Genomic DNA, 40,732 nt, shown 5'->3' with positions numbered 1-40,732 from the left:
AAGTTTATGTGATTAAAATTTAATGAATTAGCTTGAATAATTGTTTTTTAAATTCCTATATTTGCAAACTCAAAAAAATTATTACAATATAATAAATAAGGAAGAAAATGACGAAAGCAGATATCGTAGCAAAAATTTCAGAAAAATTAGGTCTTGAAAAGGGTGATGTTCAAGCAACAGTAGAGACTTTTATGAATGAAGTTAAAAATTCATTAGAGACTGGAGACAATGTATATTTAAGAGGTTTTGGAAGTTTCATCGTGAAAACAAGAGCTGAAAAAACAGGTAGAAATATTTCTAAAAATACAACTATCAAAATACCTGCACACAACATTCCTGCATTTAAACCTGCAAAAGTTTTTGTAGAAGGAGTAAAAACAAATAACGAAGCAAAATAATATTATTAATCATAAAATCTAAACGATTATGCCAAGTGGTAAAAAAAGAAAGAGACATAAGGTAGCTACGCACAAAAGAAAAAAAAGAGCGAGAGCTAACCGTCACAAAAAGAAAAAGTAGTTTTTAACTACTTTTTTCTTTTTAAACGTAAACGTTCATTGAAATTGAAAATTAGCACACAGTCAGCCGTTAGTAGTATTCAGCCCGCTGATCATTACTTTTACAAAACTGCCAGCTAGTTTTCCCCGGGTACAATGCCTGTTAAATTATTGTTTAATCCATCCCTACAATTAGCTTGTGGCCTAAAGCCCAACGCCAAAAAGTTCGGATAAAAATTTACAAATGAATAAAGAATTAATCATTAGATCTAGTTCTGATTTCGTAGATTTTGCCTTATTAAAAGATGGAAAACTAATTGAATTACACAAGGAAGAAGAAAAAAGCAACTTTCAAGTAGGTGATATTTTTATTGCCAAAATACGAAAACCCGTTGCTGGACTTAACGCTGCTTTTGTAAATGTAGGCTTCGAAAAAGATGCCTTTTTACACTATCATGATCTAGGTCCTAATTTAACTTCTCAGTTGAAATTCATAAAACTTGTAAGCGCAGGTAAAATAAAAGATTTCTCCCTAAAAAACTTTCAGTTTGAAAAAGAGATAGACAAAGATGGAACCATTACCGAGGTAATAAACGCCAATCAATCTATCTTAGTACAAGTAGTAAAAGAACCAATATCAACCAAAGGGCCAAGAATTAGCGCTGAGCTTTCTCTTGCCGGTAGGTTTATTGTTTTAGTTCCTTTCTCTGATCGGGTTTCTATTTCTCAAAAAATAGAAGATCGTAAAGAAAAAGACCGACTCAAAAAACTTGTACAATCCATCAAACCAAAAGGATTTGGTGTTATTGTTCGTACAGTAGCCGAAGGCAAAAATACAGCCGAATTAGAAAAAGATTTGCAGAACCTGCTTAGCAGATGGACTGCAATGTGTAAAAAATTACCAACTGCTCATCATCCGTCAAAGGTTCTAGGGGAACTCAATAGAGCTTCTTCTATCCTTAGAGACGTGTTTAATGATACTTTTACGAGTATTCAAATTGATGATGAAGAGTTGTACAACCAAACAAAGGATTACTTGCAAGAAATTGCACCATCCAAACAATCAATTGTAAAGTTTTATCAGTCAAATGATACGCCTATTTTTGAGAAATACAACATTGAGAGACAAATCAAAACTTCTTTTGGAAAAACAGTATCCATGAGTAAAGGGGCTTATCTTATTATTGAACATACTGAAGCTTTGCACGTTATAGACGTAAACAGCGGAAACCGTTCTAATAAAGCCTCCAATCAAGAGGACACTGCCATGGAAGTCAATATGATTGCCGCTGCTGAAATCGCTAGACAATTGCGTTTACGAGATATGGGCGGAATAATTGTAGTTGATTTTATCGACTTGTCTAATCCCGAAAACCGCAAAACATTGTTCGAATTCCTGCGGGAAGAAATGAGCGACGATAAAGCAAAACACAAAATCTTACCTCCTAGTAAATTTGGATTAGTCCAAATCACACGACAAAGAGTAAGACCCGAAAGAAATATAAAAACTAGAGAAGAAGATCCAAACGATGTAAATGGCGAAATTGAAGCGCCAATAATTATCATCGACAAAATCATATCTGATCTAGAAGGAGTATTAAAAAACCATAAAAAAGTGGTACTTAATGTACACCCTTTTGTGGCCGCATACCTTACCAAAGGTTTTCCATCATTACGTTCAAAATGGTTTCTTGAACATAAAAAATGGGTGAAAATTATACCTCGTGACGCTTACACGTATTTAGAATATCATTTCTTTGATAAACAAGGAAATGCTATAAAAGACTAAACATCAAACCGCTTTTCGCAAGATTAGCGGTTTTTTTGTACCCAAATTCCAGCTCGAATCAATTTACAATTCCATCAAAGAAACTTCATTTGCCAAATAATAACATGATGAGCATGCAACTTTTTATATATTGTTTCTCTTTTATAATACAAGTCACAGGCATTGAACCAACATAAAATTGCATGATTGCAACAATAATTTTTTATTCCATTATCACAAATCCTATCGATAGTAATACAATCAAACCCATTCATCGCAACAAATAAATAAAGGTACCCACTCGTTATATTTTTAATAACTATATTAGACCACCGTGAAAAACTGCATACAATGTGGTTATTCAAATTACAAATAGTTGCTAAATAAAACTTATGAACTACTTTATATTTATCCTAGGCGTTATACTTTTAGTAATTACAGCTACCGACTTAATTAACACTTCACTATCTGTTAGAGGAGCCGGTTTTTTAACAAGACGACTTTCTAAGTCTATTTGGAGTGCCTTGTTGAGAATCAATAAAAAAATGGGACGCCGAAAAGTACTGCAATTTGGCGGTGCTATAATCTTAGTTTCTATCTTGATTAACTGGTTGTTGCTAATTTGGATTTCGGCTAGTTTATTATTTATTAGTGAGCCCAAGTCGTTGATGAATGTAGAAACAAATACCACCACAACGATAGTTAACAAAATATTTTTTACAGGCTATACCCTTTCAACTTTGGGACTAGGTGATATAGAACCCGAAGGGAATTTTTGGGATATCCTTACGGCAATACTATCATTTACGGGCCTTATACTAATTTCAATAGCCATTACCTATTTGATTCCGGTAGTGTCGGCTGAGATTACAAAACGAAAAATAAGTGTCAACATCAACACTTTAGGCGGGTCGGTTCAAGAAATATTGTTGAATTACTGGAACGGAAGTAATTTTAAAGAACTAGAACAACCATTTATACCTCTAATTGACTCCATAATTTTACATGCGCAAAACCACAAAGCCTATTCGGTTTTACATTTTTTTCATTCGTCAGACAAGAAAGAAGCATTTGTACTTAATATTACTAATCTAGACGAGGTAATTACCGTATTACTTTATAATATTCCAAAAGACCAACAGCCTTCCTACAATGTTTTAATTCGGCTTAGAAAAGCAATATCAAGCTATTTAGTTACTTTACCAGCCACTTTTATAACCCCTGGCAAAAAAACGCCTCCCATTCAGCTATTAACTGACTTGGAGAATCAAGGAATTCCCATCTTGTCAGGAACTGCAATTGACTTGGAATACATGAAACTTACTACTAGACGGAGATTACTTTTATCCTTAATTAATGACGATGGATGGGAATGGACTGACTTACAATGCGGCACTTATAATCACGAGATCGTAATTGAGCAGATTAGTTAATTAGGAGGTGCGATCGTAAAATAATCGTATGGACAAACAAATAATACTTTTAAACAAGCCACAACTTTTACTATTAAATAATGACACCTAAAAACAGGAATACATCACAACTCAATCTGGGAAATGATATCCTACTTGAAGAAAGCAATGAGTTCGTCACAAAATACAGAAAACTAGTCGAAGCGCTACTTATTGTAGTTGGAATTGTAGTATCAAGTGTTTTAATCGATTTTTACTTTTTACCAAAAACTACTGTAAATGATGAGATAACTCACTATCGTATCGAGTACGTGAGAAATAAAGCAGGAAGCAGTAGAACGGCGGTTGCCTATCGGTTCTTTACTGCAAAAGGGCATTCTTTTACAACTGAAAAAACATTCATCGAAGAAAATGATATCACTATAGAATTTACATCCCTATTTAAAAACAATAGTAAAGTGTACTCTTCAAAAACAGATTATTCAAAAAAAATATCGTCAGGATTAACAGGTGTATTACTCTATTTGTTTGATGGTTTTTTATTTTCTATAGTGTGCAGCCTAATAATTTTACATACAAAAAAGAATATAGGAGAGAATTCCTTTTATAATATTATCTGCCTGAATTCATTTCTTTTATTTTTATGCTTGTGCATTTTATACTTGTATTAAAACGACGCTTTAGTTACCTACTATTTCCGCTTCTCAACAAAAAATCGCTTCATTAAACTAGAAGCTTCCTCAGCCATAATTCCGGACACAACAGTAGTTTTAGGATGTAGCTGCGTTCCCATTTTTATAAAACCTCTTTGTTCATCTCGAGCACCAAAAACTATTTTGGTAATTTGACTCCAATACAAGGCTCCAGCACACATTTGGCAAGGTTCCAAAGTCACATATAGCGTACACTCTTTCAAATATTTTCCGCCCAAGTAATTGGCTGCAGCGGTTATGGATTGCATTTCAGCATGAGCAGTTACATCATTTAATAGCTCCGTTAAATTATGAGATCTTGCAATAACCGTATTGTTGACAACAACAATTGCACCTACTGGGATCTCACCTTTTTCAAAAGCCATTTCAGCTTCTTGCAAAGCTTTTTTCATAAAGTATTCGTCCGTGAAAATATTTTCCATATGGCAAAAGTAGCGCTTTACAATTTATTTTTTAGTACTTTTAAATATTGAAATTCAAAAATGGAACGAACATATAAAATCAATATTCCTGAACCTTGCAACGAAGATTGGAACAAAATGACTCCAACTAATAATGGAAAGTTTTGTACTAGCTGCGCTAAGACTGTTGTTGATTTTACTACAATGCTGCCCGATGAAATAGCGCACTATTTTCAAAAAAACACAAACGTTTGTGGAAGATTCAAGAGCTCTCAATTGAATTCAATTACAATTCATATTCCAATACAAACTTTATACAGTCAAACACAGTATAACAAATTGTTCTTATTAGCTCTATTCATTACTATGGGAACTATGCTATTTAGTTGCAAAAACGACGATGGTACAAAGCAAAAGATTGATAAAATCGAAATTACGAACGACATCGTAAGCAGTGAAACCATACCTTCACTTACTCCAAAATCTGCTGATTCGTTGCAAAATAAAACACCCCTGTCAAAAAAAACACCACAAGCAAAGTTCAAAAAACATAGAGCTACAACTTATAACGAACCATTATCGAAAAAAGAGCAATCAATAAATGATGAAAAGGTAATTTACGAAGATAACACTACTTATGGCGTTATTGGACTTAGCGTCTATCCAGATTACAAGGGAGGTATTGCCAAATTCTATTCCTTTATTAAAGATAATTACAAACAAGTTATCAATAATAAAAGCTTAAAAGGAGAAATTGAAGCTACTTTTGAAATTGACCAAAATGGAACCTTAAATGATGTAACCATTATTAAAGGACTAAATAGCACGATCAACCAAGAATTGATAAGAGTACTGAAGTCATCACCTGAGTGGTATCCTGGAGAACAAAATGGTAAAAAAAGAAATTGCAAATTTCAATTATCAGTCAGTATTAAACCAGACACTATTAAAAAGTCTTTTTTTAGAACCCAAATTTTAACCAAAATTGACTCTATAGAAATTAAACAAATTACAAAGTACGAAAACTACATGTTTACACATTAAAAATGTAATTTTGTCTTTTGAAAAACAATGAAGAATAACCTGCTATCTACTATCATCAACCCAACCGATTTACGCCAACTTGACGAATGGCAACTTCCTCAGTTAGCTAAAGAATTACGTGATTTTATTATTGATATTGTTTCAGCAAAAGAAGGACATCTTGGCGCTAGTCTAGGAGTAGTCGAACTTACCATCGCTTTACACTATGTTTTTAACACTCCTAAAGATCTTTTGATTTGGGATGTAGGCCATCAAGCCTATGGTCATAAAATTTTAACAGGCCGAAGAGAAAAATTTGACACGAACAGGCAGCTCAATGGTATTTCTGGTTTTCCAAAAAGAAGTGAAAGTGAATACGATGCTTTTGGCGTAGGCCACTCTTCTACCGCCATATCAGCAGCACTAGGAATGGCAATTGCTTCTAATTTAAATGGCGATTACGATAAGCAACATATTGCAGTAATTGGAGATGCCTCCATAGCTGCAGGAATGGCATTCGAAGGTCTAAACCACGCTGGAGTTACTGATGCCAATTTACTAGTAATTCTAAACGACAACGCAATAGGAATTGATCCAAGTGTAGGCGCTTTAAAAAATTACTTGACTGCTGTAAAAACGGGTACCAATCCGAGACAAAACAACATGATTAAGTCCTTGAATTTTGATTATTCAGGACCCATAGACGGACACGATATTCATGCTGTCATCAAAGAGTTAAAACGATTACAAAAGATCAAAGGACCTAAGTTTCTTCATATTATCACAACCAAAGGGAAAGGACTAAAACAAGCTGAAGAAGATCAAGTGAAATACCACGCTCCCGGCAAATTTGACCCAATTTCAGGAGAAATTCACTCTAAATCAGAAGAAAACCTTCCACCAAAATACCAAGACGTATTTGGTCTTACCATTTTAGATTTAGCCAAAACGAACAAAAAAATAATTGGAATAACACCCGCAATGCCATCGGGTAGCTCTCTAAAATTCATGATGGAAGCCTTGCCTGAACGCGCTTTTGATGTGGGTATAGCGGAACAGCACGCAGTAACCCTAGCTGCTGGAATGGCCACCCAAGGAATGATCGTTTATTGCAATATTTACTCGACTTTTTTGCAGCGCGCTTATGACCAAGTAATTCATGATGTTGCAATACAAAATTTACCAGTAATTTTTTGTTTGGATCGCGCAGGTCTTGTGGGCGAAGATGGTCCAACACACCACGGGCTGTATGATATCGCTTATTTACGTTGTATTCCTAATTTAATAATCTACTCGCCTCTAAACGAAATAGCGCTTCGAAATATTCTATACACGGCCCAGCTAGGCTTAAATCATCCAATCGCAATACGATACCCCCGCGGAAGAGGCGTTACTGTTAATTGGATACAACCTTATGAAATCATTACAATTGGAAAAGCAAATTGCCTAGTTCACGGTACTGAAACAGCCGTGCTGTCCAATGGACCAATAGGCAATAATGTTTCACTTGCAATAGCTAATTTAGGACATCCAAATACCGTAGCCCATTACGATTTTGCATTCGTAAAACCACTAGATGAAGAAGAACTACACCGCATTTTCCGTGCTTTTAAAAAAATCATAACGATTGAAGACGGAACCATTATAGGCGGATTTGGTAGCGCTATAGCTGAATTTGCTACTCAATACAATTACAAAGCGCAACTTCTAACATTAGGTGTTCCTGATTCTTATATCGAGCAAGGAACCATATTAGAACAACAACAATTTTGTAAAATCGACGTTAATTCATTAGAATTACTGCTTTCTAACTAAAACAACCAATCACCAAAAGACGTTAAAAAAAGAGTCATAATGAAATTTATACCTATTACTTCCCTACTAATCATATCCCTTTTTTCCACTAATTTATTCTCCCAAAAAATAATCACCACTCTAGAAGGTTCTTTAAAGCAACCAAAAGATACAGTCTCCCATTGGGCAAAAAAAAACACGATTGGATTTGATATAAGCGAAATCGCTTTTGTTAACTGGAATGCAGGGGGTACTAGCTCGGTTTCAGGATTGTTAAAAACAAAATTCAGCCGAATATATACAACAAGCAATTACAATTGGTCAAATGAACTCATAATGCGTTATGGACTTAATAAGCAAGACGGAGTCGAACTTAGAAAAAGTGACGACGTTTTTTTATTTAGTTCTGCTTTTGGGTATAGAAAGGACACCTTGTCAAATTGGTATCATACAGCTAAGTTTAATTTCAACACGCAATTCACTAATGGATACGCTTATCCAAATACGGAAAAAACGATTTCGAGTCCATTTGCTCCAGCTTATGTTTTCATAGGATTAGGAGCTGAGTACGCCTCAAAGAAAAAAGATGAATTATTATATCTATCGCCTTTTACCTCTAAAATGACCTTTGTTCTAGACCAAAGATTAGCCAATCAAGGGGCTTTTGGAGTAACCAAAGCAATTTACAATACCGATGGAAGTTTGAATAAAGAGGGAGAAAAATCAAAAATAGAACTCGGCTTTTTATTAACCGGATATTATAAGAAGCAAGTCGTTAAAAATGTAATTATGGAGAATCGTTTGAGTTTATACTCTGATTACATTAATAATTTTGGTAATATCGATGTGGATTATAATGTGGCCTTTGATTTAGTTGTTAATGAATACATTCGAACAAATATAGGTCTTCATGTTATTTATGATGACGATATTAAATCCAAAAAAAATATCGACGGAGAACAAGTAACCTTAGGCGCTAAAACACAGTTCAAACAAATGTTAGGCGTAGGTGTTGTTTATCAATTTTAAAAAAAAGCCGGTTTTGTAGTAGTACAAAACCGGCCTTTTTATTCTATTTCTAGTTAAGAATAATTTTCTCAACAAAGTTTAATGATTCTCCTGTTACCTTAAGAAGGTAAATTCCTGAAGTGATAGCACTTAAATCAATACTTTTTTGACCATTAAAATCAACATTTTTAGCACTGTAAATCTGTTTTCCAGTAATATCGATTAGCTGAACGTCTACAGTTCCAAAATATTTATTAATTTGAATGTTTACAATTCCATTTGAAGGATTTGGATAAACCTTCATCACGTCCTCGTTATCAAAATCAGTTATTCCAAGAGTCGTACAATTAGCACCAGCAACAGGTCTTGTAAAATCCTCTACTTGATCGTTACCAATGTTTCCATCACCAGCAGATGCATTTACACCTAGTCCTCTGGCAGCAAAAACCTCCCATATCATACAAAAATCTTTACCACCCGTAGTTGCTTGATCAGCAGCAATTAAAGCATTACGTGCTGTAACAAAAGTTGGACTACAAGGCATCATTTTTAAGCCATCTATAACCAATTGCATTATCTTATTATTTCCACCGTTACCCGTATACTTATTGTCATTGTATCCATATTTATTTATGTAAGCCCATGTTAAGTCCCACAACATTGTCGCCCAAACAGACCCTACACCATGAACCGATGTTTGCTCAACATCATCTTCATCTAAGAATTGAAAATTATTTGTGAAGGCATAGGTCATTGGGTTTAGGGATCTATCTGTTGAGTAAACATAACTTCTAATTCCCAATCCATCAGTTGTTTGACCTGACACAAAGGTTCCAATACCTCTTTTAGCAGTTCCCACATCTCCTGGTTTCAACTGCATCATTAATGCAAACCAATCAGACCATCCTTCGCCCATTTGATCTGTGTTATTCAAGCAACTTGAATTAAGACGTCCGCCTGCTAGTCGAGTAGAAATACCATGCCCATATTCATGTGCAATAATTCCATTATCAAAATCACCATCACTGTTAATAAAGGGATCAGACTCTACTTGTAACTTAACATTTACCAATCCGCTTTTCATTTGATTAATTAAAGCTTCACCAATGCTATTAGTAACGCTAATTGCAGGTATAACAATAGCTGCATCACCACCTGACATTGTAATATTTGTTTGCTCAGTATTGACAACAATAACAGCAATCGCCCCCGCATTTTGGGCTGCCTTCACTTTATCAACAAAAGGACAAGTTCCTCTTCTAACTACTACAATTTTACCATTCATAGCTTCAGCATTACTAGGTAAAACACAAGCTTGAGAAGTACCACCTGTACTATCCAGATAAAGTACCAAATCAGATTGTATAAATTGTGGTGTCACAGGTAAGGCCACTAGTCCTGGATTAAAAGAATTTTGAGTTGCAACATAGCTGCCTGCTATACTAGAGGGGGAATTCACAATGATTGGCTTAATTTGAGCCGCTCTATTCCATAAAAACATTTGCATTCTACCTCTACTTCCATCTCTTGGAGTAGAAAAATTTGCATTGTTAAGACTAATTGGATCAGCCAAAGATCCATCCTGAGCTTCAGCATCAATATAATCCTCAGCAGCTCCTCCAAGACCATAGTTATTCTGTTGAAAATTACCACTTGCCTCATTGAAACCATATTGATACCAAACATCATGCATCACATTACTCATATAAAACAAGTTAGTGGTTGCAGCATTGATATACGAAGAAGCTGCAACGCTAGTTCCTCCGTAAGGAAAATCAAACAATAACCCTGATCCTCCGTCTGGGCTTGATCCTTCGTCTCTACTAGTCCCAAAAAAATCATCTTTAGCCCAAACATTATTACCTCTGGTAATAGTGTATTCAGCCCCAGCAACTCCATTGACATCATGCCATCCAAAAGGTGAAGCTTTGCTGTTCGCAGGGTCTGTAACAAGTTGTCTACTACTATGATTTGGACTTTCATAATTAAACGGAATCACTCGATACGACCCTCCGCCAACAACTGCAGTTGCAGCAGGAGAGAATAGCTGCTTGTATGAATTATCAAAATTAAGTAAGGAACTGCTTGCAGTTTCGCTAGTTTGATTTAAAGCACCTGCTGTATCAAATTGGCATGATATAACTAAATCGTTTTTCTCTAAAAGAGCTCCATTCAATGCATCAATTCTAACACTCCATAAATGATCATGCTTAGGAGTTTCGATTGTCAAATCCCAAGCTAGCATTAATTTACCATCGGCCGCTTGATGGTATACCAAGTTCACTTCAATTGGCTCATGATTCGTTACCTTATCGTTAATTTTAAACTTATTTTGACTTACTTTTTCAACAGCTGCACTCGTGTTTACCTCAGTAATTCCCAGTATCGAATATGCTTTAGACAATGCGGCCACTGCTGATAGTTTGGGAGTTACCCCGTTTATCTTTCCTGAGACATTCGCAATAAATTTCTTATCCGTATCTACTACTTTCTTGTCCTTTATAGCGAAATTAGTTACCGCCCTAAAAATTTCAATTCCGTTGTATCTTTGAATTACATAATTGCTATTTATGTTGGTACTACTTGATGTCGCTTCACTTTGAATAAACCAATCTTGGACATCATTTTTGGATAGACCAAATTTAGATGTGTTTGAATTTAAATAATTTTGGATTACGTCTTTATTTGACTGCGAAAATGTTAACACAGAAATCAATAAAAAAGCAATTAGAGTAATTTTTCTCATATGATGTATACTAGTTATAAATAATTATAAAAGCGAAATTACTGATTTTCACTCGATTTAGCAACTATAAAGCGACGCTTTTGTCTATTAAAATGTTAAATAGCTACTCTTTCTTTCTTCCTTTGATGGTCTCAAATAATTCTAATGCATTTCCATCTGTTAGTAATGAAATATAATGGCAGATGTGCAAAAGTCTTTCATAAAGATTCTCTTTTTCAAGATGATGCTTTTCAGGTAATAACTTTAAAATTAAAGCATCGTAATTCGAAGCATTGTCGTTGTACTTATTATCGTATGCAGTGATAAATGTATCCAGCAAAGTCTGAATAATTTGATAACCCACAATTTCTTTCTCTACTACCTCTCTACTTTGGTAGATATTATTAACACTAATTTTAATAATATCATCCATTTGTGCTTTGTACTTACTCTTATCCATTAATGCAAAAGGAAATTTCCCTGCTAAAATAGCCTCTTCATTTTCAGTAAAAACCTTTACTGCATCACTAATTAAACTCCCAATAGCCAAAGCACGCAAGTAACTAATTCGATCCTCCTTTGTCTCTAATGACTTATATTTAGAGGTATCGATGCTATCTTTCACTAACTTAATCAAATACTCTAAGGCAAAATCCTCAGACACCAATCCTAAATTAATCCCGTCTTCAAAATCAATAATCGTATAACAAATATCATCGGCGGCTTCTACAAGGTAGGCCAGAGGATGTCTTTCATATCCAATATCATTTCCTGTTTTATTAGGAATCAATCCCATATCATCAGCAACCTCTTGAAAAAACGGTTTGTCAATTTGAAAAAAACCATACTTTTTATCAGCAATGTTTCTCGTTGGCTTCTTTGGTAAACTTTCTTTAGGATACTTCATAAAAGCGCCAAGTGTGGCATATGAAATCCTTAGACCTCCTTCAATTCCTGGTCGGCTTCCCGTTAAAACAGTAAATCCATTCGCATTTCCCTCAAAATCGATTAAATCTTGCCACTCTTTGCTTGAAAGCTGTTCCTTGTATTTCTTACCCTTACCAATAGAGAAATATTCTCCAATTGCTTTTTCTCCAGAATGGCCAAAAGGAGGATTTCCAATATCATGCGCCAAAGAGGCCGCCGCAACGATAGCGCCAAAATCATTCATTTGATAACCATGAACCTCTTGTAAATGAGGATATTTTTCAATTATCTTCTTACCTACAAGCCTCCCTAATGATCTTCCTACCACAGAAACCTCCAAACTATGCGTCAAACGGGTGTGTACAAAGTCGGTTTTAGAAAGCGGAATCACCTGTGTTTTGTCTTGCAAACTTCTAAAAGCTGCCGAGAAAATAATACGGTCGTAATCTACTTCAAATCCTAAACGGGTGTCATCTTGCTCAATACGTAATCGTTTACTTGTGTCGCCTTGGCGTTTTAGTGATAAAAGTTGTTCCCAGTTCATGCTGTTGTTTTCGAATTTGAATAATTAGACTATTTTTCAAAGATAAAGAAATAGCCCTAAGATAAAATAGCTTTCACATTATTTATCAAGCGAACAATTACGCCAAAACGACCTATCTTTGTATTTAATAACTGTTACCATTTTTTAAATAATCTTCCCATACAACTAGGAAGAATTAATATTTAACAACCCATTATGCTCTACACAGGTCAACTCAATGAATTCATACGTTTAGCCGAAATTGATAATACCAATTGTGATTTACTCAAAGAAAAAATCACAGATGGTTTGACGGTTATTTGGGCTTTGGCCGAATTAAAAATTAAAGTAGACGGGAGCGAGCATACTTTCCCGACCAATACGGTTTTGTTTTTAACTGAGTACCATAAAGTAGAAGTTTTAAGCGTAAACAGTGCGCGATTAATTCGGTTCAATAGAGCGTTTTACTGCATTGCAGATCACGATAGCGAAGTTGGTTGCAAGGGGATTTTGTTTTTTGGAGCGTCACAATTTCCAAAAATTGCCATTCCTGATGCCGAATTAGAAAAATTCGAGATTCTTTGGAAAATGTTTGCCATCGAAATGGTTTCTAAAGACGATTTGCAAAACGATATGTTACAAATGATGCTCAAACGCCTACTCATATTATGTACCCGCGTGTACAAAGAGCAAACGGAGTTAACAACATTCGACAAAAACCAATTGGATATTGTTCGCGAATACAACTACTTAGTCGAAAGCAATTTCAAAACCAAACACCAAGTCGCTGATTACGCCGCAATGCTGAATAAAAGTCCGAAAACCTTATCGAATTTATTCAAAAAATACAACGAAAAGTCACCTTTGCAAATCATTCAAGACCGCACCATCCTTGAAGCACGCCGACTATTGCGCTATTCAGACAAAAGCATCAAAGAAATCGCTTACGAAATAGGCTATGAAGACATTCAGTCCTTCAGCCGCTTTTTCAAGAAAGCAGAGGGCGTTTCCCCATCCGATTTTAAAAAGGCTTTATAAATCTGTTTTTTCAGGAGCCAATCCGGCTATCCGCTCTATCTTTTATGCTGAACCCCAGCATAAAAGGATGCCGCTTCTATCCGGGCTAGGACGTTTTTTTCTTTCGATCACATCTGCTTTTCATTTCCTAATTTGTCAGATCGAGCAGAGTCAAGATTTGATATTGGTTCTTTACTCCGCTAAAATTTACTTTTGATAATCTAATATCAAAATACCGCGTCTTTGTCATTCCGACGAAGGAGGAATCTCAGCCGTTGCTCACATTATTTGCTATTGTTATATTTTTTTCGATCGTCAAAAAGTCAAATCATGTAAAGACAACTAGTAGTCTTTATACCTTCAAATGAGTGTGATTGCTTCGTGCTTGGCACTCACTCCCATTCTGAATTGTAATCGGCAAAGACAAAACGCCGTCACTTAGCCCCGATTGCAGTGGAAATCCTTTTTATTCGCCGCGGCGAATAAAAAGATTGCAACGTAAAGCGGGACGGATTTTCTTGAAAGCACTTCACTTTCTGCTCCTAAAACTATCAAAAAGCTCGTTTTTTACTCATAAAAACACCAAAAGGGAAGAATGAACAACTCAACGGGAAATGCGACCTAACTTCAAGGCCTTCTTTCGTCGCACCTTTGTACCATCAAACTGAAACAACCAATTATGAGAACAATACAAACACTTATTACAGGATTTAAAAACGCTTTTAACCTGAACCAAACAAAAAAATCACCGCAATTGATTGCAGTAACTCAAGCAGATTTTTGTCAGAATATGGCAATCACAGATTACTACTGTAACGAAAGCAACTTATTTATATAAATATTAATTCACAAAAAAATAAAAAATTATGTCAAATTTCAACGTACCAACAAGAGAAGAAGTATCATCAAACAATCAAGCAATTTTTGATAACCTAGAAAAAGGGTTAGGTTTTGTTCCTAATTTATATGCTTATTTCGCAAAAAGCGAAACGGCTTTAGGTGACTATTTAGCACTTCAAAACAGAAAAAGTAGCTTAAAAGCTAAAGAAAGAGAAGTAGTAAACTTGATCACTAGCCAAATAAATGGTTGTAATTATTGCCAGTCGGCTCATACTGTTATAGGAAAAATGAATGGCTTTACGGATGACCAAGTACTAGAATTACGCAGAGGATCTGCTGCATTTGATAGTAAACTAGACGCTTTAGTAAAATTCACAGCGTCAGTGGTTGAAAACAGAGGAAAAGCAACTGCAGCATCTAAAACAGCATTTTTTGAAGCTGGTTATACTGAAGTAAACATGATTGACGTAGTGGTAGTAGTAGGTGACAAAATCATTAGCAATTACATTCACAATCTAGCTGATTTTGCAATTGATTTTCCACTTGCACCAGCACTATAATTTTTAATTAATCCTAAAAACCATTAAAATGATACAACATTTAAACAAAAACAATTTTGAAGCAACCATTAATAGTAACGATGTCGTACTAGTAGACTTTTTCGCAGACTGGTGCGGACCATGCAAGGCTTTGCATCCAGCTCTTGAAGCATTAGCAACTGATTTTGATGGTAAAGCGGTTATTTCGAAAATCAATGTTGACGAACAACCAGAGCTTGCAGCTCAATTTAAAGTAAGAAGCATTCCTGCTTTATTCTACTTTAAAAATGGAGAAATTGTAGGTACTCAAAACGGTGTACAAAGCAAGTCTATAATGACAAGTCACCTTCAAAACATTATAAAAAGCTAAGAAAATGGGAAAGAAAATAAACATCAAAAACCTACCTACGGGATACCACTCTTTGATAACAAACGGTAGACATGCGATTGTAGGTGACGAACCTACAAATAGCAAAGGAACAGATCTAGGATTCTCACCAGAGGACTTAATCCTATCTAGTATTGCAATGTGCAAAGTGGCAACGGTGCGATACATTGCTCGAAAAAACAACTGGACGATAGGCGAAGTAGACGGCGAATTCGAACTTAATGTGAAACGTGGCGAAGGAGGAAAACTGACCTCAAACGTTACTGCAAAAATTAAAATTGAAGGTGACCTAACTGCTGAACAAAAAGCAGAATTGTTAAAACAAGCCGACGCTTGCTACGTACACCGCATGATTGAAGGCGAGTGGAATATTGAAAATACTCAAGAGCTAATTACCGAAGCGGTTACAGCTTAACATACAACAGAAATACAAACTTACACATAGAAATAATTAAAATCAAAAACATGAAAAATTTAAAATCAACATTACTAGTAGCATTTATTGCTTTATTTTCAAACGGAGTATTTGCACAAATAGATGCTATTGACAAAACAGGTTTAGCAATAGGTGGTTACGATGTAGTCTCTTACCAAAAAGACCACAAAGCAATGAAAGGAAGCGCTAAATTTGCAGAACAAAACGAAAAGGTTACTTATTACTTTGCATCTAAAGAAAATGCAAAAGCTTTTAAAGCAAACCCTAAAAAATACGTACCACAAGTAAACGGTTACTGCGCTTGGGGTGTAGCTGAAAAAGATTCTAAATTCTCTATCAATCCTGAGACTTTTAAAATTGTAGATAACAAATTGTATTTATTTTTTAATGGCGATTTTAATGGAACACAAGTCAATACGCTTGATATCTGGAATAAAGACGAAGCCAAATACCTGGGAATGATCGATAAAAAATGGGATGCGATCAAATAATAAATACCACAATTATATACCACCACAAAATTGGACACAAAGGGTTTCGCTTTAATTAGCTAAACCCTTTGTTGTATGGGAATAAAGCAGAGAATACTTTCAGAAAATGCTGTTTTTTTGGTACTTTTGACAAACTGATAGTAAATAAATCGTTTTTGTAATGAAAAAATTCTTCAAAATAACTGCTTCCATTATTGTAGTTCTTGCCATTGTTTTAGGTTCGTTAGTCTATTTCACGAGTAAGCCGCTACCAAAAGGAGATTCGGGAAGCAAAGCCGAAATACTTACTGATAAAATTCAAGAAGCAATCAATCAAAAAGCTTGGGACTCGACCGCCGCGGTTGCTTTCACTTTTAGAGGTAGTCATCATTACCTTTGGGATAAAAAGAACAACTTGGTTCAAGTAAAATGGGGTGAAACTAAAGTGATGTACAATACTAAAACATTGCAAGGTCTAGCTTATAAAAATGACAAACCTCTTACTGAATCTGATAAAGCAGACGCTATAAAAAAGGGAAATAATTATTTTAATAATGATTCGTTTTGGTTAATTGCCCCTTTTAAACTGCGTGACGCAGGAACCACTCGAAGCCTTGTCATGCAGGACAATCAAGAAGCCTTGATGATTACTTATGCCTCTGGCGGCAGTACTCCCGGAGATTCGTATGTTTGGCTTGTAGATAAAAATTATGTTCCAAAAGCATGGAGAATGTGGGTAAGTATTATTCCCGTTGGTGGCATAGAAACGAGTTGGGAGGATTGGGAAACATACTCTAATGGCGTAAAAATTGCAACAAATCACAAAGGGTTATTTGACTTAAAACTAGAGAATGTAAAAATTGGGCAATCGATAGAAGAGATCAACAAAGGCGTTAATCCGTTTATTGATGTAATAAACAACTAATAGTCCGTACGTTTTTAGGAAATAGCAACAAATTAACAAAGACACCTATTATTGATTGAGCATCGTTTCCTCGTTGTATTGATTAGCAAATTCATTGTTACCTACAAACAGTTCAGCGATAGCATTTTTAATCTCAATCCAATTCACCTGAGCCAAACTTAAATGCAAGCGATATGAGGTTATTAATTTGCCCAAAACTTGCTTTTGAATTGCATTCATTAGAGCGGTATCTGCAATAAAAAGTCGGTTGAACTCTATAAAAAAGGCAAGGATAAACAACTCAATATTACTCGCTTGTTTCGAATAAATAATTAAATCATTCGTACAAGTAGCATAAACTAAATGAATACTTTTTTTGATTATTTGCTTTGTATATTGAATTGCCTTCATAACGATGTTATTTGATTTAACAAATATACTCTCGATGAAGACGTTAACTTTTATAGGATTTTTAGATAGTATTATGAGATTTCGACTAAATCCTATAAAACCTCTTAGAATAGAAAACGTAAATCTACTCTCATTCTTTTTTTAGCCCTGATTGCAGTGGAAATCCTTTTTTAAAATTTGTCATACTGAGCTTGTCGAAGTGCAAATTTTAAAAAAGATTGGAACGTAAAGCAGGAAATAGCTCCTAATAACAAAACAGCTACCAAAATAAATTGATAGCTGTTTCTTTTAAATATTAGTCATTCTTTTTGATTCGAATTTTAAAACAACTTCCGTCTGTTTTGCAAATTCTTCTTCCATTTCTGGTTGTGATACATTTTCTAAAAATATACTCACAATTATCATCCTGTTTTGGACTCATATTTGAAAAATATTAAAATTTAACAATAAAGAAGTCCTTTAGTTTACCAAAATATTTTACTTTTGAAGTGTTAATACAAATAAAACGTTTGGCTATAGAATAGAACTTCAAATCTATTATCTATATTTAAATTTAAAAAAAGACTTCAACTGCAATTGAAGTCTTTTTTTTTATATTAAGACCCACACATTTCGCACTCATCAGGACCAGCATTTTTTGCTAATTCGATCATGGCTTTGTATTCATCTGCAGTCATCTCTACTCCTACAGCTACTGGCTCATTCAAAGTTGCAATCGACTCTAATCTTGCAGAGGCTTGTACTTGTACTCGCTCTTTCACTTCGATAGGCGCTGCCGCTTTATCATTGTTTAAGGTAAACTTAATCGCATCAACAGCTGCTTTTGTTCTCAAGTAATACATTCCCGTTTTCAAACCTGATTGCCATGCATAAAAGTGCATTGAGGTTAGTTTAGAGTAGTTAGCATTTTGCATGAACAAGTTCAATGATTGTGATTGATCTACGAAATATCCACGCTGACGTGACATATCAATAATATCTTTCATAGACATTTCCCAAACTGTTTTGTACAATTCCTTCAAGTCTTGCGGGATATTTAAATCTTGAACCGATCCGTTGTTACGCATCAATTCTTGTTTCAATGTTTCATTCCACAATCCTAGCTCTACTAAATCGTTCAATAAATGTTTGTTTACCACGATAAACTCACCTGAAAGTACACGACGGGTATAGATATTAGACGTGTATGGCTCAAACGCTTCGTTGTTTCCTAGAATTTGAGAAGTCGATGCAGTTGGCATAGGCGCTACTAATAAAGAGTTACGAACACCATGCTCCATTACCTCTTTACGCAACGATGCCCAATCCCAACGACCTGACAATTCTTCGTCTTTCATTCCCCACATGTTAAACTGGAATTCTCCTTTTGACATTGGCGAACCTTCAAAACTAGAATACGGTCCTTCTACTTTTGCCATTTCCATAGAAGCAGTTACGGCAGCAAAGTATAAGGTTTCAAAAATTTCTTGGTTTAGTTTTTTAGCCTCGTCTGAGGTAAATGGTAAACGCAACATGATAAAAGCATCTGCTAATCCTTGCACCCCAAGACCTACTGGTCTGTGACGTTTGTTAGAATTTTCAGCTTCCTTAACTGGATAGTAATTTCTATCAATTACTTTGTTCAAGTTTTTAGTCACGCGCTTGGTAACCGTGTAAAAAGTATCGTGATCAAATTTCCCGTTTTCAACAAACATTGGTAACGAAAGTGATGCTAAATTGCAAACCGCAACCTCATCAGGAGAAGTGTACTCCATGATCTCCGTACATAAATTAGAAGAACGAATTGTTCCTAAATTCTTTTGGTTTGATTTACGGTTAGCCGCATCTTTATATAACATGTATGGCGTTCCAGTCTCGATTTGAGATTCTAGAATTTTCTCCCATAATTCATGTGCTTTTATTGTTTTTCTTCCTTTTCCAGCTTTCTCGTAGCTTTCATAAAGTGCTTCAAATTCGTCTCCATAAACATCGTACAATCCCGGACACTCGTTAGGACACATTAAAGTCCAGTTTCCGTCCTCTTGCACACGTTTCATGAATAAATCAGAGGTCCACATTGCAAAGAATAAATCTCTTGCACGCATTTCCTCTTTTCCTGTATTCTTTTTCAAGTCTAAGAAATCAAAGATGTCCGCATGCCAAGTTTCGATATAAATAGCAAAACTACCTTTACGTTTTCCTCCACCTTGATCTACGTAACGCGCCGTATCATTAAACACACGTAACATAGGAACGATTCCGTTAGAAGTTCCGTTTGTACCACGAATATACGATCCTGTAGCACGGACGTTGTGAATTGCTAAACCAATTCCGCCTGCTGATTGCGAAATTTTTGCCGTTTGTTTCAACGTATCATAAATTCCGTCAATACTATCGTCTTGCATTGATAAAAGGAAGCAAGATGACATTTGAGGTTTTGGAGTTCCTGCGTTGAATAAGGTTGGCGTTGCGTGTGTAAAGAACTTTTTAGACATTAAGTCGTAGGTTTCTAAAACAGCATCAAGATCATCTAAGTGAATCCCTACTGATACACGCATTAACATATGTTGTGGTCGCTCAACAATTTTCCCGTTTATCTTAAGCAAATAAGAACGTTCTAATGTTTTGAAACCGAAATAATCGTAATTAAAATCTCTATTGTAAATGATATGTGAGTCTAAAAACTCTGCATTATCAACAATTACTTTGTAAACCTCATCCGAAATTAACGGAGCATATTGACCGTTTCTTGGGTTTACATAGTTAAACATTTCAGTCATCGTCTCTGAGAACGATTTTGTTGTATTCGAGTGCAAGTTCGAAATCGCGATCCTTGCTGCTAATTGTGCGTAATCAGGATGCGCAATGGTCATTGATGCTGCTGTTTCTGCAGCTAAATTATCTAATTCTGACGTAGAAACCCCATCATAAAGCCCTTCAATTACTCGCATTGCTACCTTAACTGCATCTACCAAATCATTCAAACCATAGCATAGTTTTTTAATTCTATCTGTGATTTTGTCAAACATTACAGGTTCTTTGCGGCCATCTCTTTTTACTACGTACATACTTTTTTTGTTTTTTTAAAACAGAAAATCCCTTCGCTGTTTTTATTTATTTGTAATTTTTTTTGGAGCTGTTTCCAGCTATCCGTTGCAATCTTTTTTAAAATTTGTACTTCGACAAGCTCAGTATGACAAATTTTAAAAAAGGATTTCCACTACTATCTGGGCTAAAAACTCAGTAGGTGAATAAAAATAATTTGATTAAAAGTCAGCGTCAAATGAAATTTTCTGTGCTTCACCATCGGTATTCATAACACCTGATTTTTGGTATTCAGCCACTTTTTTCTCAAAGAAGTTTGTTTTTCCTTGTAGCGAAATCATGTCCATAAAATCAAATGGGTTAGAAGTATTGTACTCTCTATCACATCCTAATTCTACTAACAATCTATCAGCAACAAATTCTAGGTATTGCGTCATTAACGAAGCGTTCATACCTATTAAACTTACTGGCAATGACTCCGTAATAAATTCTCTTTCGATATTCAAGGCATCAACAATAATACTTCTGATTCTTTCTTTTGGCACTTTGTTAATCAAGTGGTGGTTGTGCAAGTGCACTGCAAAATCACAGTGAACTCCTTCGTCACGAGAGATTAACTCGTTAGAAAATGTTAATCCTGGCATTAAACCACGTTTTTTCAACCAGTAAATCGAGCAAAACGCTCCCGAAAAGAAAATTCCTTCTACTGCTGCAAATGCAATTAAACGTTCTGCAAACGAATCAGATTCGATCCATTTCAACGCCCAGTCTGCTTTTTTCTTGATTGCAGGAAAAACTTCTAATGCATTGAACAATTCATCTTTTTCAGCCTCGTCCTTAACGTAAGTATCGATAAGTAAAGAGTACGTCTCGCTATGAATGTTCTCCATCATGATTTGAAAACCATAAAAGAATTTAGCTTCCGCATATTGTACTTCATTTACAAAGTTCTCAGCTAAGTTCTCATTCACGATTCCGTCAGAGGCAGCAAAAAACGCTAAAATGTGTTTTATGAAATATTTCTCTTCATCGTTCAGCTTATTATTCCAATCGTTTAGATCTTGTGAAAGGTCAATTTCTTCGGCAGTCCAAAAACTAGCCTCCATTTTCTTGTACCACTCCCAAATATCATGGTGTTTGATTGGAAAAATAACAAAACGGTTCTTATTTTCTTGTAAAATTGGTTCTATTTGCGACATTGTATTGTTGTTTTTTTATTATGAAAATCCAGCAAAATAAGGTTCATTCTGCGAATTACAAAGATTGTGAAATATTGCCGGAATTGAAAGTCAAACTTATCCACAATATGCCCTAGTTTTTAACAACGGTTAAAAAACAGTAGATTTACAACCAAAAATACAAAATATTAAAAATCAACGTTTTAAAAGAACAAAAAGAACGGGAAGTGCCGTAAAATATAGGAATTATTAAATAGGAAGCAAGTAAAAAATACTTATTTTTTTATTTATTTTTTCAGCTCTTCAGCAACCTTTTCAAGCTCTAAATACCAGTCTTCGCCAAACCTTCTAATCAATGCTTCTTTGACAAATTTATACACTGGAACTTCTAGTTCTTGACCTAAAGAGCAGGCTGCATCGCAAATGTCCCATTTGTCATAATTTACCGCCGCAAACTCCGTATAATCTTTTACACGAATAGGATAAAGATGACAAGAAACAGGTTTTTTCCAATCAACTATTCCTTGATTGTACGCTTGTTCAATACCGCAGAGAGCCGTTTTACCGTCAAAAATGACATACGCACAATCCTTATTATCGATTAATGGCGTTTCTAAATCACCGTCAGTTCCGTTGGTCCAAGTTCCTTGTGCTTCAATAGCTGCTATACCTTCTTTACGTAAAAAAGGTTTAACCTTAGGATATATGTCTTCTAAAATTTTAGTTTCTTCTAAAGTCAAAGGCGCTCCTGCATCGCCATCTACACAACATGCGCCATGGCAGGCTGATAAATTGCAAACAAAATCCTTACTTAAAATATCTTCTGAAACTATGGTTTTTCCTAACTGAAACATGCTATTGAGGTACTAAATTATTTTAGGCAAAGATAGCGAAACAAAGCCACAACTAGAAAACAAAAGGAGCTTCAACTCCTGATCCTTTACTCTAAACAACCACATTTACTATTACCACGAGCATTTAGCTCAATTTCTACGCTTTTAACTTACCTTTGCGGCTAAATTTTTAGCTATGCAGTTCGATTTAAGAGAAATAATCACAGTAGGAATGGTACTTTTTGCAGTAATCGATATCATTGGCTCTATTCCAATCATTATCGATTTACGATCAAAATTCGGACATTTAGAGTCGGGCAAGGCCTCGATAACTTCTGGAGCCATTATGATCGTGTTTTTGTTTGTAGGAGAGGAAATCCTTAAACTTATCGGAATCGACGTAGCCTCTTTTGCTGTAGCGGGAGCTTTTGTACTTTTCTTTTTAGCCCTCGAAATGATTTTAGGAATCCGAATTTATAAAGATGAAGAAGCCAGTTCGGCCTCGATCGTTCCGCTTGCATTTCCTTTAATTGCCGGAGCAGGAACAATGACTACTCTACTATCTTTAAAGTCACAATTTCATACTATCAACATCATTATCGCTATTGTACTTAATATTATATTGGTTTATATCGTATTGAAATCTTCGTCAAAAATCGAGCGAATGTTGGGAGAAAACGGCTTAGGCGTTATTAGAAAAACATTTGGAGTGGTATTATTGGCCATAGCTGTTAAATTATTTGCAGCTAATGTTAAAGGTTTGTTTGTATAATAAAAATTTTTATAAATTTACGCAGTAATTAAATCTGAGGCCACAACAAGGTTCGACTACTTGTCTAAACATTTTTGTCCAAAAAACCATAAGCAGCCAACAGATAAAAAAATCTATTATGAAAATCTTTACTAACGTATTAGTGGTTCTTGCAGTAGCCCTTATTATCTTCAACATCAGTTTACTTGATTTCAAACATCCTTTCCAGGGAGATAGCGTAGTTGCTTTTATTGGAATCTTCGCTTCTTTCTGCGCTGTTTTAATTCTGTTGATTTTTAAAACGTCTAAAAAGATAGAAGAGAGAATGAATAACAAATTGTAATATCAATTTGCTTTTCCTTTTAATTCCATTACCCTAACCGTAGCAGTAAACAGGCCACGAGAATGCTTTTAAATTACGCACTGAATACAGTACATTGTATTGAAAACGGTTTTTAACCCAGTATTTCCATCTCAACCTTTGTTTCAGACTTATCATTCTCCTTACTTAAGGATCCCTTTAATCATAGCATCTTCTTTTAACACGATTTCGTAATAGGCTTGCTCCCCAAACAATTGTCGAGCAAATTCAGCAGTAAGGTACCGCTTCACAATTTCTTTGTTATTTAATAGTTTAGGATCCAAACCATTTTTAGTTAGAAACGTTTTAAAGTTTTTATAGTACAACTCTGTATTATTCATTTTTGTCAAAAAGGCATCAAAATTAATTCCCTTAAAAACGGTTCGGTCTTGGTCTAATTGTTCAAAAACAAAATTCCCAACCAATCCTGATTGCATCAAATACAAAGTATTTTCATTCCCCTGCTCTAGTTGCAACGGAATAAATACGTCAGGCACGATTCCGCCGCCACCATATACTATTTTCCCTTTAGGCGTTTTAAACTTTAAACTATCTACGACCTTAATACTATCTTTTTCATACAACTCACCACTAGTCAATCGATCTTCTGAATCTTTAAAGTAAGCTTCGGCATCTCCTTTTATATAGGGTTTTTGAATAGATCTTCCCGTAGGTGTGTAATATCTTGCAACTGTTAATCGGACAGCTGATCCATCTTCAAAATTCATTTCGCGTTGCACCAAGCCTTTCCCAAAAGAGCGACGACCCACAATTGTTCCTCGGTCATTGTCCTGAATTGCACCCGCTAGAATTTCACTAGCAGACGCACTATTTTCATTTATTAGTACAAAAACTTTTCCGTTTTGGAAATCTCCCTTTGCAGTAGCAAACGTTTTTTGAGTACTCCCTTTTTTATTTTTCGTAAAAACAATTAATTGTTTGTCTCTCAATAATTCGTCAGCAATGGCAATGGCCTCTTCCATATAACCACCTCCATTATCTCTTAAATCAATCACAATTGCAGTTGCTCCTTGCTTTTTTAGCTTAAGCAATGCTTTATGAAACTCCTCATAGGTTGTATCTGCAAAACGATTGATTTTTATGTAGGCAGTGTTTTTTGTAAGCATTAAGGAAGCGTCAACACTATTTAAAGGAATGACATCCCGTTTCACTTTAAGGGTTAGCTTTCTGTTCTCTGATTTTCTATAAACAACTAATTTTACTTCGGAACCTTTTTCTCCTTTTAGTTTTGAAAACAAACTATCAGAAGGTAGTTTTCTACCGTATAGCTTGGTTTGATCTGCGTACAAAATACGATCCCCAGCTTTAATTCCTGCTTTGGCCGAAGGACCATTAGCTACTGGTTTAATAATCGCTACCGAATCTTTATACATATAAAAGCTAACTCCAATACCTACGAAATCACCTCTCATGCTTTCGGCAACCTCCGCCTGCTCAGTGGGAGGAACATAGACAGAATGTGGATCCAATTGCCCAAGAATTTTATCAACGGTGAGATTCACAATTGAGTCTGCATTGACATTATCAACATACTCATTATTGATAAAGTCTATTAGTTTATTTAGTTTAACCTTAGAACTGTTGTTGACTAGCAATTTGCTATCAATAGGAGTACTTAACCATCCACCCACAATTATTCCTAATGCAAGGGTTGCACCAAAAAGCATTGGAAGATATTTTGGGTTTGGTTTCATTATTAGTTTAGTTCTGGAATATGCTCTACTTCGACTCCTGCTTTCAATAAAAATTGAATCCCCGAGTCATCGCGATATCCATTGTGATACACCACTCTTTTTATTCCGGATTGATGAATTAATTTACTGCACTCTTTGCAAGGCGAAAGCGTGATGTACAACGTAGCACCTTCACAGGACTGCGTAGAGCGAGCCACTTTTAGAATAGCATTTGCTTCAGCATGTAAAACATCCCATTTAGTCAATCCTTCCTGATCTTCGCAGCAGTTTTCAAAACCGGAGGGCGTACCATTGTAACCATCAGATATTATCATGCGGTCTTTTACAATAATAGCACCTACTTTTTTACGCTCACAATAGGACAATGCACCCCACTCAGTTGCGATTCTTAGATAGGCTTTGTCGTATTTATTTAATTTTTTCGCTTCCATATTATCTTCCCCAAATTTCACTTGCTATTATTAATGGTATCACTACTCCTATTATAAACGCCGACATTACTAAAGTCCAATCTCTTTTAGAAAACCTAAAGACCGTTTGCACAATGTAGGACAATACTAATACTACGAATACCACAACTATTTGTGCTGCCTCAATCCCTAAAGCAAACTCCCCTAAAGGCAATAGCTTAGATGATGGTGATCCTCCAAGTATGGTTTTGAAATAATTAGAAAAGCCTAATCCATGGATAATTCCAAAAAACAAAGTGATAAAAAACACCAAGTTTATACTCTCTTTTTTACTTGACTTACCTGCCGTAAACAAGTTAAAAAGAGCCGTAAGTAATATTGTTATTGGTATCAACAACTCTACCACATTTACTTTTACTGCAATAATTCCAAAAACAGATAGAACTAACGCTACCGTATGACCAATTGTAAAGAGGGTCACTAAAAGCACAATACGCTTCCAATCTTTAAACGAAAACGGAATTGACAACGCAATTAAAAACAAAACATGGTCGTAAGCGTAAATATCTAAAACGTGTTTTAATCCTATTTGAAAGTAAATCCAAAACTCTGACATGGGTACAAAAATTAGTTGATAATGGGTTTGTAAACTTACGATTAATTTTGAAAATGCTGTAGTACTCGCCTTAAATCCTACGTTAAAAAATCGATACTAAAATATCGAACTAAATAAAAAGAAAATTAAAATTATAAATTTAAAAATTGAATTATCTTTGCGAGATAAAATAAAAACAATAACTATGTCATTTTCAGATTTATTTGATAGCGAATTCAAACAAAGAAACAAAGGTCATTTCTCTTCTATTGTTAGATTAGCACTTGCAGACGGAGTTTTTGCACCCGAAGAGCGCGCTTTTTTAGACAAACTAGCAATTAGACTTGAGATCTCGGCTGCGGAATACGAAGAAATTTTAGAGAACCCAACCAAATATCCAATCAACCCTCCTTATTTAAATGCACAAAGAATTGAGCGTTTATATGACTTGGCCAGAATGGTAAATATTGATCACCATTTAGGAGATAATCAAGAAGTGATGTTGCACAAACTAAGTTTAGGAATTGGTTTCACACCTGAAAATGTTCACGCTGTGGTTACCAAAGCACTTGAATTAGCAGATAAAAAAGCAGACCTTGATACTTTTCTTGAAGAAATTGAAAAAGTTGAGAAATTAAATTCATAATAACAAAAAGCTTCCTAGTGTAAAAATTAGGAAGCTTTTTTTATTTTATCTAAGTCGCAGATACTAGTATTTACTTAGTTTTGCTTCAAGCATGAATGCTTCAGCCTTTTCAACCATATTATAGCTTCCGCAGAAAAACGGTACTCTTTCGTGCAGTTCTTTAGGTTCGATTTCCATAATTCTACCAAATCCATCTGAAGCTTTACCACCAGCTTGCTCTACAATAAAAGCCATTGGATTACATTCATACAATAATCTCAATTTACCTTTTGGCGCCTTTGAGCTTGTAGGGTAAATGTAAATTCCACCTTTAATCATGTTTCTATGAATATCCGACACTAGACTTCCTATATATCGAGAAGTATATGGTCGATCTCCTTCTTCGGATTGGCAATACTTTATATAATTTTTTACGCCTTGCGGAAAGTGAACATAGTTACCCTCGTTAATAGAGTAAATATTTCCGTCTTTTGAAAACTGCATATCAGGATGCGATAAATAAAATGTTCCAATAGCAGGGTTCAAAGTAAATCCATTCACTCCATGACCAGTCGTATACACGATCATGGTAGAAGTTCCATAAATAACATATCCAGCAGCTACTTGATTAATCCCCGGTTGTAAAAAATCTTCAATCGTTACTGGCGTTCCAATTGGGGTAATCCTTCTATACACTGAAAAAATAGTTCCTACAGATACATTTACATCAATATTTGAGGAGCCATCAAGCGGATCCATTAAAACAACATATTTATTATTGTGGCTATTGTCGCTACCTTCAACTGTAATGAATTCATCATTTTCTTCAGAAGCAATTCCGCATACAATTTCTCGATTGATTAACGTTTGGATAAACACCTCATTAGCATAAACATCTAATTTTTGTTGGTCTTCCCCTTGTATGTTTTGCTCACCTGCTGCCCCTACAATATCAACTAACCCAGCTTTATTCACTTTGTAGTTCACAACTTTGGCTGCTAATCGTATTGAGTTGATGATTCTAGATAATTCTCCTGACGAGTATTGAAAGGCATTTTGGTTTTCAATAATAAATTCCCCAAGGGTTTTGTTGCGTTCTTCCATTCCGATATCGTTGTAGTTTAGTTAGTTTGAAGTCACAAATATCGTGTTTTTTGTGAAATTGGTTTCAATAAAATTTACTTAGTTTATCACTATTGTATATTTGTTCCTAAAAAAGGTTTTATTTTATTTAAAATCTTTAATTTAAGTTATCAATTGTTAAAAAAGGAAAAAATGAATATTCGTAAGGGACAACCGGAGGACATGGGTGCTGTTTTAGGTCTGATACAAGAATTAGCGATTTTTGAGAAAGAACCTGATGCGGTTTTAGTTACTGTAGAAGACTTGGTTCGCGATGGTTTTGGACCTAAACCATTATTTAATGTTTTTGTTGCTGAAATAGATTCCGAAAATAGCCCCAACAATAAGGAAATTGTTGGAATTGCATTGTATTACTACCGTTTTTCGACTTGGAAAGGCAAAACGATTCACTTAGAGGACTTGGTCGTAAAAGAAAGTATGCGTGGCACAGGATTGGGCTATGCGTTGTACTCTGAAATCATAAAGCAAGGTAAAAAAGACCAAGTGCGTAGGGTAGAATGGAATGTCCTAGACTGGAATACTCCTGCCATTGACTTTTATGAAAAATCAGGTGCCAAGGTACTCAGAGATTGGTATGTTGTACAAATGGACGAAGCAGGTATTGCCGACTTTGTTGCTAATAAATTAAAATAGAATTACAATTTTTGTTAGATAGATATGAGAGTATTCAAATTTGGAGGTGCATCAGTAAAAGATGCCGCAGGAATTAAAAACGTGTACGACGTTTTAGAAAAAGTAGGATATGAGGATGTGCTTCTTGTTGTTTCAGCAATGGGTAAAACAACCAATGCGCTCGAAGTAGTTATTAAAGATTACTTTGATAAATCAGCAGCGTTACAATCATCAGTACAAGAGATAAAAAAATACCACAATCAAATTTTGATGGATCTTTTCGAGGACGAAAATCATGCTGTTTTTACTGCAGTGAAAGCTCAGTTTGCAGATTTAGAGTATTTCCTGGCACACAACAAATCTCCTAACTACAACTTTGTTTACGATCAAGTTGTAAGTTATGGTGAGTTAATTTCGACAACTATTTTAAGTCATTATATGGATTACCGCGGAATCCAAACACAGTGGCTTGATGTTAGAAACTTCATTAAAACCAACTCTAACTACAGAGATGCTGAAGTAAATTGGGAATTGACACAGCAAAATATTGCTAAAAATGTCAAACGAAAAATGCTTAATGTTACTCAAGGATTTTTAGGATCTGACTATAATAATTTCACAACAACCTTAGGTCGTGAAGGATCGGATTATACTGCTGCTATTTTTGCATACTGCTTAAATGCCGAAAGTGTTACAATATGGAAAGACGTACCAGGGGTTATGAATGCCGATCCAAGGTATTTTGAAAACGCAAGTTTATTGAACCAGATTTCATATCGTGAAGCCATCGAATTAGCTTTTTATGGCGCCACTGTTATCCACCCAAAAACGTTACAACCTTTGCAGAAAAAGGAAATTCCTTTGTATGTAAAATCATTTATCAATCCGTTGTTAAAAGGCACCAGTGTTTCTAAAGGAGTAGCTCTAGAGCCATTTATGCCTTGTTTTATTGTAAAAAGAAACCAACTTTTGATTTCGTTATCATCGATTGACTTCTCTTTTATAATGGAAGAAAACATAAGCGAGATTTTTGCTTTGTTTCACCAATTCAAATTGAAGGTAAATTTAATTCAGAATTCGGCAATTAGTTTTTCTGTTTGTGTGGAAGACAAGTTTGATAATTTCACAGATTTAAATGCCATTTTATCAAAGAAATTCAAGGTTGATTTTAGCGAGAATGTGACGTTGTACACGATACGCCATTTTACAGATGCTGCAGCACAAACGGTTGAAGAAGGAAAGAATGTTCTTTTAAAACAAATAAGTACAGAAACGATGCAAATCGTGACGCTAGAAAATTAAAATTAGTTCTCAAAGCCGCTCGCCCCTTTTCAGTATAATTCTTTAGAATACACTACTTTTGACATCTAGACGTTATCCTTTATATGTTGAAAAAAGTATTGCTATTAGCGTTGCTATTTTATTTTTCTGGGCTTCATGCCCAGGAAAATAACACGCTATACAAGACCAAAAAAATAAAAGTCAGTACGGACACTATCTATTTAGAAAAAGAAAGTTTAAACAACTCTTTTTTTAAAATTCTTAATAGTAAAGGCGCTGCACTTTCCGAAAACTTATACCAAATTAACTTCGAAAAAGGCTATCTCATCCTCGATTCCAATTTATTTACAACCACTGATTCCTTAACAGTTAATTACTTAAAGTTTCCAGATATTTTAACGAAGGTGTACCGTAATGATAACATTACCGTGGTAAGTAGTGACATTAATACAGATCGAATTTATAAAATAGAGACTAAATCTGCCGAAAAAAACGTCCCTTTTGACGGTTTAAGTACCTCCGGCAGCATTACCCGTGGAGTGACGGTAGGAAACAATCAAAACAGTGTTTTAAATTCCAATCTCGATCTTCAAATCACAGGGAAACTATCGGATAAGGTTAGCATTCGGGCTTCTTTACAGGATAGTAATATTCCGCTTCAAGATGGAGGTTATTCGCAAAAACTAGATCAGTTTGACAATATTTTCATGGAACTATTTAGTGATCGCTGGAACATTCGCGGCGGTGATCTCTTTTTAGAAAACCGAAACTCCAAATTCCTCAACTTTAGCAAAAAAGTGCAAGGTATTAGCACCTCATTCGATTTTGGAACAACTGATAATAAAACGAATGTTTTTACCTCAGCAGCCTTGGTGCGCGGACAATATGCAAAAAGTAGTTTTACTGGAGTCGAAGGCAATCAAGGTCCTTATAAATTAAAAGGTCAAAATGGTGAGTTGTATGTTCTTGTAATCTCGGGCTCGGAGCGAGTTTACGTTAACGGTAATTTATTAAAAAGGGGCGAAAACAACGACTACACAATTGACTATAATGCAGGCGAAATTGTGTTTACACCACTTTTTACTATAACATCCGAAATGCGAATTGCAATTGAATATCAATACACTGATCGCAACTATAGTCGGTTTGTAACCTATGCAGGCGTAACTCATGAGAATAAAAAATGGAAATTTGGCAGTTACGTTTATTCGGAAAATGATATCAAAAACCAACCGCTTCAGCAAAATCTTTCGACTGACCAAGCTTTAATCTTAGCTAATGCTGGTGACGACACTAGTTTAATGATAGCACCTTCTGCTTTTAGCGACAGTTATTCTGATAATAAAATCTTGTATCAAAAAGTGCAACTCAACGGAATTACCTTTTTTGAATACACTAATAATCCGCAAGCTGAATTGTTCAATGTTCGTTTCACCGCGGTAGGCACTAACAAGGGAGATTACAGGATTAAAAACGAAAACAGTATTACACGAATCTATGAGTATGTTCCTCCAATAAATGGAATTCCGCAAGGAAGTTTCGCTCCCATTATTCAACTCATTGCTCCTGATAAAATTCAAATCGCCACTTTTATGGGTAAGTATGCCTCCACAGATAAAACGGTGGTTGACCTAGAAATTGCGGCAAGTAACAACGACAAAAACTTATTTTCGACACTTGATGACGCCAACAATACCGGTGTTAGTGCAAAATTAAATGCAAAACAACGCTTGTTTACCAAAAGTTGGAACCTAGACGCCATCACTAACTATCAATTTATACAGCAGTCCTTTAGGTCTGTAGAGCGGATTTTTAATATTGAGTTTGACCGGGATTGGAATTTAAATACGATAGTAACTGGAAATCAAAGTTTATTGACAACAGGACTAGTTTTACAAATGAATCCCAAGTCAACTAATACAAATCGCGGACTCATAGCCTATCAATTTGAGAAATTAGATTTTACTGATTCCTTTTCAGGAAACCGACATGTCATAAACGGTAAGTTCACCACTAAAAATTGGACTGTCGCTAATCAAGGTAGTTACTTAAGCAGCAGTGATCCAGTCGATAGTTCGACTTTTATTAGAAACCAAGCGCAAGTAAAATATAATTTTAACAGCAACTGGATTAGCACAAGTCAAAGAATAGAGGACAATCAGAAAAAAAGTAAAAGCACCAACCAATTGCTGGATATTAGCCAACGATTTTCGGAATATGGGCTCGCAATTGGGCGTGGAGACAGCACGCGAGTGTATATGGAAGTAGGACTATTAAAACGTACAAATGACAGTATCCAAAACGGGCAACTACAAAGGGTAAACCAATCGCAAACCTTTTATTTAAAATCAAAGTTAATACAAACAGATAAAAGTGATCTATCGGTCTATGCCAATTACAGGGTATTGGATTTTGAAAACAGAACTAAAAGAAAAGAACCCTCTTTAAACTCAAGAATACTATATAATGACCGCTTTTTTAATCAATTGGTACAAAGTAACAGTGCTTACGAAACCAATTCAGGATCAATTGCGCAGCAAGAATTCACCTATCTAGAAGTGCCAATAGGCCAAGGTGTGTATACTTGGAATGACTACAACAACAATGGTATTCAAGAATTGCAAGAATTTGAAATAGCTCCATTTATTGATCAAGCGAAATACATTAGGGTATTTTTGCCCAATCGGATTTTTGTAAAAACACATCAAACTAAATTTTCGCAGTCGATAATTTTAAATCCTGTTCAATGGCAAAATGAAATCGGATTAAGAAAGTTGTTATCTTATTTCTACAATCAAACCGCTTACTTAATCGATAGAAAAACCAAGAACGACGGAAGTAATTTTGAACTGAATCCGTTTAGTCCCTCGCAAACTGATGTTTTAGGACTAACCTCAAGTTTTAGAAACAGTCTGTTTTACAACCGCGGCAAACAATCCCATTCGGTAACCTACACTTACATTCAAAACCAAGTAAAAAGCTTACTATCGGTAGGTTCGCAAGAATCTAAAAACAATTCACATCAGTTGCAATACGCGCATTTGTATCAAAAAAGTTGGCTTTTTGGATTTTTGACCAAAACGATTCAAACCGCCATTAGCTCTGAAAATTACCCAGAAAAAAACTATTCAATCTCAGGTTATCAAATCGCGCCAAAGATTAGTTACTTATTTTCAAAAAGTACAAGCTGGGATTTGTTTTATGAACTACAAAATAAAGAAAACAAAACAGGGAGCGCCGAAACACTATCTCAAAACAGATTTGGCACCTCCTTTTCCTATGCAGGGGAGAAAAAAATAACGGTAAATGGAGAAATCTCTTTTTATCAAAACAAATTTAATGGCGATCCGTTTTCCTCAGTAGGCTTTCAAATGCTTGAAGGACTGCAGCAAGGGCAAAATTTAACATGGAGATTGCTTTTGCAAAAAAACATCACCCAATTCATGGACATCAACCTCAATTATCAGGGTCGAAAAGGTGAATTATCGCAAACGATTCACACCGGAAACATTCAACTTAGAGCCTACTTTTAAATAAATTAATAGTTTGATAATATCGATCTTTAAGTAGCTGAAAACACTTTATGTATCTTGCTTATTCAAACGGTAGATAAAACAATGAATTCGAACCAAAGCCCCAAAAATATTTTAATAGCTCCCTTGAATTGGGGACTTGGTCACGCAACACGATGCATTCCAATAATAAGAGCTTTACAAGAAAATAATTACATTCCCATCATCGCCTCAGATGGAATCGCATTAGACTTACTTCGAAAAGAGTTTCCGTATATCAAAGCATTAGCTTTGCCTTCATACCAAATTGAATATGCTAAAAATGGCAAGCATTTTAAGTGGAAGCTTTTAAAAAGTTTGCCTAAAATGATCCGCGCTATCGTAAGGGAGAAAAAAATGGTTCAGCAGTGGATTGTCGATCACGATATTGATGCCATCATTTCTGACAACAGACTTGGTGTTATTAGTAAAAAAGTGCCTTCTGTTTTTATCACGCATCAGTTGAATGTTATGACAGGAAACACCACTTGGCTCACAAGCAAAATGCACCAATACATCATCAATAAATTTAATAGCTGCTGGATTCCAGACTTTGAAGGAACGCCTAATTTAGCGGGCGAATTAAGTCATTGTAAGAGAAAGAAATTAAATTTAAAATACATCGGGCCTTTGAGCCGCATGCACAAAAAAGAGGTTACTATTGCGTATGACTTGATGATTATCCTATCGGGGCCAGAGCCACAACGAACTTTGCTGGAAGAGCGATTAAAAACCGAACTAGATACTTACTCTCAGAACGTGATATTCATACGAGGAATTATCGAAAAAGAACAGAAAAAAAAGCAACTAGGCAAGATTACGTATTACAATTACATGAATAGCAAACAACTAGAACAAGCATTTAATGAAAGTGCATTAGTACTGTGCCGCTCCGGTTATACGACCATAATGGACTTAGCGCAATTGGAGAAAAAAGCTTTTTTTATACCGACTCCAGGACAATATGAACAGCTTTATCTTGCTGAAAAACTACAAAAAGAAGGCATAGCACCTTTCTCATTGCAAGAGGAATTTAAAATCTCTGACCTCAATAGAACTGTTAATTACAAAACGATAACTAGTCAAAAAACAAGCATAAACTGGAAGGAACTATTTGAACTATTCGAATAAAACCTCTCTTTTATTTTAAACTATAAAGCACAAAACCTACCTATAAAGTAGGTTTTTGTGCTTTCTCCCAAATAACAACATTAATCTATGGAAGTGATGATAAATTCACTACGCCTATTGGCTTGATGCTCTTCCTCAGTACAAGGGACATTATCAGCACATCTATTTAATAATTGTGTTTCGCCAAATCCCCTTGTAGTTAATCTTGATTTATCTATGCCGTTTGCCACCAACCAATCTTTGGTAGAGTCTGCTCGTCTTTGCGAAAGCACGATATTGCTCATATCGTCTTGCCTACTATCAGTATGTGATCTAATCTCAATTTTAATTTTTGGATTTTGTATCATTACCTCGTATACTTTAGCTAACTCAAGGGCTGCATCCGGTCGAATATTGTATTGGTAAAGATCGAAATAGATTCTTTTAAGTCCCAATCCCTTGGCAATATCATCTCCTATAGCTAATTTTTTAATAGTAGGCTCTAAAAATACCGTGATGAACGTGTTCCCACTTGTTGACATAACTTCAGATGTTACCTCTTCAGAATCATATGATTCTTTCTCACATCGGATATAATATTTTGCTCCACAATCTACCTTCCCAACATTAAATTCACCTCTACTATTTGATTGAGATGATTGAATAAGTTTGTAATTGCTGTCATACAAAACAACTTTTACAGCCGGAACAGCTTGTTGTGTTTGCTCATCCAGTATTACTCCCGATAAAAACTGCTCACATGGACTTTGTATTTCCATTTTCTCTCTTATTTGATAAATATCATCTCCTCCCTTTCCACCTTCTCGATTGGAAGTTACAAAGCCTGTCTTGCTTTTAGTATCAATTAAAAAGGCAAAATCATCTTTAGAGCTGTTGATTGGTTCTCCTACATTAACGACCTCGGTATAAGAACCATTTAGATTAGGTTTAGAAACAAAAACGTCCATTCCGCCAAGACCAGGATGCCCATCTGAAGCAAAATACAATTCATTTTTATCCGTGATATATGGAAAAGTTTCCCTGCCTTCCGTATTAATCTCTTTACCAAGGTTTTCCGGTTTTCCATAGCTATCATAACCATTAATCGCTACTTTAAAAAGATCCGACTGACCGAGAGTTCCCGGCATATTGGAGGCGAAATATAATGTTTTTTCATCGGCACTAAGACAAGGATGGGCCACGCTATAGTTATCGCTGTTAAACGGTAATTCAACTACATTATGCCAAGAGCCATTGCTAAAGTTAGCTCTGTAAATCTTAAGTAATGTGGTTCGATCATTATCCATCCCTCTTTTACCTTTATTGTAATTGTTTCGGGTAAAATAGACTGTTTTGCCATCTTTAGTGAATGCTGGTGTCGATTCGTGAAACTTAGAATTAAGGTCTTTTGAAAGCTGTGAAACTTTAGATAATTGATCATCATCATTAATTTTTGACAGGTATAAGTTAGTAAATCCTTCCCCTGTCCAAGGGTCCCTATTTTTTAAACTGTTACCAACGTATCTACTAGATGCGAAAACCAAATTTCCGTTATAATATGAGCTACCATAATCAGAAAATCGGGAATTAATTGGTGCATTCTTAATTGTATATCTTCCTGAATTTTGTTTAATTATGGAGAGATAATCTCTTTGACTAGCTGCTAACTTTGCTCTTCTATCATTTCCATTCTCTTGATTGAACTTTAGGAGCATTTTATCTGCTTCCTCATATTCATTGATTGCTTTTAAACTTTGAGAAAAACGATAGTAGCATTCCGGACTGATGTCTGAGGTGCTTGCAAATAATTCCTTGTAATATTTTGCTGCACTATCCAATTTACCGTTATAATAATAGGCATTGGCTAATTTTAGCAAGGTGGTTGGAGATTTTACCCCTTTGTCAAATAAACGCTGATAGGTATTGATTACATCAATATAGGCAAATCTATCAAACTCTTTTTCTCTTTTAGGTTCTGTTTGAGCTTGAATCTGTATATGACAAATGCTTATTAGAACTACTATATAATACTTTTTCATAATCACTAATTTAGAAAAATCGTGGTGTTACGATTTGTTTTTTATTAAATAAATCAAAACGCAAAAAGACTTCGTGGGAACCTGAATTGTAATTTGACAAGTTAGAGGTTTCGAAGTCATAGCTGTAGCCAACAAACATCCCGTTTGTAATCTGAATTCCAGCCATAGCAGTTGCTGCTGCACTCCAACGCCACGATAGTCCGATAGTAAATTTTTCTTGAATCAAGAGATTAGTGGACACATCCACTTGTAATGGAGCACCAGCCACCATTTTAGTTAAGAAGCTTGGTTTTAATTTTAAATTTGGGCCTAAATCAAAAACATAACCTCCAATTAGATAATAATGCAATCTTTCAGCTATGGCAGCTGATGAATTATCATCAAAATGCTTATTCGTGAGGAAATTAGGAACAGAAATACCTGCATACATTCGATCTGAATGCAAATAGATTCCAGCTCCAATATTGGGAGTAAAAGCATTGTCGATATTATTTTGAAATTTCGGGTCATTCAGATTGTACCGATCTAACTTGGTATAATCAACATTTAATAAATCTCCCGAAGCTTTAATTCCAAAAGATAAATCAAAGTCCCTTGACATGATGATGGTATAGGACATGTCAATTGATATATTATTCTGATCCGAAGCGCCAATTTTGTCGTTTACAAATGATAAGCCGAGTCCAATTTGTGAATTTTCGATAGGTGTATTAATCGAAAAGGCATTGGTCGTTGGTGCTCCGTTTAGACCAACCCACTGGGTACGATGAAGACCAAAAATGCTAGTGACACCTCTACTACCAGCATACGCTGGATTAATATTGATGGTATTATACATATAGTGAGTATATTGAGAGTCTTGCTGAGCAAATGATGACAGCATTACGAATAACAGCAGTATTACTATTGGAGTTGTTTTCATACTATTAACTTTAAATTTTACTAAAATAGATCGCTAATTTGCTTTCTAATCTGTTTTCTAATCGTTGATTAATTGCAAATATCCTGATGTACTATTTCCATTCCCGTCTGCATTTTTATATTTAACCACATAAAAGTAAGTACCTGTAGGTAATCCTTTTGATTGATTGACTGTAACCCTTCCTTCTGACATTCCTCGGAATGCTTTGGAGGTATTGTTATATCCGTCAACACCAAATACTTTCACGCCCCAACGGTCAAATATTTCAACTGTATTCTCTGTGTAACATTCTAATCCTTCAATAAATAAAAAGTCATTATTCCCGTCCCCATCCGGAGAAACCGCATTGTAAACCCTAACATCGCAGCCACTTAAAACTAAAACTGTCGCATCAGATAAATCAGTGACCTCTACTCCTTTTGGACTTGTACCAAAAGCTCTCGCTTGTTTTACAACTTTTCCAACAGTTATATCCTCTTTAGTAAGGGAGTAAGCAACTGAAAAAATCATATTTTCTTTCATTTGAAGAGGAGCTGTATAAGGTAGATCGATTTTACCCGTTATAACATCCTCTAAACGAATATTGGATAACATAGTATTTCCCGAATTCGTGATATTAAAGGTGTATAAAATTTTATCACCAACTTGTACCTGACCATTATCGTTTTTATTCATGATTTCGGCACTCACGAGCAAAGTAATTTTTGGGCTTTGAACGAGCGGTGTCATAGTACAGGTCAAGCAATCGGGCTTGATTGCGCAGGATGTGCAAGGTGTAGGATCGGTAGAGGTATTACTTACCTTTAAGTTTAGTGGATTTTTTCCTTCAACAGTTGCTAGATTATAAACAATTGCATCAGCAATATCTTGTAAGGTAATAGCGTACAGTCCTGTAAATGCTGTACTATTGGATTGACCTGGAGCTAAAGAGCTGATGGGTCCACCATTTACAATTGCTTTGTTATCAAAAATTTTAACATCGGTAAGAACTGTATTCCCAGTGTTAGTCACTACATAGACATATTTTACATGATCACCAACATTGGTAACACCATTTCCATCAGTATCAACATAAATACCATCTGCCGTGATGCTTATTGCCGATTTAGGACCTAAATCAACCACAGTAACTGTATTATTTGTTATCGCCGTACCTGAAATATCTGTTACAACATTCCCTTTTGGATCTTGTGCTTTTACCAAAGCGCTATTAGTTACTTTGCCTGCATCAACATCAGCTTGGGTAATCGTGTAGGTTCCTTTGATGCTGTTGTTGGTCGCACCGGCTGCTAGTGTCGCAATTGGGTTACCTGTTAGCACTAGTCCTACCATTGGATCACTAACCACTACATTACTCAAAGTGGTATTTCCTGTATTGGTTACTGCAAATGTATAGGTGATCACATCGCCTCTTGCTCCTGTACCTGATACAGTAGCTGTTTTCACCAAGGCAATACTCGGGTTAAACGAGGTTGGTGTTTCGGTTGGTGTGTTGTTTGTAATTGCCGTACCTGAAACATCTGTTACATCGTTCCCTTTTGGATCTTGTTCTTTTACCAAAGCACTGTTCGTTACTTTACCTGCATCGATATCGGCTTGGGTAATAAAATAATCTCTCTCAATTACAATCATCTCTAAAGGCAGTAATGTTCCTGAACCAACCATTACCGAACTAATTTCTAGTTTAGGATCGTTTATCACTATGTTTTTTAGTGTAACATTTCCATTATTGGTAATTTCAAAAGTATAGGTTATTTTATCCCCAACTGTTGCGTTTTGTGCAGCATTTGGGTAATTGGATTTTTTAACCAATGTAATCGAAGGTCGTTGATTGAGAATTACTTCAGTTGGATCATTGGTTCCTAAAGTTGTACCTGATATATCTGTAACATCATTATTCGATGGGTCTTTCGCTTTAACTAAAGCCGAATTAGACACTTTGCCTAAATCAATATCGCTTTGCTTAATTTGATATGTTGCCGAAATAGTAGCATTAGTTTCACCTGGTTCTAATGAAGAAATTGAATTTCCTGAAAATACTAAACCTACCATATCGTCAGAAATACTTATGGCTGTTAAGGTCGTTGTACCTGTATTCTTAACTTGAAAACTATATGTTATAATATCTCCAACGGCTCCACTTCCGCTTACTGATGCTGTTTTAACTAGAGCGATTGTAGCTCTCTGCCCGATTGGAGTTTCAGTAGGGTCATTGTTAGTAATCGCGGTTCCTGAAACATCTGAAACGGCATTTCCTTGCGGATTTTTTCCATTAACGACAGCTGAATTGGTTACTTTACCTGCATTTACATCATCTTGTGTGATCGTATATGTTCCAGATATAGACAAATTAGTTTGGCCTGGAGCCAAAGTTGCAATAGCATTACCACTTAACACTAGTCCCACCATCGGATCAGTAACTGATATAGAATTTAAGGTAGTTGTTCCTGTATTCGTTATTGCAAAAGTGTAAGTAATCGTATCTCCCAAACCTGCGTTTCCATCAACACTTGCCGTCTTAACAAGGGCGATTGAAGACTTCTGATCTACCGCCACAACTGTTGGTAAATCATTTGTAGTTGCTGTTCCAGAAACATCTGAAAAAGTAGTACCAGCAGGATCTTTAGCTGAAACCACTGCACTATTGGTCACTTTTCCTGCATCGATATCTGCTTGTGTTATGGTGTAGCTGGCAGTAATAGTGGAGTTCGTAGTTCCTGCAGCTAACGAAGCTAAAGTGCTTTTCGAGAACGTCAATCCTACCATTGGATCACTAACCACTACAT

The 40,732-nt window shown here is 35.4% G+C and carries 35 protein-coding genes; 21 read left to right on the top strand and 14 right to left on the bottom strand.

The features are described 5' to 3' along the window. Positions 1-107: 107 nt before the first annotated feature. The 4 genes from P8M54_RS03150 (at position 108) to P8M54_RS03135 (ending at position 4,348) form a co-directional block, all read left to right on the top strand. On the top strand, positions 108-398 hold the full coding sequence (locus P8M54_RS03150) for an HU family DNA-binding protein (protein WP_066080765.1): 291 nt from the start codon (positions 108-110) through the stop codon (positions 396-398). A 343-nt stretch (positions 399-741) separates the two neighbouring features. Next, entirely contained in the window at positions 742-2,286 is a 1,545-nt protein-coding gene (locus P8M54_RS03145) for a ribonuclease E/G (RefSeq protein ID WP_300285030.1), read from the top strand. A gap of 371 nt (positions 2,287-2,657) precedes the next feature. Beyond that, the gene (locus P8M54_RS03140; protein ID WP_300285027.1) at positions 2,658-3,698 is read left to right on the top strand and encodes a potassium channel family protein; all 1,041 of its coding nucleotides are present in this window, start codon (positions 2,658-2,660) and stop codon (positions 3,696-3,698) included. Between the two features lie 80 nt (positions 3,699-3,778). Further along, positions 3,779-4,348 (top strand): hypothetical protein, encoded by a 570-nt coding sequence (locus P8M54_RS03135; RefSeq protein ID WP_300285024.1) that lies wholly within the window; start codon positions 3,779-3,781, stop codon positions 4,346-4,348. Between the two features lie 20 nt (positions 4,349-4,368). On the opposite strand, the gene P8M54_RS03130 is transcribed toward P8M54_RS03135, so the two are convergent. Next, positions 4,369-4,812, bottom strand: a complete 444-nt coding sequence (locus P8M54_RS03130) for a nucleoside deaminase (protein ID WP_300285021.1) — start codon at positions 4,810-4,812, stop codon at positions 4,369-4,371. A gap of 60 nt (positions 4,813-4,872) precedes the next feature. Between P8M54_RS03130 and P8M54_RS03125 the strand changes: the two genes are divergently transcribed. From P8M54_RS03125 to P8M54_RS03115, 3 genes are read left to right on the top strand one after another with little or no spacing between them, the layout of a single operon-like run. Continuing rightward, the gene (locus P8M54_RS03125) at positions 4,873-5,835 is read left to right on the top strand and encodes an energy transducer TonB (RefSeq protein ID WP_300285018.1); all 963 of its coding nucleotides are present in this window, start codon (positions 4,873-4,875) and stop codon (positions 5,833-5,835) included. A gap of 27 nt (positions 5,836-5,862) precedes the next feature. Continuing rightward, the gene (locus P8M54_RS03120) at positions 5,863-7,629 is read left to right on the top strand and encodes a 1-deoxy-D-xylulose-5-phosphate synthase (protein ID WP_300285015.1); all 1,767 of its coding nucleotides are present in this window, start codon (positions 5,863-5,865) and stop codon (positions 7,627-7,629) included. A gap of 39 nt (positions 7,630-7,668) precedes the next feature. Further along, positions 7,669-8,637: a DUF3078 domain-containing protein gene (locus P8M54_RS03115; RefSeq protein ID WP_300285013.1), complete on the top strand. Its 969-nt coding sequence runs from the start codon at positions 7,669-7,671 to the stop codon at positions 8,635-8,637. 49 nt (positions 8,638-8,686) lie between these two features. Here the strand turns inward: P8M54_RS03115 and P8M54_RS03110 are convergent, their stop codons facing one another. Continuing rightward, positions 8,687-11,362, bottom strand: a complete 2,676-nt coding sequence (locus tag P8M54_RS03110) for a T9SS-dependent M36 family metallopeptidase (protein WP_300285011.1) — start codon at positions 11,360-11,362, stop codon at positions 8,687-8,689. Between the two features lie 103 nt (positions 11,363-11,465). Continuing rightward, the gene (locus P8M54_RS03105; RefSeq protein WP_300285008.1) at positions 11,466-12,812 is read right to left on the bottom strand and encodes a deoxyguanosinetriphosphate triphosphohydrolase; all 1,347 of its coding nucleotides are present in this window, start codon (positions 12,810-12,812) and stop codon (positions 11,466-11,468) included. A 195-nt stretch (positions 12,813-13,007) separates the two neighbouring features. On the opposite strand from P8M54_RS03105, the gene P8M54_RS03100 reads away from it, so the two are divergent. The 7 genes from P8M54_RS03100 to P8M54_RS03070 all read left to right on the top strand — a co-directional run bounded on the left by P8M54_RS03100 (position 13,008) and on the right by P8M54_RS03070 (position 17,406). Beyond that, positions 13,008-13,829, top strand: a complete 822-nt coding sequence (locus tag P8M54_RS03100) for a helix-turn-helix domain-containing protein (RefSeq protein WP_300285005.1) — start codon at positions 13,008-13,010, stop codon at positions 13,827-13,829. 658 nt (positions 13,830-14,487) lie between these two features. Continuing rightward, positions 14,488-14,646 (top strand): hypothetical protein, encoded by a 159-nt coding sequence (locus P8M54_RS03095; protein ID WP_173854821.1) that lies wholly within the window; start codon positions 14,488-14,490, stop codon positions 14,644-14,646. A gap of 28 nt (positions 14,647-14,674) precedes the next feature. Beyond that, positions 14,675-15,208 (top strand): carboxymuconolactone decarboxylase family protein, encoded by a 534-nt coding sequence (locus P8M54_RS03090; protein WP_300284999.1) that lies wholly within the window; start codon positions 14,675-14,677, stop codon positions 15,206-15,208. Between the two features lie 28 nt (positions 15,209-15,236). After that, positions 15,237-15,557, top strand: coding sequence for a thioredoxin (gene trxA, locus P8M54_RS03085; RefSeq protein WP_300284997.1), 321 nt, complete (start codon positions 15,237-15,239; stop codon positions 15,555-15,557). A 4-nt stretch (positions 15,558-15,561) separates the two neighbouring features. Next, entirely contained in the window at positions 15,562-15,990 is a 429-nt protein-coding gene (locus P8M54_RS03080; protein ID WP_300284995.1) for an OsmC family protein, read from the top strand. Between the two features lie 50 nt (positions 15,991-16,040). Continuing rightward, entirely contained in the window at positions 16,041-16,502 is a 462-nt protein-coding gene (locus P8M54_RS03075) for a YHS domain-containing (seleno)protein (protein WP_300284992.1), read from the top strand. Between the two features lie 160 nt (positions 16,503-16,662). Beyond that, a complete protein-coding gene (locus P8M54_RS03070; RefSeq protein WP_300284989.1) occupies positions 16,663-17,406 on the top strand; it encodes a hypothetical protein in 744 nt (247 codons plus the stop codon). A gap of 48 nt (positions 17,407-17,454) precedes the next feature. On the opposite strand, the gene P8M54_RS03065 is transcribed toward P8M54_RS03070, so the two are convergent. From P8M54_RS03065 to P8M54_RS03050, 4 genes are all read right to left on the bottom strand, one after another. Then, positions 17,455-17,796 (bottom strand): hypothetical protein, encoded by a 342-nt coding sequence (locus tag P8M54_RS03065; RefSeq protein WP_300284987.1) that lies wholly within the window; start codon positions 17,794-17,796, stop codon positions 17,455-17,457. A 596-nt stretch (positions 17,797-18,392) separates the two neighbouring features. Then, the gene (locus P8M54_RS03060) at positions 18,393-20,843 is read right to left on the bottom strand and encodes a ribonucleoside-diphosphate reductase subunit alpha (RefSeq protein WP_300284985.1); all 2,451 of its coding nucleotides are present in this window, start codon (positions 20,841-20,843) and stop codon (positions 18,393-18,395) included. 198 nt (positions 20,844-21,041) lie between these two features. Further along, a complete protein-coding gene (locus P8M54_RS03055; RefSeq protein ID WP_300284983.1) occupies positions 21,042-22,019 on the bottom strand; it encodes a ribonucleotide-diphosphate reductase subunit beta in 978 nt (325 codons plus the stop codon). A gap of 266 nt (positions 22,020-22,285) precedes the next feature. Continuing rightward, positions 22,286-22,852, bottom strand: coding sequence for a DUF3109 family protein (locus P8M54_RS03050; protein WP_300284980.1), 567 nt, complete (start codon positions 22,850-22,852; stop codon positions 22,286-22,288). 175 nt (positions 22,853-23,027) lie between these two features. Between P8M54_RS03050 and P8M54_RS03045 the strand changes: the two genes are divergently transcribed. Continuing rightward, positions 23,028-23,603: a MarC family protein gene (locus P8M54_RS03045; RefSeq protein WP_300284978.1), complete on the top strand. Its 576-nt coding sequence runs from the start codon at positions 23,028-23,030 to the stop codon at positions 23,601-23,603. 118 nt (positions 23,604-23,721) lie between these two features. Continuing rightward, entirely contained in the window at positions 23,722-23,925 is a 204-nt protein-coding gene (locus tag P8M54_RS03040; protein ID WP_300284975.1) for a hypothetical protein, read from the top strand. 161 nt (positions 23,926-24,086) lie between these two features. On the opposite strand, the gene P8M54_RS03035 is transcribed toward P8M54_RS03040, so the two are convergent. From P8M54_RS03035 to P8M54_RS03025, 3 genes are read right to left on the bottom strand one after another with little or no spacing between them, the layout of a single operon-like run. Then, complete coding sequence (locus P8M54_RS03035; RefSeq protein WP_300284972.1) at positions 24,087-25,658, bottom strand: S41 family peptidase; 1,572 nt, start codon at positions 25,656-25,658, stop codon at positions 24,087-24,089. Between the two features lie 2 nt (positions 25,659-25,660). Beyond that, positions 25,661-26,089: a dCMP deaminase family protein gene (locus P8M54_RS03030; protein WP_300285042.1), complete on the bottom strand. Its 429-nt coding sequence runs from the start codon at positions 26,087-26,089 to the stop codon at positions 25,661-25,663. 1 nt (position 26,090) lies between these two features. Further along, the gene (locus P8M54_RS03025) at positions 26,091-26,684 is read right to left on the bottom strand and encodes a HupE/UreJ family protein (RefSeq protein ID WP_300284968.1); all 594 of its coding nucleotides are present in this window, start codon (positions 26,682-26,684) and stop codon (positions 26,091-26,093) included. A 184-nt stretch (positions 26,685-26,868) separates the two neighbouring features. Between P8M54_RS03025 and P8M54_RS03020 the strand changes: the two genes are divergently transcribed. Beyond that, the gene (locus P8M54_RS03020) at positions 26,869-27,309 is read left to right on the top strand and encodes a TerB family tellurite resistance protein (protein WP_300284966.1); all 441 of its coding nucleotides are present in this window, start codon (positions 26,869-26,871) and stop codon (positions 27,307-27,309) included. Between the two features lie 63 nt (positions 27,310-27,372). Here P8M54_RS03020 and fbp read toward each other — a convergent pair whose 3' ends face one another. After that, positions 27,373-28,392 (bottom strand): class 1 fructose-bisphosphatase, encoded by a 1,020-nt coding sequence (gene fbp / locus P8M54_RS03015; RefSeq protein ID WP_300284963.1) that lies wholly within the window; start codon positions 28,390-28,392, stop codon positions 27,373-27,375. 171 nt (positions 28,393-28,563) lie between these two features. On the opposite strand from fbp, the gene P8M54_RS03010 reads away from it, so the two are divergent. The 4 genes from P8M54_RS03010 (at position 28,564) to P8M54_RS02995 (ending at position 35,006) form a co-directional block, all read left to right on the top strand. After that, positions 28,564-29,064 (top strand): GNAT family N-acetyltransferase, encoded by a 501-nt coding sequence (locus tag P8M54_RS03010; RefSeq protein ID WP_300284960.1) that lies wholly within the window; start codon positions 28,564-28,566, stop codon positions 29,062-29,064. 24 nt (positions 29,065-29,088) lie between these two features. Next, positions 29,089-30,345 (top strand): aspartate kinase, encoded by a 1,257-nt coding sequence (locus P8M54_RS03005; RefSeq protein WP_300284957.1) that lies wholly within the window; start codon positions 29,089-29,091, stop codon positions 30,343-30,345. Positions 30,346-30,428: 83 nt separating this feature from the next. Then, positions 30,429-33,857 carry a hypothetical protein gene (locus tag P8M54_RS03000; protein ID WP_300284954.1) on the top strand — a complete coding sequence of 1,143 codons (3,429 nt, stop codon included), beginning with the start codon at positions 30,429-30,431 and terminating at the stop codon, positions 33,855-33,857. A gap of 84 nt (positions 33,858-33,941) precedes the next feature. Beyond that, complete coding sequence (locus P8M54_RS02995; RefSeq protein ID WP_300284952.1) at positions 33,942-35,006, top strand: glycosyltransferase; 1,065 nt, start codon at positions 33,942-33,944, stop codon at positions 35,004-35,006. 80 nt (positions 35,007-35,086) lie between these two features. Here the strand turns inward: P8M54_RS02995 and P8M54_RS02990 are convergent, their stop codons facing one another. From P8M54_RS02990 to P8M54_RS02980, 3 genes are all read right to left on the bottom strand, one after another. Then, on the bottom strand, positions 35,087-37,024 hold the full coding sequence (locus tag P8M54_RS02990; RefSeq protein ID WP_300284949.1) for an OmpA family protein: 1,938 nt from the start codon (positions 37,022-37,024) through the stop codon (positions 35,087-35,089). Between the two features lie 10 nt (positions 37,025-37,034). Then, on the bottom strand, positions 37,035-37,946 hold the full coding sequence (locus P8M54_RS02985; RefSeq protein ID WP_300284946.1) for a type IX secretion system membrane protein PorP/SprF: 912 nt from the start codon (positions 37,944-37,946) through the stop codon (positions 37,035-37,037). Positions 37,947-38,003: 57 nt separating this feature from the next. Continuing rightward, positions 38,004-40,732: gliding motility-associated C-terminal domain-containing protein (locus P8M54_RS02980; RefSeq protein WP_300284943.1), on the bottom strand; the 2,729-nt coding region annotated here is incomplete at its 5' end.

It is taken from the genome of Flavobacterium sp. (assembly GCF_029242675.1).
Classification (GTDB): domain Bacteria; phylum Bacteroidota; class Bacteroidia; order Flavobacteriales; family Flavobacteriaceae; genus Flavobacterium.
The sequence above is the reverse complement of the archived record's forward strand: the minus strand, read 5'-3'. Positions and strand labels throughout refer to the sequence as shown.

Bases quoted from the DNA above. Each gene is read 5' to 3' on its own strand.
- P8M54_RS03025 (WP_300284968.1), bottom strand. From the start codon at position 26,684: ATGTCAGAGTTTTGGATTTACTTTCAAATAGGATTAAAACACGTTTTA.
- P8M54_RS03020 (WP_300284966.1), top strand. From the start codon at position 26,869: ATGTCATTTTCAGATTTATTTGATAGCGAATTCAAACAAAGAAACAAA.
- P8M54_RS03000 (WP_300284954.1), top strand. From the start codon at position 30,429: ATGTTGAAAAAAGTATTGCTATTAGCGTTGCTATTTTATTTTTCTGGG.
- P8M54_RS03075 (WP_300284992.1), top strand. From the start codon at position 16,041: ATGAAAAATTTAAAATCAACATTACTAGTAGCATTTATTGCTTTATTT.
- P8M54_RS03095 (WP_173854821.1), top strand. From the start codon at position 14,488: ATGAGAACAATACAAACACTTATTACAGGATTTAAAAACGCTTTTAAC.
- P8M54_RS03040 (WP_300284975.1), top strand. From the start codon at position 23,722: ATGAAAATCTTTACTAACGTATTAGTGGTTCTTGCAGTAGCCCTTATT.
- P8M54_RS03150 (WP_066080765.1), top strand. From the start codon at position 108: ATGACGAAAGCAGATATCGTAGCAAAAATTTCAGAAAAATTAGGTCTT.
- P8M54_RS03050 (WP_300284980.1), bottom strand. From the start codon at position 22,852: ATGTTTCAGTTAGGAAAAACCATAGTTTCAGAAGATATTTTAAGTAAG.
- P8M54_RS03055 (WP_300284983.1), bottom strand. From the start codon at position 22,019: ATGTCGCAAATAGAACCAATTTTACAAGAAAATAAGAACCGTTTTGTT.
- P8M54_RS03105 (WP_300285008.1), bottom strand. From the start codon at position 12,812: ATGAACTGGGAACAACTTTTATCACTAAAACGCCAAGGCGACACAAGT.
- P8M54_RS03035 (WP_300284972.1), bottom strand. From the start codon at position 25,658: ATGAAACCAAACCCAAAATATCTTCCAATGCTTTTTGGTGCAACCCTT.
- P8M54_RS03115 (WP_300285013.1), top strand. From the start codon at position 7,669: ATGAAATTTATACCTATTACTTCCCTACTAATCATATCCCTTTTTTCC.
- P8M54_RS03045 (WP_300284978.1), top strand. From the start codon at position 23,028: ATGCAGTTCGATTTAAGAGAAATAATCACAGTAGGAATGGTACTTTTT.
- P8M54_RS03125 (WP_300285018.1), top strand. From the start codon at position 4,873: ATGGAACGAACATATAAAATCAATATTCCTGAACCTTGCAACGAAGAT.
- P8M54_RS03005 (WP_300284957.1), top strand. From the start codon at position 29,089: ATGAGAGTATTCAAATTTGGAGGTGCATCAGTAAAAGATGCCGCAGGA.
- P8M54_RS03100 (WP_300285005.1), top strand. From the start codon at position 13,008: ATGCTCTACACAGGTCAACTCAATGAATTCATACGTTTAGCCGAAATT.
- P8M54_RS03065 (WP_300284987.1), bottom strand. From the start codon at position 17,796: ATGAAGGCAATTCAATATACAAAGCAAATAATCAAAAAAAGTATTCAT.
- trxA (WP_300284997.1), top strand. From the start codon at position 15,237: ATGATACAACATTTAAACAAAAACAATTTTGAAGCAACCATTAATAGT.
- P8M54_RS03080 (WP_300284995.1), top strand. From the start codon at position 15,562: ATGGGAAAGAAAATAAACATCAAAAACCTACCTACGGGATACCACTCT.
- P8M54_RS02990 (WP_300284949.1), bottom strand. From the start codon at position 37,024: ATGAAAAAGTATTATATAGTAGTTCTAATAAGCATTTGTCATATACAG.
- P8M54_RS03110 (WP_300285011.1), bottom strand. From the start codon at position 11,362: ATGAGAAAAATTACTCTAATTGCTTTTTTATTGATTTCTGTGTTAACA.
- P8M54_RS03120 (WP_300285015.1), top strand. From the start codon at position 5,863: ATGAAGAATAACCTGCTATCTACTATCATCAACCCAACCGATTTACGC.
- P8M54_RS03140 (WP_300285027.1), top strand. From the start codon at position 2,658: ATGAACTACTTTATATTTATCCTAGGCGTTATACTTTTAGTAATTACA.
- P8M54_RS03130 (WP_300285021.1), bottom strand. From the start codon at position 4,812: ATGGAAAATATTTTCACGGACGAATACTTTATGAAAAAAGCTTTGCAA.
- fbp (WP_300284963.1), bottom strand. From the start codon at position 28,392: ATGGAAGAACGCAACAAAACCCTTGGGGAATTTATTATTGAAAACCAA.
- P8M54_RS03070 (WP_300284989.1), top strand. From the start codon at position 16,663: ATGAAAAAATTCTTCAAAATAACTGCTTCCATTATTGTAGTTCTTGCC.
- P8M54_RS03030 (WP_300285042.1), bottom strand. From the start codon at position 26,089: ATGGAAGCGAAAAAATTAAATAAATACGACAAAGCCTATCTAAGAATC.
- P8M54_RS03010 (WP_300284960.1), top strand. From the start codon at position 28,564: ATGAATATTCGTAAGGGACAACCGGAGGACATGGGTGCTGTTTTAGGT.
- P8M54_RS03145 (WP_300285030.1), top strand. From the start codon at position 742: ATGAATAAAGAATTAATCATTAGATCTAGTTCTGATTTCGTAGATTTT.
- P8M54_RS03090 (WP_300284999.1), top strand. From the start codon at position 14,675: ATGTCAAATTTCAACGTACCAACAAGAGAAGAAGTATCATCAAACAAT.
- P8M54_RS02985 (WP_300284946.1), bottom strand. From the start codon at position 37,946: ATGAAAACAACTCCAATAGTAATACTGCTGTTATTCGTAATGCTGTCA.
- P8M54_RS03060 (WP_300284985.1), bottom strand. From the start codon at position 20,843: ATGTACGTAGTAAAAAGAGATGGCCGCAAAGAACCTGTAATGTTTGAC.
- P8M54_RS03135 (WP_300285024.1), top strand. From the start codon at position 3,779: ATGACACCTAAAAACAGGAATACATCACAACTCAATCTGGGAAATGAT.
- P8M54_RS02995 (WP_300284952.1), top strand. From the start codon at position 33,942: ATGAATTCGAACCAAAGCCCCAAAAATATTTTAATAGCTCCCTTGAAT.